The organism is Streptomyces phaeofaciens (assembly GCF_014648915.1).
Taxonomy (GTDB): Bacteria; Actinomycetota; Actinomycetes; order Streptomycetales; family Streptomycetaceae; genus Streptomyces; species Streptomyces phaeofaciens.
The window spans coordinates 1-57,671 of sequence record NZ_BMSA01000004.1 but is presented as its reverse complement, the minus strand read 5'-3'; the positions used below and the strand labels follow the sequence as shown (position 1 = coordinate 57,671).

The window sequence follows — 57,671 nt, the reverse complement described above, 5'->3', positions numbered from 1 at the left end:
CGGCTCCGGGTCCTCCGGCGACTCCGCCGACGGCACGACCACCATCGACGTCTGGCTCATGCGCGACAGCGTCTCGGCCGCGTTCCAGCAGGAGTTCGTCGACGGCTTCGAGGCCGCGCACCCGGACATCAAGGTCAAGGTGCAGATCCAGGAGTGGGACGGGATCGGCGAGAAGGTCACCGCCGCGCTCGCCAGCAACGACGCCCCCGATGTCATCGAGACGGGCAACACCCAGGTGGCCCAGTTCGCGCAGAGCGGCGGGCTGCTCGATCTCAGCGACAAGGTCGACGAACTCGGCGGCAAGGACTGGCTGCGCGGACTGGCCGAGCCCGGCGCGTACGAGGGCAAGCAGTACGGCATCCCGTACTACGCCGCCAACCGGGTCGTGATCTACCGCACCGACCTGTTCCGCAAGGCCGGCGTCGACGCCGGCACCATCAAGACCCGCGACCAGTGGATCACCGCCACGAAGAAGCTCAACACCGGTGGTACGCAGGGCATCTACCTGCCGGGCCAGATGTGGTACGCGCTCGCCGGGTTCATCTGGGACGAGGGCGGAGACCTGGCCACGCGGTCCGGCGACGACTGGAAGGGAACCCTCGACACCCCCGAGGCGCTGCGTGGCATGGACTTCTACAAGGAGCTCCAGGCACTGGGCAAGGGGCCCCGGGACTCCGACGAGGCGGAGCCGCCGCAGGCCGAGGTCATGGCCGCGGGCCGGGTGGCGCAGATCATCTCGACGCCCGGCGGGGCCAAGGTGGTCGCCGAGAGCAACCCCGAACTCAAGGGAAGACTCGGGTTCTTCCCCGTCCCGGGAAAGACCGCGGCCCAGCCCGGCTCGGTGTTCATCGGCGGTTCCGACCTCGTCGTCCCGGCGGCGTCGGGCAAGCAGGACGCGGCCCTCACCTTCATCGGCGAACTCACCGGCGACACCTGGCAGCGCAAGCTCGCCGTCGCCATGAGCTACGTGCCCAACAGGACGACCCTGGCCGACGCGGTGGCCTCCGACCCCGGTACCGCCGCCATGGCGGCGGGCGCGGCCGTCGGCCGGGCGACACCGAACACCCCCGGCTGGGCGGCCGTCGAGGCCAAGAACCCCCTCAAGGACTACATGACGGCCGTCCTCACCGGCGCCGACGCCAGGTCCGAGGCCACCGAAGCGTCCCAGGCGATCACCAGCGCCATGAAGTCCGGCTCCTGAACCGACGCCCACGCCGCACGCCGAAAGGAGACGACGTCGTGTCGGTCATCCGCGAACGCGATGTGCCACGCCCCCTGTTCCCCCGGCCGGCCCGGCCGCCCGCACCGCCGGGGCCGGACACCGAGCGGCGCGGATGGCGGCATTCCCCCGGCCGGGCCTGGCCGTACCTGCTGGTCGCACCGACCGTGCTGGGCATGCTGTATCTGCTGGTGTACCCGCTCGTCCGCACCGTGCTGATCTCGTTGCAGGACTTCCGGCTGCGCCAGCTCATCCGGGGCGACGCACGCTTCGTGGGCCTGCGCAACTACGAGACGCTCCTCACCGACGGCCGGTTCTGGCAGGTCGTCCGCCGCACGTTCCTCTTCATGGCCGTCAACGTCGTCCTGATCATGCTGCTCGCCACCCTCGTGGCCCTGGTGATCGAACGGCTGGGCCGGCGCGGCCGTACCGCCGTGCTCAGCGCACTCGTCCTGGCCTGGGCGATGCCGGTCATCGCGGCCACCACGGTCTTCCAGTGGCTGTTCCACTCGGAGTTCGGCATCGTCAACCAGACCCTGACCGCGCTGGGCTTCGAGTCGTTCGACCGCTATCCGTGGTTCGCGCACGGCCCGGCCGCCTTCGCCATCCTCGTCGTCCTGATCGTCTGGCAGTCCGTGCCGTTCGCGGCCGTCACCCTGTACTCGGCCCTGACGACGGTGCCGCCGGAGCTGTACGAGTCGGCCCGCATCGACGGCGCCACGGCCGGGCGCATCTTCCGCGCCGTCACCTTCCCGATGATCCGGCCGATCTTCATGCTGGTGCTCTCGCTGGAAGTCATCTGGACGTTCAAGGCGTTCGTGCAGATCTGGGTCATGACCAACGGCGGACCGGGGGACGCGACCACCATCCTGCCCGTGTACGCCGTGCAGACCGCCCTGTCCAGCCAGCGCTACGACCTCGGCTCGGCGGCCTCGATGGTCACCGTCGTCATGATGGCCGGCGTGCTCGTCCTCTACTTCCGCCAGATGTTCCGTCAGGAGGGCGAGGCCCTGTGAGCGCCGTACGCTCGCGCCTTCGGCGTCTCCCGCTGCACGCCGCCGCGGGCGCCACGATCGTCGTCTGTCTCTTCCCCGTCTACTGGATGGTCGCCACCGCGTTCCGGCCCAACCGCGACATCCAGTCCGCCGACCCCCGGCCGCTGCCGCGGACCTGGACGCTGGACCACTTCCGCACCGCCGTCGGCACCGAAGGATTCGGAGTCTTCTGGCGCAACAGCGTCCTGGTCACCCTGGGCGCCGTCCTGCTCGCCCTGATCGTGGCGCTCGGCGCGTCCTACGCCGTCGCCCGGATGCGCTGGCGCGGCCGGCGCGCGTTCGTCCTCATGGTCTTCATCGCGCAGATGGCGCCGTGGGAGGCGCTGATCATCCCGATCTACATCATCTCCCGCGACACCGGCATGCTCGACCGGCTGCCCACCCTCACCCTGATCTACTTCATGATGACGCTGCCGTTCACCATCGTGGTGCTGCGCGGATTCATCGCCGCCATCCCCGCCGAACTGGAGGAGGCGGCACAGGTCGACGGCTGCACCCGGGCCGGAGCCTTCCGGCACATCGCCTTCCCCCTCCTCGCCCCCGGTCTGATGGCCACCTCGCTGTTCGGCTACATCACCGCCTGGAACGAGTTCACGTACGCCAACTTCCTGATCATCAAACACCAGGACAGCCGCACGCTGCCGGTCTGGCTCTCCTCGTTCCAGAACGTCTTCGGCACGGACTGGGGCGCCACCATGGCCGCCTCCACCCTGTTCGCGCTGCCCGCCCTGGCGGTGTTCCTGCTGCTCCAGCGCCATGTGACCACCGGCTTCGCGGCCGGCGCCGTCAAAGGCTGACCCTGCGGCCTTCCGCCACGCGTGACCCCCGGGAGACACCTGTGCCCGCACACCCTCTCCACGCCACGCTCCTGCCCCGGCCCACCACGGCCCGGGCCAGGCCAGGCGCGTTCACCTTCCACACCGACACGAGCCTGCGCGTCGGTACGGGAGCGGAGGACGCCGCCCGTCTGCTGCGCACACTCCTCGCCCCCGCCACGGGACTGCCGCTGCGCCCCGCCGCCGACGGACCGGTCGCCCTCGCCCTCGATCCGCACCTGACCGGCCTCGGCCGTGAAGGGTACGGACTCACGATCGGACCGCACTCCGTGGTCCTGCGCGCCGCACGGCTCACCGGGCTCCTGCGCGGCGTGCAGACGATCCGTCAGCTCCTGCCCGCGCAGGCCCTGGCACCGGAGCCACGGCGCGGAGTGCCGTGGTCCCTGCCCTGCGCCGAGATCACCGACGTACCCCACCACCCCTGGCGCGGCGCCATGCTCGACGTGGCACGCCACTTCCAGCCGGTGGAGTACCTGCGCCGCTACGTCGACCTCCTCGCCCTGCACAAGATCAACGTCTTCCATCTGCACCTGACCGACGACCAGGGGTGGCGCATGCCGGTCACCGCCTACCCCGAACTCACCGAGATCGGCGGCCACCGCTCGCGGTCCATGACCGGCGCGACGGGCGACGACCACGACGGCACCCCGCACAGCGGCGCCTACACCCGGGCCGAACTCGCCGGCCTGGTGGAGTACGCGGCCGCGCGCGGTGTCACCGTCATGCCGGAGATCGAGATGCCCGGCCACGTCCGCGCCGCCCTGGCCGCCTGTCCGTGGCTGGGCAACGACCCGGACCGCACCCTGGACGTCTGGACCCGCTGGGGCGTCTGCGACACCGTCCTCGGCGTGCACGACGAGGTCCTCGACTTCTGCCGCACCGTGCTGGAAGAGGTCATGGATCTCTTCCCGTCGCCCTACATCCACATCGGAGGGGACGAATGCCCCCTCACGGAGTGGGAGCGCAGCCCCGTCGCCGAGGCGCGCATCCGGGCCGAGGGCCTCAGCGGCCCCGCCGCCCTGCACCGCTGGTTCCTCGGCCGGGTGGGAGAGTTCCTCGTCCGCAACGGGCGGCACCCGGTCGGCTGGGCCGAGACCGGTACCGAACTCCCCGACGGCTTCACGGTGATGGCCTGGCGCGACCCCGCGCACGCCCTGGCCGCCGCCCGCCACGGCCATGACGTGATCAACGCCCACTACCGGGCCACCTACCTCGACTACGCGCAGACCACCGATCCCCGGGAGCCCCGAGCCCAGCCGGGAGCCGTGGTCGCTCTGCGGGACGTCCACGGCCACGACCCCGTGCCCCCGGGAGCGTCCCCGGACGCCGCCGCCCGGGTGCTGGGCACCCAGGCGCAGCTGTGGACCGAGTTCGCCGCCACACCCGAGCATCTCGAACACCTCACCTATCCGCGTCTGTGCGCCCTGGCCGACCGCGCCTGGAGCGGCCCGACCGCTTGGCACGACTTCCGGTCCCGCCTGGACCGGCACACCACCCGGCTCGACGCCCTCGGCGTCCACCGCCACCGGTGACGCCCCGCGCGTCCCCGCCCGCCCGAGTCAGCACCGCACCCCACCCCGGAAGGGAACCAGCATGACGTCCACCACCCGTCCGAGCCTGCCGCGCGTCGCCGCGGCCACGGCCGTCGCGCTCGCCCTGGGCGCCGCCGGCCTCGCCGCACTGCCCGTCACCGCCAGCGCCGCCACCGACGACGTGGCGGTCCAGTACCGGACCGGCGCCACGGGCGCGATGGCGGACCAGACCGAGCCCTGGCTCAAGGTCAGGAACACCGGCGACGGCACCGTCCAGCTCAGCACCGTCAAGGTCCGCTACTACTTCAAGGCCGACAGCGCCGGCGCCGGCTACCGCTTCGCCTGCTCGTGGGCGGTCAAGGGCTGTGCCGACATCACCGGCACCTTCGGCACGCCGGCCCACCCCACGGCGAACGCCGACCGCTACCTGGAGATCGGCTTCACCCCGGGCGCGGGCACCCTCGCGCCGGGCGCCGACACCGGGGACATGCAGCTGCGCTTCCACCGCGCGGACTGGCAGCCCCTCAGGCAGAGCGACGACTACTCGTTCGGCGCGTCCCAGACCGCCTACGCGGACTGGCCGAAGGTCACCGCCCAGCTGTCCGGCACCACGGTGTGGGGCACCGCACCCGAGGGCAACGACCCGACGGACCCGCCCACCGACCCGCCCACCGACCCGCCGACCGGTGGGCAGACGCTGTTCGACGACTTCGCCTACACCACCTCCAGCGACCCGAGGATCGCCGCGAACGGCTGGAGCGTACGGTCCAACTCCGGCGGCCCCGGAGTGCCCGGCGCCACCTGGGCCCCGGAGAACGTCACCTTCGCCGGCTCCGGAGGCAGCTCCGTGATGAACCTCCGGACCTCGACCACCGGTACGGCGGACGGCACCAAACAGACCGAAGTCCTCACCAAGGCCACGAAGTTCAAGAACGGCACCTACGCCGCCCGGGTGAAGTTCTCCGACGCCCCCGTCTCCGGGCCCGACGGCGACCACCTCGTCCAGACCTTCTTCACCATCAACGACCTCCAGGCCCCGATGGCCGACAACTACGCGGAGTACGACTTCGAGTACCTGCCCAACGGGGGCTGGGGCGAGCCCTCGAACATCCTGTACACGACGTCCTGGGAGACCTACGACCCGGACCCTTGGCAGGCCGTCAACCAGCACACCGAGGCCCGGCAGAGCTACGCCGGCTGGCACGACCTGGTCGTCACGATCGACGGCAGCGCGATCACCTACTACATCGACGGCCGGCTCTTCGGCACCCATGACGCCGCCTACCTGCCCGAGCGCCCCATGTCGATCAACTTCAACCAGTGGCTGATCGACCTGGCCGGGCAGACCAGCAGCACACCCCGCGCCTACGACCAGCAGGTCGACTACGTACTTCACGTCAAGGACCAGGTCCTGACGCCGGCCCAGGTCACGGCCAAGGTGAACGCCTACCGTGCCACCGGCACCACCTTCGAGGACACCGTCCCGGCCGCCTAGGCGGTGTCCGTCTCCTCTCCGCCCTCGGGCGGAGAGGAAACGGACGGAGTGACCTGTGAGGCTGGAGGGGCGCCCTGCCACCGGAGCGGGCCGCACCCGGGTCGAGGAAGCAGGGGCAGGGGCAGTGGGCGTGCCGGAGCAGGGGCCGCGGAGCCTGGTCGAGCGGATGGAACACCACCAGGTCGCGGTCTGTCTGGCGGCGCTGGCCGCGGGCGGGCTCCTCGGCCGGGCGGCTCCCGGCCGGGCGGAGGGTCTCCGACGCGGCGATCACCACGTTGGTGCCCCTGATGGCCGCGACCCTGCTGACCGTCGTCGCCTCCCAGGTTCCCCAGCTCGGCGACAGCCTGGCCGACGTCGCCGCCGTGGTCCCGTTCTACGTGGTGTTCCTCGTCGTCATGGCGTTCGCCGGGAGGGCCGTGGCCCGTCTCTTCCGCCTCGTCCCCGCGACGGAACCGGCCGCCCCCGAGCCCACGGCGCACTGACCCCCTCGTCCGGCCCCCGGGGCACATGCTCGCCGCCCGGCCCCCCGGCCACGCCTCGTGGGAGCCACCCCGGCCGTTGAGTGACCTGCATCACTTGTTGTCACAGGAATCGGCCGCGCGGTGTCTCGAGGGCGAACCCCTGAACCGGAGGAGACACCATGACCGGGAACACCGAAGTTGTCGTGATCGGCGGCGGATACGCCGGCGTCATGGCCGCGAACCGGCTGACGCAGCGCGACGACGTGACCGTGACCTTGATCAACCCGCGCCCGGCCTTCGTCCCGCGGCTCCGCCTCCACCAGCTGGTGGGCGGCTCCCACGACGCGGTGGTCGACTACCGCGAGGTCCTGGCCGACGGCGTACGGCTGGTGGTCGAGACCGTGACACGGATCGACGCGGCCGGGCGCCAGGTCGAGCCGGCGCGTGGGGGCACGGTCGGCTACGACTACCTGATCTACGCGGCGGGCAGCGGCAACGCCGCCCCGTGCGTGCCCGGGGCGACCGAGTTCGCCCACCCGATGGCCACCCTGGAGACGGCGCGGCAACTGCGGTCCGTCCTCGACGCCACGCCCGCGACGACCCCGGTGACGGTCGTCGGAGGCGGACCGACCGGCATCGAGACCGCCGCAGAGCTCGCGGAGCGGGGCCGCCGGGTGACCCTCGTCTGCGGAGGCGATCTCGGCCCGTACCTGCATCCCCGGGCCCGAAGGACGGCTTCCCGGCGGCTGGCCGGGCTCGGGCTGACCGTGCTCGACGGGCCCGGCACCAAGGTCACGGCGGTGACCCGCGACGCCGTGCACCTCGACGACGGCCGTGAGGTGCCGAGCGGGCTCACCGTCTGGACCGTCGGCTTCGGCGTCCCGGACCTGGCCGCGCGCAGCGGACTGAGCACCGACACGGTGGGGCGCGTGCTCACGGACGAGACGCTGACCAGCGTGGACGACGAGCGCATCGTCGCCGCCGGGGACTCGGCGGCCCCGTCGGACCTGCCGTTCCGGATGAGCGCGTACGCCGCGGGCTGCCTGGGCGCCCACGCCGCCGACACGGTGCTCGCCCGCATCGCGGGTGTGCGGCCCGCACCCGTCGACCTGTCGTTCCCCGCCATGTGCGTCAGCCTGGGGCGCCGCGCCGGAGTCTTCCAGTTCGCCCACAAGGACGACACCGCGATGAGGCTCTACGTCGGCGGCCGCGCGGGCGCGAAACTCAAGGAGCTCTCCTGCAACTTCAGCGTCAAGCATCTGACGACCGAGGCACGCAAGCCCGGTGCGCACACCTGGCCCAAGGGCGACCACCGCAAGGAACTGCTGCGGGGCGGGCGCCGAGAGGCGTCGGCCACCGTCGAACGGGCAGTCTAGCCAGGCCCTCGTGACCGATCCGGCCGGCTGCCGAACGGCCGCCGAGGAAAAGCGATCCTGCCGTGGACGCACGTTTGAACGCCGCCCGTCGCGGGGCCGGCCATGAAGGAGAGGGGCCAAGACATGACCGACGCCACCACTGACCCGGCGACCGAGACGTTCCTCGCCCACCGCAACCTGCTCTTCACCGTCGCCTACGAGATGCTCGGCTCGGCCGCCGACGCCGAGGACGTCCTCCAGGAGACCTGGCTGCGCTGGGTCGAGGTCGACCTGGACCGGGTGAGCGACCGACGCGCCTACCTGGTCCGGATCACCACCCGCCAGGCACTCAACCGGCTGCGCACGATGAAGCGCCGCAGGGAGGCGTACGTCGGCCCCTGGCTGCCCGAGCCGCTGCTCACCACACCGGACGTGGCCGAGGACGTCGAGCTGGCCGAGAGCGTGTCGATGGCCCTGATGCTCGTCCTGGAGACGCTGGCACCGACCGAGCGGGCGGTGTTCGTGCTGCGCGAGGTCTTCGACGTCGGCTACGACGAGATCGCGGCCGCCGTCGACAAGAGCCCGGCCGCCGTCCGCCAGATCGCCCACCGCGCCCGCCGGCACGTCGACGCCCGCCGCCCGCGGAAGACGGTCTCCCCGAGCGAGGCCCGGGCGGCGGTGGAGTCGTTCCGGCGCGCGCTCGACACCCGGGACCCGCAAGGTCTGCTGGACGTGCTCGCCCCCGACGTCGTCCTGATGAGCGACGGCGGCGGCCTGAAGCGGGCCGCGCTGCGGCCGGTCGTCGGCGCCGACAAGCTGGTCCGCTACTACCTCGGCGGGTCCAGCAGGCACGAGGCCACGATCACCTGCGAACCCACCGTGGTCAACGGCAACCCGGCACTGGCCCTGTGCCTGGACGGCGAGATCGACGGCGTCATGGCCATGCGTGTCGAGGACGGCCTCATCACGGGTGTCTACTACGTCCGCAACCCGGAGAAGCTGACCCGCGTCGCATCCGAGACCGCGCTCACTCTGCGGTGAGCAGGAACTCCGCCACCAGGTCGGTGGGGTTGGCTTCCCCGGTCAGGGTGAACATCTCGTCGGGCCGGAACATGTCGTACAGGATCACGGGCACCGGCCGTCCCAGTCGTGCGGCGATGTGGTGGCCGGTGTGCAGGTGCCGCGCCAGGTCCACGCAGAGGGCATGGAACTCCTCGTCGAGGTGCTCGTCGCGCATGTCCCGTTCCGCGTCGGGGAGTTCGTCGTCGTCCTCGTACCACAGGCCCTGCGCCGTCGCCTCGCGGCGGTGCAGGGCGGCGCCGTCCGGGTCGTGTTCGCGGTGGTGGCCGGCGATACGGATCCCTTCCAGCCCCGACGGAGGGAAATACGCGTAGCTCCAGCGCGCCTCCCAGGGCTCGGGAGGGTTCGGTTCCGCCAGCAACCGGGCCACCTCCGCCTCGGTGTTGTAGCCGATCGCCAGATAGGGGAAGCGCGGGTCCTGGTCGACACTGTCGATCCGGAACGTGACGGCGTAGATCCCGCGGGTCGCCTCCTCGGGGAACTCCGCCAGGGCGCGTACCGTCATCCGCGCCATGTGCTCCCGGAACGTCATCAGGTGCTCTCCTCGGTGACGAGGACCGGTGGCCCGGCCTCGATGCGTCACGAGACGACACATCGTCTCGGCGGGCGGGAGTCAGCCTACGGCGCCCGCGCGGCGCCACCGCGGGGGATGCCGAGCCCGCCGAACGCTGCCGCCGCGGCACCACCACTGTTCAGGGACGCAGGATGGAATCATGGCCGGATGTCCGACACATCCTTCGTGGCCGCGCGGTGGCCGCTCACGCCTTCCCGTGCGGCCGACTGGCTGCTGGACCTCTGCGGCGACGGGCTGACCGGGTTCATGCCACCGGCGTCGCCGGACGCGGTCTGGGTGCTCAACGCCATGTACGAGCACGAGCGGGGCCCGACCGATGTGTCGCACCACGAGTACCACCAGGCCCGCCTTGCGGACGGAAGGGCCGAGCCCCTCGTCGTCGCGGGTATCGATCTCGACGCCGTGGGGGTCGCCACCGGAGGCGGCCTGGGCCGCGCCGAGCATCCGGGCCGTGGCTGGCGCCGGCTGCGCTGGGCGGAGCTCGCGCGGCGGACCGGAGATCCTCGGGTCCCCGACGGGCTCCTTCCCTCCTTCCGCTGCTTCCCCTCGGTCAGGAAGCACGGCAGCTGGCCGCTCGGCATCCACCCGCCGACCGAGGGCAGCCTGGACCGCGAGACCTGGAACCGGCTGATCGCCGTCCTCACCGAGCACAGCCCCGCGGGCGCGGACACCCGCTGTCTGGCCTACTACAGCCCGCTCACGCTCGGAGCGGCCGACTTCGAGAACCCGCACGTACGCACCGGCCGACTCGGCGACGCCCCGATCCTGTACGACAACCCCGAAGTGGACTTCAGCCCGTCCAACCTCTGGGCCGAGGACCGCTCCTGGGTCCTCTGCACCGACTACGACCTGTGGGCCACCAAGGTCGCCGGCCCCGCGGCGCTCGTCGCAGCCCTCCTGGACGACCCGGAGATCGAGGCCGTACGGCTGCCCTGACAGCCTGGTCCGCCGGCTGCCGGGTATCGGTGTCCGCCGGGGGGCGTCCGGCCTTTCCTGCGGTCTCCTCGCGCCTACAGGTAGTCCTCCAGCCGGGCCACCGTGAACCCCTGTTCCTGGATGTGGCGCAGCAGGTTCGTCGTCATCTCGGTGATCGAGGTGCCCTTGAGCTCGGAGGGTCCGCGGAAGTGGGCCAGAACGATGTCGCCCGGGTGGAGCTTCTCGTCGCCGCGCTGGTACTGCATGTTCTTGATCTGCATGGACTCGCGCCACAGGACGATCGCCTCGATGCCGCAGCTCGCGGCGGCGGCCCGGGTGTTCTCGTTCCAGTTGCCGTAGGGCGGACGGAACAGCCGGGGTGCGGTGCCGTAGCGGTCCTTCAGTTTCTCCTGCTGGCCGCAGATCTCCTGCCGCTGGGCGTCGGCGCTCAGGGTGGGCAGGTTCGGGTGCGTGAGGGTGTGGTTCTGGACGCCGTCGCCGAGCCCCTGGAGCCGCTCGAAGTAGCCGTAGTCGGTTCGGATGGCGGAGTCGGTGAGGAACATCGTGAACGGGATCTTCAGCTCCCGCATCATCGTCACGAACTCCGGGTCCTTCTCGGCGCCGTCGTCGAACGTGAGGAAGACGATCTTCTCCTGGGTGGGTATCTCGCTGATCACCGGCACCTCGCCGCCGTCCGTCCGCCGGCCCGCCGGCTTGGTCGACGGCGGCGAGGGCGGTGCCGCCAGCGGCTCGATGCCCCACTTGCGGTAGGCCGCCTCGGTCGCGGCCCGTGCATCCGCCGCGTCTTCGGAAGGGCCCGCGGCCGGTGCGGAGGGGCCCGCGGTGGCGGGAGGGGAATCGGAGGCCGCGCGTGATTCGGGTGCGCAACCCGTCGCCAAGCCCGTCGTGAGAAGGAGGCAGGCGAGCGCCGCCCCCCTGATCCGCCAGTCCACCGCGTGCCACCCCATGCCGTTCGTACAGCTCAGTCCGTTCACCTGCTTGATGGCGAACAGATGTCCGAGGTTCCACTTCGGGACACTGCGATGCGGCGCGGAGCATCGGCCCGACCCGCCGAGCCCTTTGTTCTCGCCGCACCCGTCGGGTCGGGTGACGGATCACTCACGGATCCGAGGCACGGGGGAGTGGACCAGCCGCCTCACCCGGGTCGATCGTGGATGACATGAACGATCACCGCATGGCACCCGCCGACCCCGGTCGCTCCGCCGAACCCGCTCCGGTGAGGGACGTGCCTCCGGGTGAGGAGGCCGAAGAGGTCCGCCGCTTCTGGGGGCGGCTCGGTCTGCCGGGGCTGGTCGACGTGCACACGCACTTCATGCCCGAGCGCGTCCTGCGCAAGGTCTGGGACTACTTCGACGCGCTCGGAGAGCTGACCGGTGGGGTCGAGTGGCCGATCACCTACCGGGAGGAGGAGGCGGAACGGACGGCCCGGCTCCGCGAGTTCGGGGTGCGCGCCTTCACCGCCATGCTCTACCCGCACAAGCCCGGCATGGCCACGTGGCTGAACGGCTGGGCGGCCGACTTCGCCCGCCGCACCCCCGACTGTCTGCACACCGCCACCCTCTACCCCGAGCGGGGCGTCGAGGCGTACGTCCGCGAGGCCGTCGAGGCGGGCGCACGCGTCTTCAAGGCACATGTCCAGGTCGGTGCGTACGATCCCGCCGACGAACTCCTCGATCAGGCATGGGGGTTGCTCGCCGAGGCAGGGATCCCCGTGGTGATCCACTGCGGATCCGGACCCGCGCCGGGCAAGCACACCGGCCCCGAGCCGATCGCGCGGGTGCTGGCACGGCATCCCCGGCTGCGGCTGATCGTCGCGCACATGGGCATGCCCGAGCACGAGGAGTTCCTCGGCCTCGCCGAGCGGTACGGGGAAGTGCGGCTGGACACGACGATGGTGTTCACCGACTTCACCGAGCGGCTCATGCCGTTCCCCCGCCACGCCCTGCCCCGGCTGGCCGGCCTCGGCGACCGCGTCCTGCTCGGCTCGGACTTCCCCAACATCCCCTATCCGTACGTGCATCAGCTCCACGCACTGGAGCGGCTCGGCCTCGGAGACGCGTGGCTGCGGCGCGTGTGCCACGACAACGCGGCCGCGCTGTTCGCACTCGGAGTGCGGCCGACCGGCGCCGCGTCAGGTCCGTGACGCCCCCGGACCGGATCCCGCGACCGGCTCGGGCAGGGGCCGTGGACGCCGCCCGGATCGGATCCCGTGACCCGCTCACGCAGGGGACGTGGACGCCGGTGCCCCCGCGCCCGCGGCCTCCACGACCGTCTCTCCGGCCCGCGTACGCGCGTACAGCACCTCTCTTCCCGCACGGTGGGCGCTGACGAGGCCCGCGGTGCGCAGGGCGGTGAGGTGTTGGGAGACGCCACCGGGAGTCAGCCCGGTCCGGCGGGCCAGGCCGGTGGTCGAGGCGGGTGCGGTCAGCGCGGCCAGGATGGTGGCGCGTGAGCGGCCCAGCACGCCGGCCAGGGCGTCGGACACGGTCGCGGGCCGCGTGTGCCAGAGCGTGCCGACGGCGCGTGGCGGGTAGCGGAGCGAGGGCTGCCACGGCTCGGTGAGTACCGAGAACACGCGGGGCCACACGAAGGCGGACGGCACCAGCAGCAGGCCACTGCCGTCGAGTCGGCGCGCTCCGTGCACGGTGCGGTGCTTCAGATGCAGTGTGCCCGCGGCCCAGGTGACCTGCGGGTCGAGGTCCGAGAACAGGTGCTGGGCACCGCCTTCGGCCAGCCGGCCGACGCGGTAGCGGATGTCGTCCTCCAGCAGGGTGAGGATCCGCGACCAGTACGGGGCCAGGGCCAGATCCCAGTAAGCCTGCAACACATCGGCCAACCGCCCGAGTTCGGTCGCCGGGTCGGCGCGCAGCGCCGCCATCCGCGCGGGCGGAACCTCGGCCGTCGTGCGCAGCAGCGCCGGTGGGGTGGCCCGGACGGTGGCCAGCTCCACATCCAGCGACGGCAGCGGTGTCGTGGGCGGCGGGCAGATGAACCCGGGAACGTGGCCGGACCAGGGGGAGCGGGTGGGTACCGGCACGAGGTCGAACAGCGGGCCGAAGTCGACGTTCGACGCCGCCAGTTGCGGGCGTACCCGTTCGGCCCAGGTGCGATGCAGACCGTGTTCGTCCGCGCCCTTGAGCACGCGCACACTGGCCACCGCCTCCCACAACGGGGAGATCGCGAAGCGGGTCCGGACCACGTCCTCCAGGCCGAGCCTGATCTCGATCATTTAGCCAAGAGTAAATCAGTAGGCGGGGCGGTGGGCGGCCGCGCACGGTACCGGTCATGACCCGAGCACCTCAATCCCCTTGGCGGACACATGACTTCCGTGTGCTCTTCGCCGCAAGCGCCCTCAGTCACCTCGGCAGCAACGTCGGCTACGTCGCCATCCCGCTGCTCGCCGTCACCGCCCTCGGCGCGGGACCCGGCCAGGCCGGCGCGCTGGCCGCGCTGTCCACCGCCGCCTTCCTCCTCATCGGCCTGCCGACGGGTGTCTGGGTGGACCGCCTGCCCGCCCGCAGGGTGTTGGTGGCCGCCGACGCGGCCCGCGCCGTGCTGTTCGCCTCCCTCCCCGTCGCCTGGTGGCTCGGCGTTCTGTCGCTGCCTCAGATGTACGCGGTGGTGCTGCTGAACGGATGCGCCACGGTGTTCTTCGACGTCGGCTCGCAGAGCGTGCTGCCCCAACTGGTCGGCCGTGACCGCCTGGTACCGGCGAACGCGGCCGTCGTGAGCCTGATGGCCGGCGCCAACATCGCCGGCCGTGGCGCGGGCGGCTTCCTGGTCCAGCTGTTCACGGCCCCCCTCGCGATTCTCGGCGGGGCCCTCGCCTACCTGGCCTCCGCCGTCGGTCTCACCGGCATCGAGCGGCGACGGGCTCCGGCGGTCGCGTCGGCCGACCGGCGCCGGCTGCGAGCCGAGACGGCCGAAGGGCTGCGCCACGTTCTCGGCAACCGCGAGCTGCGCGCGCTGGCCCTCACCGCGACCCTCACCAACCTCGGCGCACAGATGATCAACTCCGTACTGCCCGTGCTGTTCATCCGCGAACTGCGCCTGTCCCCGGGAGCGCTCGGGACGTACTGGGCGGCCGGCGGCCTGGGCATCCTGCTCGGCGCCGGCCTCGCCCACCGCCTCGCCGCCCGCCTCGGCCACGGTCGCACCCTGGGATGGGCCGGCCTCTGGTTCGCACCCGCCGCACTCGCCGTCGCGCTCGTCGGTGACGGACCGTGGGTGTGGGTGGCCGGCGCGGGGTGGCTCGCGACGATGACCAAGACGGGCATCGACAACGTCCTCGGTGTCGCCCTGCGGCAGCATCTGACCCCGGACCGGCTGCTCGGCCGGATGAACGCCACCTTCCGGTTCATGCTCACCGGTGCCCTGGCGATCGGCTCCGCGCTCGGCGGCGTCGTCGGCCAGGCGGCAGGCGTACGGACGGCGGTCTGGGCGGGTGCCCTGTGCATGGCCTGCGCCTTCCTCCCGGTCTTCTGTTCCCCCGTCCGTACGCTGCGGGAGCTTCCGGCGGCCGCACCGCCCTCCCGCCGGGCCTCGGCGGCCTCTTCGACGGAGGCGTGACCGGGCGGGCGAGGCGCACGCCACCGGAGGCCGCGCACCGGCCGGCCCGCCGGGGGAGTCCGCGGCCGGACGCGGAGCCGATCGCATCGGCCTCAGCGGCTCCGCCACCACCGCCGACGCCGGACGTGCCGGCTGTCCGCGATGCGGTCGTGGAGGTACGTGTGCGGGAGATCGGCTGTCCGGCGGGCGAGTTCTTCGAGTGCCGACAGGTAGGAGCCGTCGCTGCCGCGCAGTTCACGCTCGCGTTCCACGTAGGGACGGGCGGCCTGCCAGACATGGATGATCCGGTACCGCAGGATGGGCAGGAACAGTTCTTGGTCCACGATGTGGAAGACGGTCAGGTTGGCGAGGGACTGGTAGTAGTAGACGACGTTGCAGAACGCCGCCTTGGCGTCGTGCGGGAGCCCCCGGACACCGACGTCGGGGGAGTGCTCCTGCTGGAGCCGGGCGCACACGTAGTCGTGCTGGTCGTGAAACGAGGCCGACCGGAACTCGGCGAGCAGTTCGAGCATCGCTTGGATGTTGTTCGTGTGCCGGCTGACGCGTGTCTGGCGGATGCCGAGCCAGGTGGGCACGGCGATGGCGATCACCGCGATCACGACCGGGAGGACGTTGACGAGGAACTCCTTGAGCATCCGGTCAACGCTAGGAAGGAGCCGCCGCGAGCAGGCGGGATGAGCGCGCCCGGAGCGTTTGTGCCGTCTCTTGAACGGCCCCGTCGCCGGAAGGCCTCAAGAGGCTTGAATGTGATCGGACCGAAGCCGCCGGGCGCCCGGTTCCACGAGGGCGGGACACGGGGACGGCCGGCCCTGGTTCCCTAGCTCGTCGCTCGGGATCCCGGGTCCCTGGTGAGATGCCCGAGCAGCAGACGGTTCAGTGCCTCGGGCGCCTCCTCCGGGATCCAGTGGCCGGCGCCCTGGAGGATCTCGAAGCGGTACGACCCGTCGACCCACCGTCCGGTCGCCTGGGCGGCCGCCGGACCGAACGCGGTGTCCTCCGTGCTCCAGACGTACAGCGTGGGTACGCCGATGGCGCCGATCGCGCGCTCGGGGCGGCCGGACCGGTACCAGTTCAGCGCCGCGGTGAGAGCGCCCGGCCGCGACAGGTGGCGCAGGTAGGCATCGACGCTGGTCCGCGGGACCTTGTCGGCGTAGAGAGTGCGGAGCAGTTGGGCGTCATCGGCGAGCATCGCGTCCTCGGTGGCGGGTGTCTCTCGCCAGTCGATCATGTAGCGGGACCGTTCGCGCTGGTCCTCGTCGGTGCGCAGGGCGTGGGCGAGAGCGCCGGGGTGCGGGGTCGAGACGACCGTCAGCGTGCGGACGCGGCCGGGATGGGCTTCGGCGGTCCACCACGCCACCGCACCTCCCCAGTCGTGGCCGACCAGGTCGAATGTCGTCCAGCCGAGTTCTTCCGTGATCGCGACGACGTCGTCGGCCAGGGCGCCGATGCCGTAGTCCTCGGGCCGCTCGGGACGCACCCCGGGGGAGTAGCCCCGCTGGTCCGGCGCCACCACGCGGTAGCCGTGCTCGGCCAACGCCACGATCTGCCGTCGCCAGGCCAGCCTCGTCTGGGGGAAACCGTGCAGCAGGAGTACCGGGCGGCCCTCGGGCGGACCTGCCACGGTGGCGTCGAACACGCCCGCGGCCGTGGAGATGCTCACCTCGGTCACAATCCGCTCCCTTCGTACCGACTGGTCGGTCAGCCTTCTGGGCGCGGGCGTGGATTGTCAAGGCCGGTGCAGACTCAAGGGTCACCCGGGGGAGCCAAGCCACGCGGTCGGGCCACCGCCTCGCCACTCGATGAGGCTCGACCCCTCGACATAACTCTCGTCGGCGTCCTCGATCCCGACCTCGCGCAGGAACTCGGCTATGTCCAGCAGCCCGTACGCCATCCCCAGGAAGTGGTCGTCGACACGGACCCTGCGGCCGCCGTCCGCGGCGGGCGGGTAGATCACGACGGGCCGAATGGAAGCCATGGTCACAGGGTGCGCCGGGGACCGGCCGTCCGCATGCCGGGCGCCTGTGCCGAGAGGAAGGAGCCCTCGCACCATGCGCGAGCAAGGCCCTGCCCTCGGCGGAGGCCGGCCGATAACACCTGGCGGCGGGGCGTGCGGTCGGGCAGGGTGCCGGGTGATGAGCGACGAGGACGAGATGACCTACGCCCGCCACGACACGGTCGAGGGCCTGCTGCAACGCGGGCGTGGCCTCGGCGCCGTACGGGCGCTCCAGGACCCGCAGGGGACCGCGAGGTTCGTGTACGACGGGGTCCGCCGCGACTGGCGGTGGGACGGCGTCGACGACCGCGCCCTGTACCTGGCGCGGCTGGTCCGGGATCTGGAGCTGCCCCCGGCGCCGATCGTCGCCCGCCTGGCACAGGACGAGGAGACCTGCCTGCGGGCCTGCGAGGTGCTGGAACTGCTGGCCCTCGGCGGATCGGACGAGGCCCGGGAAGCACTTCGGAGGTACGTCCGGGAAGGCGAGCACTGGGCGCGCGTGGTCGAGTCGGTCTCGGTCGCCTGGCCGGGCGAGTGGTGGGACGACCTCGGGGACGTCGCCCGCGCCCGGATCGGCGAAGCAGCCGAACTGCCGTGGTACCGCGAGCCCTGGACCCGGTTCGGGATCGAGGTGCAGTCCCACCCCTTCGCACCGCGGCCGTCCCTGGCGGGGCTCGGCGACGACGAACTCCTCGCCCTGCTCGCCGACGGCTCGACCGAGAGCGACACGAAGGTCGACGCGCTGCGTGCGTTGCGCGACCGCGAGCCCGCGGAGGCCCTCATCCCGCTGGTTCCCTCGCTCGGCACCCCGGACGGCCGACTGCCCCTGCCCCTGGTCAGGCGAGCGGTCGAACGCCTCGGCGCCCTCGCCGTACCGGCGGCGCACGGGTGGGCGCAGGACGGACGCCCGTGGCTCGCGCGACTCGGAGCGGACGTGCTGGCCGACCACTCCGGCCCCGAGGCGCTGCCGGGACTCGTGGAGGAACTCGCCGAACAGTGGGCGGCGCGCGCCTGGTGCGGCCCGGACCGGACGGCGCGGCGAGTCGCCCGGTTCGGGCCCGAAGCGGCCGAGGCGGTGCCCTATCTGCGGCGCTTCTGGCTCACCACCCCGCACTCGTACGAGCGGGCCGCCTTCCTGGAGGCGCTCGCCGCCATCGACCGGGGTGGCCTGGACCACGCCTACACCGAGTCCCTCTGGGACTGCGAGGAAACAGCACGGCTGGCGGGGATCACCTCGGCGCCCGCGAGCCCGGAGGTCCTGGAGCGGATCGCGGTGCTGCGCGACGACCCGGCGGAGACGCCAGAGGTACGAGCCGCGGCCCGAACGCGGCTGGCGCCCGCCACCGGCCTCGTCTGACCTGACGCTCGTGCGCCGATGGCGGCGCCGATGCGGCAGCCGGCCACGATGACACCGGGTCCCGTGTCGCGGTGGCGGTCCCGGAGTTCGGCGACGGCCGGTTCGGGACGCTTCGCACCGGCGTGCCTCAACGAAGACCGTCGAGCACGGCCCCCTCCTCCGGTGCCGCACCGTGCCGATCCCCGGTCACCGCCCCCGGTTCTCCGCCCGGCGCAGCAGCAGTGGGTCGTGGGCGTTGACCAGCAGGAGGTCGGGGTCGGCGGTCCGCCACAGTTCGCTGAGGCGCTCGTGGTTGGCCTTCACCCGGGGCCGGTCGGCGGCGATGAAGTGTTCCATGAGGGTGAGCGCGCGGGGCGCGCCGCCCGTACCGTCGATCTGGCCGCGGTGGTAGAAGCTGTCTCCCACGTGGAGGATCCAGCCGTCGCCGGTGTCGACGGCGACGGCCGCGTGACCGCGGGTGTGGCCGGGCAGGCTGATCAGCACGATGCCGGGGGCGATGCCGTTCAGTTCCTCGGCGCCGGCGAACCCGCGCCACGATTCCCCCTGGTCCGGGGTGTGTTCGACGAGTACGGGCCCGTGGGCGCGGTGGCTCGGGAGGTACCGCCCCCGTTCGACCCTGCCCCGCGGATGCAGGGCGGCGAAGTTCTCGGCCGCCGTGAGGTGGACCCGGGCCCAGGGGAAGTCGGCGAGGCCACCGGTGTGATCGGCGTCGAAGTGGGTGAGCACGATGTGGCGGACGTCGTGGGGGTCGAACCCGAGCCGGGCGACCTGGCGGACGGCGGCCTCGTTCTCGTCGAAGACTGGCCGGACCAGGAACCGGGCCTCACCGAACCGGCCGCGGGGGTCGGCGGCGTCCTTCAGGCCGAGGCCGGAGTCGATGAGCACGAGTCCGTTGTCGGTCTCGACGAGGAGGACGTGGCAGACCAGTCCCTCGGGGGTCAGGACCGGGTGCATGGTGCCGCAGTTGAGGTGGTGGACCTTCACCCGAGTGCCTCCATGATCTCGGCCGTCGCGGCCGGGTCGCCGCCGATCAGACGCGGGTCGATCTCCTGGATCGGTCGGGTACCGTCCCAGTTGGCCGAGGCCGTCCTGATGATGTCGAAGACGAACCGCTTGGTGCCGCCGACGTCGGAGATCTCGATGACGGTACCGGGGTGATGCTCGGTCTCGAGGTAGGCGAACCGGCCGTCCTCTCCGCCGATGCGGCCCTCCTGCCCGACGGTGAAGCCGGCGGCGAGAGCCCTGTCGTAGAGCGCCTGGTAGTCGTCGGTCCAGTAGGCGATGTGCTGGACGCCTTCATGGCCTGCGGCGAGGAAGTCGCGGTACATGGACGGCTCGTCGTCGACCGGGCTGATGAGCTCGATCTGGATGTCGCCGCTGTTGGCGACGGCGACGTCCATGACCATGTCCGAGGGTTTGCCGCGGTAGGTGAAGTCGTCGGGCCTGACGCCCTTGAGGTGGAACCACGGGCCGATGCCGACGTCGACGAAGTTGCGCATCGACTCCTCGATGTCGCGGACGACGTACCCGATCTGGGCGATGCTGCCGAACATGTTGGCCCGGGTGCTCGGGGCGGGGGCGGGGCCGGTGTGGGCGTCGGCGAAGGAGAGCACGATCTTGCCGGTGGCGCCGTTCGAGCGGAGCCGGTCGGCGGCCTCCGGCGCGCGCTCGGGCGGGTAGACCGTGTCCGGCTCGGAGGTGATCCGGCCTTCGGCCACGGCGGGCAGGACCTCGTCGGCGAGAGCGTCGACGACGGCCGCGAGCTCGGCGCGGGTGCGGATGCTGAACGTGGTGCCGATGATCCGTTGCCGTCGGAAGGCGACCGTGTCGAGGTCGAGGCCGGTGGCGGACCCGCCCAGGCGCCCGATGCTGACGATCCGTCCCCCGATCGCGGTCGCGGCGGGAACCTTGGCGAAGAGCTCGCCGCCGACGTGGTCGAGCGTGATGGTGGCGCCGACGCCGTCGGTGGCGGTGAGGACGGCGGCGGTGAGGTCCTCGGTGCGGGTGTTGACCGTGACGTCCGCGCCGGCCTCGGTCAGCACGGCCCGTTTCTCCTCGCTCGTGGTGGTCGCGACGACCTTGCCGGCACCGAGCGCCTTGGCGAGCCGGATGCCGATCAGGCCGATCGCGCTGGTGCCGCCGATGACGAGGACGCTGTCGCCGGCGGTGAACCCGGCCTGGGTGACCAACGCGTCGTGCTCGGTGATCAGCCCGACGGGCAGGGCGGCGGCCCGCTCGAAGCCGAGCCCCTCGGGAATCGGTACGACGAGCCGCGGGTCGCACACCGCGTAGTCGGCGAAGGCGCCGGCGGTGATGCCCATGACCCGGGTTCCGGCGGGCAGGTGTGGTGCGAGCGGGCTGCCGGTCTCGACCACGCCGGCGACCTCCATGCCCGCGGTGAACTCCCCGTCGGCCTGGCCCGCGGCCCGGTAGGTGCCGTCGAGCGCGTAGAGGTCGGCACGGTTGAGGCCCGCGGCCATCACCTGGATGCGGAGGGCGCCGAGCCGGGTGGGCAGGTCGTGCTCGCGGAGCTCCCAGGCGCCGGTGCCGGTGCCGCCGATGAGTGCGCGCATGTCACTTCTCCTCGTACGCGGAAAGGAAGGGGGGCGGGGTGGTGCCGAGCAGCCGAGGGTCGGGGGCCTCGCCGGCCGTCGCGAGCAGTCCGAGCACGGCGCGGCCGAGCTTGATCAGGTCCCGCGGGTCGCGCTTGTCGAGCCCGCCGATGAGCTGCTTGAGGACCGTGAGCTGGTCGAAGTAGATCCGCTCGACGACGAGGTTCTCGTGCTCGTCGAAGATGAAGTACGCCGTCATCCGGGTGCGGTGCTTCGACCCGGTGGGCGGGATCCTGCCGAGCGGGCCGAGGTGGGTGCCGAGCAGCCAGAACTCGACGACGACGGCGTCCACGCTGTGCCGGAACGCGATGATCTCGTGGTCCTGGTCGGGGAAGGCGACACGGGTGTCGTGGTAGTACGCGCGGACCGCGCCGTCGCCGTCGTGGACGGTCATCGGGGCGATCAGCTCGTAGTGCGGGTGCGGGAACGTGGCGAGTGTGGCGTCCCAGTCCTGGCGGACCTCGTCGTGGAAGTGGTCGAGGACGAGTTTCTCGCGGGCTCGCAGGACGTTTTCGGGGGGAAGGGTGAAGCGGGACATCTCAGGCCTTCCGGTGAGTGAGGGACCCGTGGACGAAGGTGGGTCCGGTGCCTGGGTTGGTCCACGCCCCGGTGAGTTCGCTCGAGGGGAAGAACTGCGGGAACCGGGGGTCGGCCTGGCTGCGGTCGGCCAGGGTCTTCTCCAGGACGACGGAGTTGTACTGGTCGGCGGTGGTCTCGATCGTGTTGGCGTTGAGCACGACCTCCTGCTGCCAGCGTCGCGACCACTTCGCCAGGCCGGGCAGCGCGGAGTGCTCCGGCGTGAGCGCCTCGGCGGCGATGACGTTCTCGCTGGACACCCAGATACCGGTGGAGGTGTTGAGCACCAGGCTCTGGTTGCCGAAGACATGGCCCGGCGTCTTCACCACCGCCACACCGGGGCCGAGCACCACAGAGCCGTCGATCGGCAGGAACGCCTCGGGTGGCACGTCGGCGTAGGCGGCCGGCTGGTACCAGGGCCTCTGTAGCGGGTGCAGGTCGGCCATCGCCGCGAGCTCGTCGCGCTGGACGATCACCTTCGCGTTCGGGAAGGCGGCGCGGGGCTGCCCGCCGAGGTCCGCCTGCGGTGCCGTCGTTCCGATCCAGCGGCGGAGGTCCTGGGTGTGCAGATGGTCGAACATCAGATGGGTGACGTCCTCGGGCGCGATGCCGAGCCGGGCGAGGTGGCCCGGCACCGTGCCGTGCTCGCGGAGCATCCTCCGTTCGATCACGCCCGGTGTACGGGCCGACAGTGTGTCGAAGTACGGGGTGTAGCGGCCGAGTTCATGGTCGCTGGGCTCGAAGAGCAGCACGCGTCGGCCGCCGTCGGACTCGCGCCACCGGATCACGAGCATCCGGTTGGTGATGGACAGGAACGGCGCGAGCGCCTTCGACGCCCGGAAAAGCCCGAACCTGGTCGGATACGGCAGCGTGATCAGGTCGCAGGTCACCACGCTGTCCGGCGTCCCCGTGGTCGGGAACTCCCGGCGGAACGCTTCCCCTTGGGCGCGTGCGGCCCGCAACCGCGCGCCCGGCCCGTCGGCGACCTCGGACAGGTCGGTCAGCGTGTCGACCCGGTCGCCGACCGTCCGCAGGTCGGTGACCTCACCAGGACCCCAGGGAAAGCGCATCGCCACTCCTTTTACCCACGCCGTGGATTTACGTCCTGGACTATACCCACGCCGTGGATTTATGCAAGGATGGATCTCGTGAGCAACAGCGCAGCCCCCCGCCGAGGCCGGCCCCCCAAGGGCGCCGCCCAGCTGTCCAAGCACGCGATCGTCGAGGCGACGCTGAAGGTGATCGACGCCGACGGCATCGGCGCGGTGAGCATGCGCTCGGTGTCACGCGTCCTCGGAGTGGACGCGAAGAGCCTCTACAACCACGTGGAGGGCAAGGAAGACCTGCTCGACGCGGTGGCCGAGCGCCTGCTGGGCACCATCGGGCTGCCGCCCCTCACCGGTGACCCCGAGGCCGATCTGCGCGCGATCGCCCACGCCTTCAGGGAGCGAGCCCTCAGGCACCCCGAAGCCGCCCCGCTGGTCCTCACCCGTCAGCTCGCCTCGTTCGAGGGGCTCGCGCCGGTCGAGGCCGTCCTGGTCGCGCTGCGCGACGCCGGCTGCCCGACCTCGGAAGCCGTCCACCTCCTCCGGGCCTTCGTCGCCACGCTCATCGGCACCCTGCTCAGAGAGGTCAACGCCGGACCGACCTACGGCACGACCGACACCGCCGCGATCGCGCAGCGAGAGGCCGCGCTGACGAACAGCGGACTTCCCGCGGTCGCCGACGCCGCACAGCACCTGGCGCGATTCGACGCCGAGACCGAGTACGAGTTCACGATCGGCCTGGCCCTGGACGCCGTGGCGGCGCGACTCGCCAGGAGTCGATGAATCGATGTCGGCCGGCCCGGCAACCGCCCTCGTCGGGAGTCGACGAATCGACGTCGGCGGGCGGGATCAGCTGAACGAGCGGCGGTAGGCGTGCGGGCTGACGCCCGTCGTGCGCTTGAACCGGTCGCGGAACGCGGTGGGGGAGCCGAAGCCGACCTGAGAGGCGATGCGTTCGACGGGGTGGCGGGTGGTCTCCAGCAGGTGCTGCGCCTGGCGGACGCGGGCGCGGTGCAGCCACTGCAACGGCGTCGTGCCGGTCTGTTCGCGAAAGCGCCGGATCAGGGTGCGGGTGCTCGTCCCGGCGCGGGCGGCGATGTCGTCCAGGCTGAGGTCGAGGGCCAGGTTCTCCTGAAGCCAGCCGAGCAGCGGTTCGAGCACGGAACCCTGGGGGCGGGGCGGGTGGTCGTGGACGATGAACTGGGCCTGCCCGCCTTCCCGTTCCAGCGGCATCACGGACAGGCGGGCGGCGTCGGCGGCGACCGATGAGCCGTAGTCCCGGCGGATCATGTGCAGGCACAGGTCGAGTCCCGCGGCGGCGCCGGCCGAGGTGAGGATCTGGCCGTTGTCCACGTACAGGACGTCCGGGTCGACGTCGACGTCCGGGTGGGCGTCGGCCAGCGCGTCGGCCGCGATCCAGTGCGTGGTGGCCCGCAGGCCGTCGAGGAGCCCGGTGGCGGCGAGCGGGAACGTGCCCGCGCAGATGGAGGCGATGCGCGTACCCGCCGCTGCGGCGGCCCGCAGCGCGTCGCGGACGGCCGGGGAGAGCGGGGCCGTGGGGTCGGCCGTACCGGGCACGATGATCGTGTCGGCGGTGGCGAGTGCCTCCAGACCCCAGGGCGCGCGCAGGGTGAAGGCTCCCGCGTCGACCTCCGGCCGTTCCGCGCACACGCGGACCTGATACCCCGGGCGCCCGTCCGGCAGCCGGGTGCGGGAGAACACCTCGATCGGCGTGGACAGATCGAACGGGATCACCTGGTCCAGGGCGAGTACGGCGATGCTGTGCATGGCCAGAACCTACCCTGCCGCTGGGCCGCGCGGCAGCGCTCGGTGCGCGCGGACGGCTTCTGTAGAGCAGCTCATGCCCGTATCTCCGCCCCTCCCCATCTCTGTCACTTTTCCGTTGGAAGGTGTCACTCCCGCCACTGGGAGGCGCGGACGGAGCCCGCATAGCGTTCGGGAGTGTTCCCGGCCCGGACCCGGGCCGGATCCCGCCGCACCCCCGAGGAAGCAACCGTGCACGTTCAGATCGTCCTGTTCGACGGCTTCGACCCGCTCGACGTCGTCGCCCCCTACGAGGTGCTGTACGCGGGCGGTGTCGCCTCCGACGGCGCGGTGACCGTGGAACTGGTCTCGGCCGAGGGGCCCCGTGAGGTGGTCAGCGGCACCCGAGGGCTGGCGTTGCGCGCCACCGCCGCCCTGGATCCCGGACGCCCGGGCTGCGTGCTCGTGCCCGGTGCCTCGGGACGCGTCGGCGAACCGGGCGAGGACCCCGAGGCGGACGCGGGGTCCGGTGCGGGGCACCAGGACGAGTTCATCGCCGTACTGCTCGGCCGTACCCTCACCACCGCCCTGCCCGAGCTGCTGAGGACGGCGATGGCGGATCCGGAGGTCACGGTGGCCACGGTGTGCGGCGGTTCGCTCGTCCTGGCCATGGCCGGGCTGCTGGAGGGACGCCACGCGACCACCCACCACCTCGGCGCGGACCTGCTGGACGCGACCGGTGTCCACGCGGTGAACGCCCGCGTCGTGGACGACGGCGACCTGGTCACCGGTGCCTCGGTCACCTCAGGGCTCGACCTCGGCCTGTACCTCTTGGAACGCGAGGTGGGTCCCCGCGTCGCGCACGCGGTCGAGGAGCTCTTCGCCCATGAGCGCCGTGGCACAGTCTGGCGCGCCGAGGGACCGGCGCCCGTCTCCTTCTGACCGGCCGACTGGCCGGCCGACCGGCTGACCGAATTGCTCACTGACCGACTGACCGACTGACCGACTGACCGACTGGCCGACTGACCGACTGAGCGACCGACCGACCGGCCGTGGCCACGGTCGTCACCGGCGAGCGCCGCCGCGTCGCCCGGCCCGAGCCCGCCACCGGGGCGTGACCGTGGTTCGCCACCGGGGCGTGACCGTGGTTCGCCGTAGGTGGTGAAGCCCGGCCGGCATCGGCCTCCGGGGCCTTCCCGGGCGCACCGCCCGCCCCGCATGAGAGTGTGGGAAGGCCGCGCGGCCGCCTCGTGGAGGTGCGGAGATGGCACAGCTGCTGTCGCTCAATGTGGGTCTGCCCAAGGACGTGGCCTGGCGTGATGCCAAGGTGCACACGGGTGTGTGGAAGGCTCCGGTGTCCGGTCCCCGACGGGTGCGACGCCTCAACATCGACGGGGACGGGCAGGGCGACCTGGCCGGTCACGGTGGCGAGATGCGGGCCGTCCTCGTCTACCAGCTCGATTCCTACCGTCACTGGCAGGAGTACCTGGGCCGCGACGATCTCGTCCACGGCATCTTCGGGGAGAACTTCACCGTCGACGGGCTCACCGACGACGAGGTCTGCGTCGGGGACCGCTACCGCATCGGTACCGCGCTCTTCGAGGTCACGCAGCCCCGGGTGACCTGCTACCGCGTCGGGCTGCGCCTGGGGGAGCCGCGTATGCCCGCCCTGCTGGTGACCCACGGCCGGCCGGGCTTCTACCTGCGCGTGCTCACCGAGGGAGTGGTCGAGGCCGGGCAGGAGATCGTCAAGGTCGCCGACGGACCCGGCCGGATGACGGTCGCGGAGGTCGACGCCCTGCTCTACCGTCCGCCGCACCCCGCCGACCGGATCGAACGGGCCCTGCGCGTCACGGCGCTCAGCCCGGGCTGGCAGCAGTCCTTCCGCGCTCTCCTCGACCAGGTCCGCAGCGGGAACGGCCGGCAGACCGCGAACGCGGGCCTGAGCCCGGTCTCGGCCGTTCCGCCCGCGTGGCAGGGCTTCAGACCGCTCCAGGTGCGCCGCGTCGTGGAGGAGACGCCCCGCATCCGGTCCTTCTGGCTGGCCGACCCCGACCGGGCTCCGCTGCCCGCGGCGCGTCCCGGCCAGTACCTCACCCTCCGCCTCCCCGACCTGGCCGGCGCGCCCGGGGCGGTGCGCGCCTACTCGCTCTCCGGGCGGCCCGGTGCGGACTGCTACCGGATCAGCGTCAAGCAGGAGGAGCGGGGGACGGCCAGCAGGTGGCTGCACACCGGCGTCCGGGTCGGCGACAGCCTCCAAGCTGCCGCACCGCGCGGGGATTTCACCCTTCACCAGGGCACCGGGCCCGTCGTGCTGGCCTCCGCGGGCGTGGGAGTGACCCCGGTGCTCGCCATGCTCCACGCGCTGGCCGACACCGGTTCGGCCCGGGAGATCTGGTGGCTCCACGCCGCCCGCAACGGGCGTCTGCACGCCTTCGCGCGGGAAGCCCGCGGCCTGCTCGCGCAACTGCCCGACGGCCGCGTCCGCGTCTTCTACAGCCGCCCGGAGCCGGCGGACCGCCTCGGCACCGACTACACGGACGGCGGCAGGCCGACGGCCGACACCATCGCCGGACTCGGCGTCCCCCAGGACGCGGACGTCTACCTGTGCGGGCCTGACGGGTTCCTGCACGAGATCACCGACGCCCTGCTGCGACAGGGCATCGACCCGCGGCGCGTCCACACCGAGATCTTCGGATCCGGCCCGGCTCTCACCCCCGGTCTCGTGCCCACCGGGCACCGCGCGCCGCACGCACCGCCCGGCCCGGCGGGCTCCGGCCCGGCGGTGCGCTTCGCCCGGACCGGGTTGAGCGTCGTCTGGAACAGTGCGTACGGGAGCCTGCTGGAGCTGGCCGAGGCCTGCGACGTACCGGTGCGCTGGTCGTGCCGCACGGGGGTGTGCCGCACCTGCGAAACCGCGCTGATCGACGGCAGCGTCAGCTACACCACGGATCCGGTCGAGCGGACGCCGCCCGGCACGGCCCTGATCTGCTGCGCGCGGCCCGAGCAGGACACCACGCTGGATCTCTGAACCCTCGACCCCGAGGGCACCTCCGGCGGGCCGCCGACCTCGTAGCCCTATTCTTCGGCTGATCACGACACGGGCGGCCGCAGGGCCAAGACGGGGGAAGCACATGACATATCGGCGTGCGGTGATACCGGCACTGGTCGGAGGCGGGCTGATCACGCTGTTGCTGTGGTGGGCCGGGGCGAGCCTGCAAGCACTGGAACTGCGCGGCACCACCAGTGTGTTCGACGTGCAGTCCGTGAGTGAACTCCGGCGATGGCTCGCACCCTGGTCGTACGACTCCGCCACGGCGCTGACGCCCGACGGTTCCGCGGGCGGGGGCACGGCGTCGAGCGACGCCACCCGGTACGCCGATCTGTACAGCACCGGGATGCAGATCAGATTCGTGGCAGTCTTCGTGTGCTTCCTGGCCGGCGCGCTGCTGCTGGTCCGCAGGATGCCGCCGACGCGGGGCCGTACGCCGGCCGCACTGCTCGCGCTGTGGGCCTGGGGCCCGGTGGCCGGAACGCTGGCCGTGACGGTCTCCGCACCGTGGCTGATCGCATCCGGGGGGCGCGGCAGCTATCGGGTCCTGCCGCAGCTGGCGGGTGTGATCGCGTCTAGCGGCCCGGTCGTGGTGTTCGCGGCGCTGGTGACCTCCCTGGTCACGGTGTTCGTCGCGCGGGTCGCCGCGAAGGACGCCGACCCGCTGCCCCGGCAGGAGGTGCCGCCGCGTGCTGCCCGTCTGGCCGCGAGTGTCGGGACGGCGGTGATCGCGGTGTCGCTGGTGATCCTTTCCTACCAATCGGTGGCGGCCTGGATCCAGACCTCCTTCGGCGGCGGAGGACTGCTGTCCGAGCCCGGCGACCTGCTGCGCCAGTGGCTGCTGCTCGGCGTCTGGACGGACCCGGCGTCCGCTCCGCTCGGCGACTGGCTGCTGTACCGAGCCGCCGACCTGCTCGTGCTGGCCGTGGTGTGGTGGGCGCTGCGGCTGCTGCCCGGCCTGCTCACCCGGATCACGGTGCCGGCGATGGCGGTGGGCGCCGTCTGCGCGACCGTGCTGGGACTGTTGGCGAGCCAGGTGCTGCACATGGCGATCGACGACACGGTCGGTGTGTGGGGGCCCGTGTACCTGTTCTCCAAGCTCGGCAACGGCGTCCCGGCCGCCCTCACCTTCGGCGTCGCGGCGGGGACGGCGGCCCTCGCCGCACTGCGGCTGTCCGGGGTCCGCGACACGGCCGTGTCCACCGGTGAGGGAGCGGACAGTACGCCTCGCTAGCCCCGCGGCGGCGGCTCACAGTCCTGCGGCGGCACCCCGCCGCACGGTGGCCCGCCGCGCACGGCCGGCCGGGAATTTCTCTGACGGTCCGTGAAGTCACTGTAAGATCAGCCGACTTGTGAGACGGATGCGTTGGTCTGGGGTAGCGGCGCCGGAGAGCGGCGCGCGTGCCGTCTCGGGTACTCGGGGAGGGTCCAGTTGGCTCGTCATGCAGGTGCGCGTCGCAGTCTTGTCGCCGCCACGGCGGTCGTATCCATGGCACTGGCCGTCGGTCCGGCCTCCTGGCCCGCTTCCGCCGACGGCGGGACGTTCGGCACGACCACGATCCCCGCCACCCTGCGCGTCACACCCGGCTCCGGCTCGGTGGTGAGTGTCGGGCCCTCCGGGTTCCTGCACACCGCCACCACCACGAACGGTCCCTCCGGACTGGAGTGGACGGGCGTGGACGGCTCGACCCGAAAGCTCGCGGGCACGCAGGCCTACGACCCGGTCGAGCACTACGGAACGGCGTCGGACGTCGTGGCCCTGCCGCCCAGCGGGGGCACGGGCGATGTGGTGCTGCGGAACATGGCCACCGACGAGACCACCACCGTCACCGTCCCGGCCGGGCAGAAGTACAGCAGAACGATCGGGACCACCGTGGTGACCGAGGGCGGAGCCGGTGCCGACGGTCGGCGGACGGAGTTCCATCTGCTGACCCATGAGGACGGGACCACGGTGGACCGCCGCGTGGCCGGCCTCCCGGAGGGGTCCTACGTCATCGATCTCGTACGGGCCGGCGTCCATGGGTTTCTCGCGAACCTGAACGTCCCCGGCGAAGACGTCGGACAGTACGCCTGGATCGACCTGCGCACCGCACAGGCCACGTTTCTGCCGTACGGCACGGTGTACGGGAATTCCGTGGTGACCGCTCATCACCTGGTCACCCCACAGGCCGGTGGCGTCCGGATCTATGAGCAGGGCCGGTTCGACGCGCCCGTGCGCGAGGTCCAGGTCAGCCTCAGGGACGCGAAGGTGCTCGGTGTCGTCGGCGACTCGTTGATCGTGGGCCGGTACGACTCCTCGCTCGGCCGCAAGGAGTACCAGGCGTCCGTCTGGCGGGTCGTGGCCGTCCCCTTCGACGGGTCCGGCGAGCGGACGCTGCTCGCCCGTGCCGTGGCCGACCGTGTCGCCGTCCGGCCGGACGGCGGCGTTCAGATCGTCGGCGGCCGGTCCGCGGAGGACTACGGCTACCAGGACATCACCGCCGGCGCCGACGCCGTACCGTACGCGACGCGTGTCCTGCGCATCCTGCCGGTGCCGATGCAGCTCCAGCGGCTGACGCTGGATCACGGCACGGTCCGCACCCTGGAGTACGGCGACGGAGCCACCGTCGCGTACGAGCGCTCGCTCGCCGAAGCCGCGCCGGGGTACGGCGAGCGGGTGCGGTTCGGCAGCCTGCCGGCGCCCTACGGCAAGTGCAGTGTCCCCTACGGGCTCTGCCCCGAGCTGTACGCCACCGGGGACGGCCGGACCGTCTACCGCGGGGCGGTGAGCGCGGACGGCGGTTGGCGGCCCGAGCTGTTCGTCGTGGGCAAGGGCGAGTCGTTCCCCGGCACACCGGTCGAGACAGGCCTCCAGGACTCCTTCGACAGCTCCGCGGACCAGACGCGGATCGTGGGAGCATCCGGGAACCTGGTGCTGCTCGACGGGACGCCCGCGGGCGGTGGCCGGGAACTGCGGGTCGTCGATCTCGACACCGGCAGGATCCTGCACAAGGAGCCGTACCGGACGGGCTCCCTGTGGGGGACCACCGTGTGGTCCTCGGGCACGGGCGGCACGGTGACGGCCAAGGACGCGCGCACCGGGACCTCACTGACCACCTTCACGGTGAACGCCGGGTGCTCCTCGATGGTCGAGCTCCAGGCTGTCGGCAGGTGGCTCTACTGGAAGTGCAACGTCAGCACCGCTCCGTACGCCGCGGGCGTCTACGACCTCCAGTCCAGGAAGAGCATTCCGCTGCCCTCCACCGGTGAGGCCCATCTCGGCGACGGTGTCGTCGCCGTCCGGAGCGAGCGAGGGCTGGGTGTCTACGGTCTGCGGACGGGGACGGCCGTCCAGCAGTGGGCGACCGACACCGCGGGGCTCGTCGCACTCGACCCGCGCGACGGCGACCTCGCGTACGCCACCCCGGACCAGGCCGTCCACGTCCTGACCTACGGGCGACCCGAAGCGCCCCTCGTCTCCCCCTACCGGAACGTCACCGCGGGGGCGGAGACGGACGCGACCCCGGTCTCCTGGCGCGGCGAGTGGTGGCTGTCCGAGCCGGTGGCTTCCTGGAAGACGGAGATACGCGACAGGGCGACGGGCCGCGTGGTGGCCACGCGCGGCGGCGGACCGGCCGAGTACTCGATCGCGACCACATGGGACGGCCGTGACACGACGGGCGGACTGCTTCCCGACGGCTCGTACACCTGGACGCTGACGGCGGTGCCGGCGGACGGGCAGGGCGCGGCGCTCAGCCAGTCCGGCACGGTCCGGCTGACCGGTGGCACGGCGGTGCGGCGCGACCACGTCGGCGGCTCGTCGCTGCCCGACGGCGTCGGCGACCTCCTGACCCTGAACTCCTCCGGATCTCTCACCTTCCACCAGGGGGACGGGGCAGGGAAATTCTCCGGGAAGGTGACGGGGAGCGGCTGGCCGACCTCGGCCCGCGCCGTGCCGTTCGGCGACCTCGGCGGCGACCGCTGCAACGACGTCCTGATCCGGCTGACCACCGGCGCCCTGCGGCTGTACCGGCCGGCCTGCGGGGCGGCGCTGAAGCCGTCGACGCCGTACACCACCCTCGCGAGCAGCGGCTGGACCCAGTACGACGTCCTGACCGCACCCGGCGACGTGACCCGGGACGGCCGCCCGGACCTGATCGCTCGCAACGCCTCCACCGGCGCGGTCTACCTCTACAAGGGCACCGGCACCGGCAAGCTCTCCTCCCGGGTGAAGCTCTTCGACAACGGGAAGAGCTACAAGAAGATCGTCGGCGCCGGGGACCTGAACGGCGACGGCATCGGCGACCTGCTCCTCCAGGACAAGGCCGACAACCTGTACCGCCTGAACGGCACCGGCAAGGGCACCTTCAGCTCCCGGGTGAAGATCGCCGCCAACTGGGGCGGCTCGTACAACGCGGTCGTCGGCGTCGGGGACATCACCGCCGACGGCAAGGCCGACCTGGTCGCCCGGGACACCGCGGGAGACCTGTACCGCCAGAACGGCACCGGCAAGGGGACGTTCGGCTCCCGCACGAAGATCGCGAGCGGCTGGGCCGGGTACAAGGGCGTCTTCTAGCGGGCTGCGGCGCGCGGGTCACGGTGCCCGGTGGGCCTCGGCGTCGGGCGCCCTCCGGGTCGCCGTGGGCGGAGGTTTCACCTGACGGTGAAGTGGGCCGCCTCGGTCTTCAGGGTCGTGGTGCCGTCGTTCGCGGTGGCCAGGACGGCGATGTGCCAGACACCTCGCGGGGACGACTCGGCATCGGAACCGGTGACCTCGGTGGTGTAGGTGCAGCGCACGGTTTCCTTCCCGGAGGGCTCGCAGACGGCCGACTCCGTCGCGGCCATGTCCTTCGCGGTCAGTCCCTTCTCGGCGAAGGCCGAGTTCTCCGGCCACGCCAGCACCTTCACGCTCTTGACGCCGGAGGAGGCCGTGACGTCGGTGACGAAGGTCAAGGAGCCGTCGCGGGCGCCGTCGGGAGCGGTGTAGCGGGCGGCGCTGTCCGCCAGCGCCGGAGGCTGCTCCCCGGCGTGGGCGAGAGCGAAGGCGCCGGCACCACCGAGGACGACGACACCTGCGGCCACGGACAGAGCGATACGACGGGACATGGGATTCTCCGTAACTGACTCAACTGACTCAACTGACTCAACTGATTCGACTGACTGAACCGACTGAACTGATTCGACCGACTGAACCGACTCGGGCCGGCGTGACTCGCCTGCGCCGCTGAAGCGATACTCGCCGCTCAAGGGTTCGCCGGACCTGAGCGCGGCTACTCAACTCGGCCTGAGTAGGACCACCGGAGAAGGTGCCCGCAGGGGCACCGCCCAGGGGCCGACACGACACCGATCGGGGCCGTCCACCCCGCCGGGGGTGTCACGGAGCGGCGGATGATCTCGGTCGGCGCAGGGCCCGCCGGGCCGGATGACGTGCCGCCGCCACCTCGGGGGCGTAGCGTCGCTCCATGGGCGGGCCGGACGCGTGGGCGGTGCACGGCGGGCCCCGTGGAAACGGCCTGCCAGGGCGTGTCCCGGTGTGCGTGGAGGTGTCCGGTGACGAGCGCGGGTGACCCCGCCGGCGACGACCATCCGCTGGACGCCGCCCTCGCGGGCGCGGTCCGACGCACCGGCGCCTCCGTGGGAGCCCTGTACCTGCTCACCCCCGACGCCCGGCTGCTGCGTCTGTCCGTGCTCTGCGGAGCGTCCGCCGAACTTGCCGCGCCGTGGACCAGGGTGCCGGTGACCGGCCCCGCGCCGGTGGCCGAGGCGGTGCGTGAGGACCGTCTCGTATGGGTGGCGAGCCACGAGGAGCTGGCGCGCGCCTATCCGCGCAGCGCGATGGCGTTGCCGTATCCGCTCGCCCTGGCCGCCGCGCCGGTGACCGGCATCCGGCGGTGGGGCACGCTGCTGCTGATCTGGCCGGCCGCCGACCGCCCGTCGCGCATGACAGGGCGCGAGCGGGCCGACATGACGTCCGGCTGCCGTCGGCTGGCCCGCGTACTGGAGGAGACCGGCGAGCCGGGTGGCGCCCCGGAGCAGCCCGACGGGCAGCCGCGCGTGGTGTCCGTCGCGACCGGCAGTCGGTCCGCGGGCCCGGCCTCGGCCGCCGAGGACTTCGCCGAACGCCTGCCGGGCGGCAGCTGCGCCCTCGACCTGGAAGGCCGTTTCACCTATCTCAGCTCGGGGGCCTGCGATCTCCTGGGCCGCGACGCGGACCAGCTCCTGGGCACCCTGCCCTGGCAGTCCCTGCGCTGGCTGGACGACCCGACCTACGAGGACCGCTACCGGGCCGCCGTGATCGGCCGACGGCCCGTCGTGTTCACCGCGTGCCGCCCCGTTGGCCAGTGGCTCGACTTCCACCTCTACCCGGACTCCAGCGGCATCAGCGTCCGTATCGTCCGCATCGGCGCCGAGGAACCGGCATTTCCGGACCCGCACCCCTCCGCGCGGACCGCCGGCGGAACCGCTCGCGCGGGCAGGCTCTACCAACTCGTGCACCTCGCGTCCGGGCTGACCGAAGTCGTCGGGGTCCAGGACGTCATCGATCTGGTCGCCGAACAGATCATGCCCGCCTTCGGAGCGCAGGGCCTGGTCCTGTCCGCCGCCGACGCCGGCCGGCTGCGGATCACCGGCTACCGCGGCTACAGCCCGCAGACCATCGAACGCCTGGACGGCCTGCCCCTGGACACCGGGCTCACTCCCGCGGGACGGACCCTCAGCAGCGGCATGCCCGCCTTCTTCGCCGACCCCGAGGAAATGGCACGGATCTACCCCGAGGCCCCCCGCATCAGCGGCAAGCAGGCCTGGGCGTTCCTGCCGCTGATCGTCTCCGGCCGACCCGTCGGCTGCTGCATCCTCTCCTACGACCACCCCCACACGTTCACCGCCGAGGACCGGGCCGTCCTGACCTCCCTCGCCGGACTCATCGCCCACGCCCTGGACCGCGCCCGTCTCTACGACGCCAAACGCGACCTCGCCCACAGCCTCCAGCAGGCCCTGCTCCCGCGCACCCTGCCCGCGGTCTCCGGCCTGCGGGTGGCCGCGCGCTATCTGCCCGCCACCCACGGCATGGACATCGGCGGCGACTTCTACGACCTGATCCCGCTCGGCGACAGGGCCGTCGCGGCCGTCATCGGAGACGTCCAGGGCCACAACGCCGCCGCGGCCGCCCTCATGGGCCAGGCCCGTACGGCCGTCCACGCCCACACAGCCCTCGGCCCCGATCCGGGCCAGGTTCTCTCCGCGACCAACCGGCTGCTCAGCGACATCGGCCCCGACCTGTTCACGAGCTGCCTGTACGCCCATGTCGACCTGGCCCGCGGGCACGCCGCACTGGCCAGCGCCGGCCACCCCCCGCCCCTGCTGCGACAGCACGGCACCAGCCGTCCCCTCGACATCACCCCCGGACCGCTCCTGGGAATCGACCCGGAGGCGGACTTCCCCGTGACCGAGCTCCCGCTGACCGCGGGCCTCACCCTCGCCTTCTACACCGACGGTCTCGTCGAGACACCCGGCGTGGATCTCGAGGACGCGATCGCCGACCTCGCCGCGCACCTGGCCCGTGCCGACACACAGGAACCCGGTCCGCTCATCGACCACTTGCTCAGCGGCTCCCCGGCAGCCGGCCGGCGCGCCGACGACATCGCCCTCCTCGTCTGGCAGTACGTGCCGGACGAGGCCGGGGCGCACGGCGCCCGCTGAGCCTTTGCCGAGCGAAACGCATCTGACCGGCCAGGTCACACGGAAAGGAGTACGAGACCCTCGTCCGACTGCGACCCGCTGCCCGGGCCCGGGCAGTACGGCAGAAACGGTCCCACCCGTCCTGGGAGGTGTCATGCACCACCGGACCAACCCGAGGAGCGGCACCGGCTCCCTTCGCAGGCCCGTCGTCCTCCGACGCACCGTGTCCATCCGTGTGCTCCTCAGCCGGCACGAGGCGCTTCAGATCGGCGTCTGCTTCGTCTACGACCCCGCCGACCCGCTCGCCGTGCGCATGGACTTCCCCGGCGCACCCGACCGTGTCGAGCCCTGGATGTTCTCGCGGGATCTGCTGTACGCCGGCCTGCGCGAGCCGTCCGGTGACGGTGACGTACGGGTCTGGCCGCCCTGCCGCTGCCACGGCGTCGGCACCGTCCGCATCCTGCTGCGGAGCAGCTTCGCGGCGGCCGTGCTGTTCGTACCGGCCGACGAGCTGCGTGACTGGCTGGACGAGACGTTCGCGTCGGTGCCGGCGGGGGAGGAATCCGCCCACCTGGGCTGGGAGGAGGCCCTGGAGCGTCTGCTGGGTCCTGAGCGGCCGTGATCCGGTGATCGTCGCGGGACTCCTGGCCCGGTGCGGCGCCACGCCGAGGAGCACCTCAGCGTCTGTCTGAAGGCGCGGTCAGGCGGGCTGCCACAGCTCGACCCGATTGCCCTCGGGATCGGTGACCCAGCCGAATCGACCGACCCCCTCCATGTCCTGCGTCTGCTCGGCCACGTCCGCTCCCTTGGCGCGCAACTGCGCGAGCATCGCGTCCAGGTCGCGGACCCGGAAGTTGAGCATGGTCTGCTGCGTGCGGGATCCGAAGTAGTCGGTATCGGACTCGAACGCCGCGAACACCGTCGGCCCGGCTTCCTGACCCCACAGGCCGTGCTCATCGGCGTCCAGGCCCAGGCAGTCGCGATACCAGGCACTCAGGGCCACCGGGTCCGCGGCTCGCATGAAATACCCACCGATTCCCTGCACACGTTCCATGCCGCCATCCTGCCGCCGGTGCCGGTGATCCGGTAGCCCCAGGTGGGTGGCCTGGGGCTTACCTGCTGCCCATGACGGCGGAATGCGGGCGGGCCGGTGCGTGGGGTCGTCGTCCGTGTGCTGATTCGCGTACCGCGCGCGGCTTGCGGGAGCGGCCTGCGGGCCCGGGCGCTCAGCCCGCGACCTGATCCGACACGGGTCGGACCAGCTCCGGCTCCGGCTCCGGCTGTGGATCCGGCTCCGGCCGCGGTTCCGGTGCCGCGGACTTCGGTTCCCACTGGGCGAGGGTGCGTACGTAGCCGTAGATCACCGAAGCCATCGCCAGCAGGAGCAGCGGTCCGAACAGCCACGGGTGTTCGGCCATCTCCAGCGGCAGCCAGCGGTAGGACACCAAGAGCGTGGCGAAGACCACCGAGCCGTAGGCGACCAGCTGGATCGCCGATCGGTCCCACCCGCGGTCGTGCGCCCGCAGAGCCGCCTCGATGGTGAGCGTGAACACCACGCCGGCGATCAGATCCGCGCCGTAGTGGTAGCCGAATCCCAGCGTCGCGGTGAGCGTGGCGATCAGCCAGAAGGTGCCCGCGAAGCGCAGGAACCGCGAGCCCCGCCGGGAATGGATGAAGATCGCGGTGGCCCAGGCCGTGTGCAGGCTGGGCATACAGTTCCGCGGGGTGATCCCGTCGAACGGCATGTGGTGCGGGGTACCGATCGGCGGCGGCGTGTTCGGCCACAGGTCGGCCACCGCCCACTGCGCGCTGGACCACGTGTCCGACCACAGGCTGACCGACGCCCAGTGGTCGGTGCCGATGCTGTAGGCGAAGACCGGTCCGACCACCGGGTAGATCATGTAGATGCCGGGCCCCAGGAGGCCGATCACCAGGAAGGTGCGCACCAGATGGTGGCCCGGAAAGCGGCGCTCGACGGCCACATGGCGCAGCTGATAGAGCGCGACGACGACCGCGGCCAGCGCGAGCTGACCGTAGACGAGGTCGAGAAAGTTGAAGCCGATCGGGCCGGTGGCGGTGACGAGCCGGCCCACCAGCCACGACGGGTTGCCCAGCGCGTGATCGGCGGTCGCCACGTACTGGTCGAGCACCTGAGGGCGGGCCTTCGAGGTGACGAGCAGCCAGGTGTCACCGGTCTTGCGGCCGATCACCAGCAGCAGGCCCAGCCCGACGCCTTTCAGCAGCAAAATGCGTTCCGGGCCGGTACGACGGGTCACGGCGATGACCGCATAGCCCAGAGTCACCCACAAGGCGCCGTTCCCGAAAGGGTTGCCGCCGTTCGCCTCGGCGTCGATCGCCCATCGGAACACCACGAGGGCGATGTCGATACCGATCGCGGTACCGAGCGCGATGAACCGTTGCCGCCAGGTGAGAACCACCATCATCAGCGACATACCGGCGTAATACAGGAATCCCGATTTGGGAGGGAATATCACCTCCCGGGCCTGTATGGTGATCGGCCCCTGTAGGCCGTAGTGACGTGCGGTGATCTCCAGCGCGATGAGGAATGCGAAGGCCGTGGCGCCCGCCACGGCCCAGAGTCTCGCCCGCGGCTGACGCCACATGGGGAGCTGGATTATTCGGTTTATTCGCGGACGTATCCGCGGTGGTGTAGATCTCAATTTTCGGCCGATTTGGTAGATGTTTGTCAGGGGTCAGGGGACTTGTTACTTCCGGTTGGTTCCCCTTCTCCCTCGCGCAGATCATCCCCCGACGTGGGAAGACGGAATTATTACAGTCCGGGTTCCGGCGTCGTTCATGGCGTGGCAAGTGAGGCGTCGCCGGTTCGTTCCTTCGGGCTCGGCGGCACGGCGGCCCTCGCCCCCGCACGCATCCGACTGTCGGCGCACGACAGCGCAACCACCGGCGGCCCTCGCCGGTCTAGCCGATGTGACACGCCATGAGGCCTCGCCGTAAGGGACCGGCGAGCCCGGCGATCGGGAAAGGGCTCTCCATGCGAATCCGCGCTTGTGCCGCCGTCGTATCGTGCGCGACCGTCCTCTCCACCGCGATGATCCCGGCCACCGCCCAGGCGGCGAACGGGGCGGCGACCGGTCAGACGGTGTTCTCGGACGTCGTCGTCGACGGCGGCAAGGACATCGTGCTCGGGCTCTCCACCCGGAGGACCGTCACCATCACCTGGAAGGCCGCCGACCCCGACGGCCTTGCCGCCTCGTGGGCCTACCTGTGGCACGGCCCCAACACCGACGACGCGGACGGCATCCTGCCGCTGTACCCGCCGAGAGGAACGTGCGCGGTCCCGTCCGCCGGCGGCGCCTCCACGTGCAAGGTGAGCTTCGAGGTGGACAGCAGACGCGACTTCGACGACAACGCCCTCGCCGGCACCTGGAACGTACTCGCCGAGGCCCAGGACGCCGGGGACGACTGGACGGCGGTCGACATCGCCGGCACGGCCCACATCAAGCGGGCCGCCAAGGTGACGGTGAACGCCTCACCCGAGCCGGTACGCAAGGGCCGGACCATCACGGTCACCGGCAGCCTCACCCGCGCCGACTGGAAGCAGCGCACCTACACCGGCTACCAGGGACGAAGCGTCAAGCTCCAGTTCCGCAAGAAGGGCAGCACCACCTACACCACCCTGAAGACCGTCACCAGCGGCAGCGGCGGCCGGCTGAAGACCACCGTCAAGGCCGCCACGGACGGCTACTTCCGCTTCGTCTTCGCCGGCTCCACCACCACGGGCCCCGCCACGGCCGCCGGCGACTTCGTCGACGTCGGATGACATGGCCGCGGTGGCCGGACGGGCGGGGCGCACTGCCGCCGTCCGGCCGGCCGCGGTCAAGGGGTCCGCAGGTCGTGCGTGCGTCGGCGAGTCGACAGCACCTCCGTCTCCGTCACGGTGCGGACCGCAGCGGCGGGGCCTGCCACGTCATCCCCGGTGGCTGGAGCAGGGGCGAGGGCTCGGGCCCGGGGTCGGCGGTGTCGACGACTCCGGCGGCCGAGTGGTCGAAATCGGCGGGCCAGCGGGTGTGCTCGCTGGCCAGGGCGCCGGTCAGGCGTGCTTCGGCAAGGTCGGCGGTGCTCAGGTCGGTGCCGCGCAGGTCGGCCAGGCGCAGATCGGCGCGGTGGAAACCCGCACCGTGGGCGGCGGCCTTGCGCAGGTTCGCCTCGCGCAGGTCGGTCCCGGTGAAGTCGGCGTCACGCAAGTCGGTCTCGACCAGCTTCGCGCCCCGTAGGTCGGCCAGGGTGCAGCGCGCCCGGCGGAGAATCGCCGTCGTGAGGTCGGCGTGCCGCAGGTTGACCGCGACCAGGGACGCCTGGGTCAGATTGGCGTGGTAGAGGCCTGCCGCCTCCATGCAGGCGCGGTCGAAGTTGACCTCGGGGAACCACAGTCCGTCGCAGTCGGCCCGGCGCAGGTCGGTGACGCTGAGATTGACCCAGGACTGCTCCCGGTCCCGGCACAGCACGCCGAGCGCGGTCAGCGCCACCTGGGCGTCGGCCGCGCGGGTCTCCAGGGGCGCGATGTCGTTGATGGGCACGTCCGCCGACGGCGATTCCGGCCCGGCGGGTGGCCAGGGCAGGTGTGTCCGCAGATACGCGGCCTGGAGGGAGATGATGGCCTCCCGGTCACGGGCGGACTGCTCCGCGATCCGCCACAGCGCGTGCAGGCCGCCGATGCGCACATCCAGCTTGTCGCTGCCTAGTTGGTCGACCGCCCGGCTGAACCGGTCGGTGACGTAGCCCTCCTGGGTGGCACGCAACCCGTCCTGACTCACCCGCAGTTGCCGCCACGTGGCGTACGCGCCGAAGGCCACGACCAGACCGCCGACCACCTGCAGCAGCGTCGTACGGACATCGTTCACCGCTTTGAGCCGATCCTGCGCGGCGACGCTCGCCCCGGCGAGATCGTGGTCGACGACCACACCCGGCAGGACGACGAACATCGCGCCCAGAAGGATCAACGCCGCCACCCCGCCCAGCACAGCCGCCGCACGACGTCCCGCCGGCCCGTCGCGCCACGCACCCCGCCGGTGGCCCGGTTCCCCCGTCTCCATGGGCATGAGAGCGTAGGCGCCGCCCAGAAAACGATCAAGGGGGCGGCTCGCCACCCCGGGGCAGAGGAACGGCCGTACGGCTCCCGGAACGCGCCGGGGCCCGTACACGTCGGTACGGGCCCCGGCGGCCCCGACGGCGCCGCCGGTCAGAAGTTGCCGTAGTTGACCTGCCAGGTCGGCAGGCCCATGCGGCGCCATACGGCGACGACGCGGTCGCGGTCGTCGAGGGAGACCCGTACCGCGAAGCGGTGGCGTACATGCCGGTCGAAGAGTTCGGCCTTCACCACGTCGTCGCGGCGGCCGTCACCGGCGGCGCGCATCCACAGTTCGTCGTACGGGACTTCGTGCGTGCGCAGCCATGATTCCGTGCGGGCGCGGTGCTCCTCACCGCGGCCGGAGAGCAGGACGACGACATCGCCGTCGGCGCTCCGGAAGGAGCGCAGTGCCCCGCGCACCGACACGTTGAGGAGGTCCTCCTCGCAGCGGGTGAAGTCGAAGGGGCCCCGGTCGCCCCGGAGGGCGAGCGTGCCGTCGATGTCGCACATCACCGCCGAGGGGAGCGCCGGGTCGGCGGTGTACGGCTCGACGGGGGGCGCGTCGTTGAACCACTCCGCGGTGAGCCGCCAGCCGCCACTCCTGGCCTTCGCGTGCTTGTCGGCGAGGATCCGGATGATCTCCTCGCCGACCGCCCCGTCCCGCTGGGCGTCGCGTCGTATGCACTCCTCCAGCGGTACGTCGGTGAAGTCGTGCACGACGAAGGTGGCCTGCCCCGCCACCGCTGCCTTCAGCCGCTTCGGTATGTGCGGTGTCATGTGGGTGTTGTCCACGACGACGTCGAAACCGTCGTCGACGGCCGCCCGCACCGCCGCGTCCTGGATCGCCAGCACGGTCTGCTCGTGTGCGTACCCTCGGCGCTCGGGTGCCGGGATGTCGAGCATCGCCCGCAGGTCGTCGAGGTTGACACGACGCATCCGGCCGTCGGACTCCGCCTGCAGCTTGCGTGCGGCGGTCGTCTTTCCCGAGGCCGGAAGCCCCGTCATGACGTGTACGACAGGCACGGTCAGTTCTCCTCGTCGGTCTTGAACGGGTCGGCCGCTTCCGGCCGGATGGAACGGTACGTCACGAGCTCGGTCTCTCGCCCGTCCAGGCGCAGGAACATGGCGGGGCGCAGGGCCGGGTCGGGCAGCTCCTTCGCGGCGCGGGCGAAGGCCGCCCGGTCGCCGACGAGAGGCGCCAGGGACCGGTAGGCCGCGTCGATCGCCTGCTCGCGGTCGCCCATCTGCTTCTCGATTCCCGCGATGACGCCCCGCACCCAGGCGTCGAACTCGTCGGGCACCTGCTCCAGCAGCGCGTCCAGGGGCCTGCCCCCGGACGCCTCGATGTCCTCGGCCGAGCAGCCCAGTGCCTGGCCCACCTGCTTGGCGGGCAGGTGCGCGAACCGCTGGATGCCGTGACCGCGCCAGATGTCCCGTTCGGTCACGCCGGTGAGCACCTTGTGGAGCCGGACGTATTCGGCGAGCTTGGCCTTGGCCCGGACGCCCGAGGCGAAGCGCAGCACGAATCCCTCGGCGTCGGTGCCGGTGGCCGCCCGGCCGCCGGGGAGCCGGTTGGCGTCGGCCATGGCCAGCAGGTCGGCGAGCGGCATGGCGGGCCACACGGTGACGACCGATCCGATGCCCTCCCAGTGGGTCGCGGCCTCGGTCAGGGCGACTTCCGTGCCGTCCTTGGCGAACGCGGCCAGCAGCACCAGATCACGGCGCTCCCCGTAGTCGACGACGATCCGGTTCTCCGGGTACAGGATCTCGGCGAGGTAGGTCACCCCGGGAACGAGGCGGGACGTGTCCTGCCCGTCGAGCAGCCGCTGCGCCCAGGTGGCCTGGGTGCTGATGAACGAACCCTTGGACGCGACGCGCCACCGGTCGGCGTAGTGGAAGACCACGGCCAGGCTGCCGTCGACCTTGTCGTACACCTCGAACGGCTCGTCCGGGAGGACCGGCGCGTAGGGCTGACCGGCTTCGTGTTCACCGACGTTGAAGAACTTCGGCAGTGGAAGCGCGACGATCTCACCGGTGCCGTCGTCGACCACGAGGCCGCGGCAGCGGGTGGTCACCACGTTCCACACCCGCTCGTACTGGCATGTCCTCGTGTACGTGTAGATGGACAGCGGCAGCTCCGGGTGCGCCTTGCGCGTGACGTGTCCCGCTTCGATCGCTGCCGTCAGTTCCTGCTGCGGCAGCAGCTCATGAAGAGTCAGGTGGGCCTGGCTCATGTGTTCCTCCCCTTGCCGGCCTCCGATTGTCACGTGCCGGGAGGGCAGGTGACCAGTGATTTTGGTGCTGCCACGGGAGCGAGGGGAACGGGTCACAGCGTGCGCAGGGCCCCGCCGACCCGCCCCCGGCGGGGGCCTGCGCGAAGTCCTCCGTGGCACCATGCCCCCTCAAGCATCACGTCCAGGGGGGACACGCCATGCACACCCGCGCCACCATCGCCACCGCGGCCGTACTCCTCGCCGCGCTCACCGCCTGCTCCTCGTCCGGCGACGACGCCCCGGCCGCGAACGACTCGGGAAGGCCCGCCGCCGAACCCACCGTCAGCGTCCCCGCCGGGCACGAGGGCGACGACCTCGAGGCCGCCGTCGCCGTGTACACGGCCGCCTACTTCGCCGGCGACGCGGACACCGCGTACGGCATGCTGTCCGCGCGCTGCGCGAAGGAGATCACCGAGGACGCGTACGCCGGTGTCGTGGAGCGGGCGGCGGCCGACTACGGCGAGGACCATCCGTTGAGTGACGTGCGCGCCGAAGTGTCCGGCACGACCGGCCGCGCCGACTACAAGGTGACGGGGCTGCCGAAGTTCGACCGGCAGGCGCAGCCGTGGGTGTTGGAGGACGGCGCCTGGAAGTACGACGACTGCTGACGGGGCGGGCCGGGTCGGGGCGGTGGGGGCGGTGGGGGCGACGCCGTACCGTCCCGGAAAGCCGTCGCGAAGCAACCGCACTCGTACGTCTGCGCCGCCCCTGCTGGACTTCGCGTGCTCGGGGCCGCACGGTTGATGAAGCGATCACCGATTCGCCCGACCCGGCAGCACCTCACCACCACACCCCTCGCGGAGATCCTCATGAACCATGTCGCGGACCCGACGCGCTACGACGGCGCCATGCACTACCGACGGACCGGACGCTCCGGGCTCGATCTGCCCGTGCTGTCCCTGGGCTACTGGCACAATTTCGGCGACGACATGCCGTTCGAGGCGCAGCGGCAGATCGCTCTGCGTGCCTTCGATCTCGGTATCACCCATCATGATCTGGCCAACAACTACGGACCGCCCTACGGATCGGCCGAGATCAACTTCGGCAGGATCATGCGGCAGGATCTGGCGCCCTACCGGGACGAGCTGATCGTCTCCACCAAGGCCGGCTGGGACATGTGGCCCGGCCCCTACGGGCAGGGCGGCGGCTCGCGCAAGTACATGCTCGCCTCCCTCGACCAGTCCCTGCGGCGCATGGGCCTCGACTACGTCGACATCTTCTACTCCCACCGCCTGGACGCCTCCACCCCGCTGGAGGAGACCATGACGGCACTGGACACCGCCGTACGGCAGGGCAAGGCCCTCTACGTCGGCATCTCCTCCTACGACGCCGAACGCTCGCGCCGGGCCGCGGCGATCCTCCGGGACCTCGGCACCCCGCTGCTGATCCACCAGCCGTCCTACAACATGCTCAACCGGTGGATCGAGACCGAGGGTCTGCTCGACGCCGCCGGCGAGGAGGGATTCGGCGTCATCGGATTCACCGCCCTCGCCCAGGGCCTGCTCACCAGCCGCTACCTCGACGGCGTGCCCGAGGGGTCCCGCGCCACCCAGGACAAGTCGTTCGACACGGGCTGGCTCAACGAGGACACCCTGCGGCGCCTGCGGGCCCTGAACGACATCGCCGCCCGCCGGGACCAGACCCTCGCCCAGCTGGCCCTCGCCTGGGCCCTGCGCGACCGGCGCGTCACCTCCCTGGTCGTCGGAGCCTCGCGGGTCGAGCAGTTGGAGCAGAACGTCGCCGCCCTGGACAACCTCGCCTTCACCGACGACGAACTCGCCGAGATCGACAAGTACGCCGTCGTCGAGGACGGCGTCGACCTGTGGCGGCAGGCCCGCACCGGCGACATCGGCTGACCGCCCTCCGCCGTGAGCCGGGCACGAGCCGAAGTCATCAGGGTGTCGGGAGCGGCCACGGGGCCGTCGCGAAGTCCGTGCCGCTGCGCGGGAATGGGCGGGGGCTCTCGGCGGTTACCCAGGTGAATTGATCATTCCGCCCTGTGGTGTCGCAACGGCGACCCGGCTCACGGCAAGAGGAGCGAAGCGTGAACACAGACACCCGACGTGCCTGCTCTGGTCCGAAGCTGAGGCGTGTGCAGATTCCGGGCACCGTGGCGACGCCCCGCTGGAGAGCGTCGCGGCCGGCCGGCGTGCCGCGGACGAGCGACGGCGCGGCAGCGTGCGGCCGGGTGCCGGACGGGGACACGGCGGCCGGCTAGCGGGCAAGCGCCGCCGGGTCGGCCATGCCGCCTCGGACGTGACGTCGGCCGTGCGGCCGGAAGGCGTCGTCCACCGGGCGTCCCACCAGGGAGAGCGCCTTTCGGTCGGGGTGTGTCTCCCGGTGGTCGGGCTGGAGAGCGGGACGGCCGCCCGGCCGTCCCGCGCAGCACTCCAGGGAGCTACCACCATGTCCGCCACCACGCCTTCGGCCTGGCTCGTCACCGGCGCGACCTCCGGCTTCGGCCGGCTCGTCGCCGAGCGCGCCCTCGCCCTCGGTGCCCAGGTGATCGCCGTCGGCCGCCGCCGCGACCGGCTGGCCGAGCTCGCCGTCCTGCGGGCCGCCCGAGGCGGTCGGCGACCCCGAGGCCGTGGCGGACGCGATCATGGCGGTCGCGGCGCTGGAGGAGCCGCCGCTGCGCCTGGCCGTCGGGGCCGACGCGATCGAGAGCATTCGCGCCTCGCTCCGCTCCCGCCTGGCCGAGCTCGACCGATGGGAGTCCTTCCCGCGTGTACCGGTCGGCGAAGGCGTCTGACCGCGCCTGATCCGTTCCGGGACCTCGGCGGGCCGGCTCGGTGCCGGCCCGCCCTCGTCCCGCTCACCCGAAGCCCGGCGCACATCGTCGAACCTTTCACGGCCCCGCTTCCGTGTATCCGGTGCAAGCGGTCGGCGAACGGCAGGCGGGACGAGGCGCGTGATGGGCGATTCCGTGGGCGTACCGCGCTCAGTTCATGGCCGCCGCGTGCCCGCTCCGCGTCGCACGGGCGCGCAGCGCGTTGATGGCGTAGTGCTGGCGCGACTTGACGGTTCCGGTGGGTATGCCGAGGATGCGTGCCGTCTCCTGGATGGTGCGGTCGCACAGGAAGGTGTGCAGCAGCACCTCACGGTGGTCGGGCGAGAGATGACGCAGCAAGGACGTCGTCTCGATCGAGATCAGCACGGCCTCGGAGTGATCGGGCAGGACGAGGTCGCTGTTCTCCGTGCCGACGCTCTCCCGGCGGGCGGTGGCGGTGCGCATACGGTCGATGATCAGATTGCGGGTCACCGTCAGCAGCCAGCCCCGCACGGATCCCTCGGTGCTGTAGAGCCGTTCCAGATGCCGCCAGGCGCGGATGAACGCCTCCTGGACGATGTCCTCGGCGGTGTGGCGGTCGCTGAGCGCCTTCTCGGCGTAGGCGAGCAGCGCCGCCGTGTGATCGGTGACCAGATCGTTCAGCAGCCGCGTCCGATGGGCGGTCGAGGCGGCGTCCGCGAGAGGGGTCGTGTTCATCTTCCGGTTCCTGAAGGGGAGATGGGGTCCACCCCTCTTCCGTACGCCGGCCTCCCTCCTGCCGGCCGGGCGCGGCCGGTCGGGCGGGAGACGCGGCCGGGACGGGTGCACCGGCACGGCGCGGCGGGCACGGGGGAGGGGCGGGTGGAGCCCCGGACAGAGCGGTCGCCCAAAGGGTAGGCAGGGCCCACTTCCGAAACACTGACGGTTTTCTGACGACGGATTGCCGATGACGGATTGCCGACGATGGACCGGTCGGTCCGCTGCCCGTGCCCGCTTCCGTGCCGGTGTCCGAGGTCCGCCTCGTCCACGTCGTCCACGTCGTCTACGTCGTCTACGTCAGTGTTCGCGCTCGCGTTCGTGTCGCGAGGCCGCCTCGTCGGTGCCGGGGTCCGCGAGCGCCGTCAGCCGGGCGCGTACCTCGTCGGCGTCCGGGTGGCCGATGGCGTCGAGGATGTCCAGTGCCTGACGCCAGGCGTCCGCCGCTCCGTCGCGCTCGCCGGCGGCGTGCAGGGTGGCGCCGATGTGGGCGAGGGTGTCGGCCTCCAGGGAACGGTCGCGGATCGCGCGGTAGAGCCGCAGCGCGTGCGCGTAGCACTCCAACGCCCGGTCGTGCTCGTGGAGGTGGTGGTGGGCGTAGCCGAGGCTGTCCCACGCCGCCGCCTCACCGTTGCGGTCCCCGGTCTCCTGGTGGATCACCAGCGCCCGGCCGCACTCCTCCAGCGCCTTCCGGTGATCGCCCGTCAGGATGTGGGTCCAGCCGACCTCGTTGGCCACGCTGGCCTCGCCGCTGCGCCGTCCGGCCTCGCGGTACAGGGCGTCCGCGTGGCCGTAGTGGCCCAGTGCCTCCTCGTGGCGCCCCTGCGCGTTCGCCAGGAAGGCGCAGTAGCGGTGGACGCGGCCCTGTCCGGCCGGGTCCCCGAGGCGGGCGAAGAGGTCCAGGGCCCGGGCCAGATGGTCGGCCGCCTCCTCCCGGCGCTCCAGCCGCCCGAGGGCGAAGCCGAGCGCCCGATGCGCGTGCGCCTGTCCGCGCTGGTCGCCGAGCCGCCGCGCGGTCGTCAGCGCCATGGTCTGTACGGCGACCTGTTCCTGCCGGTGGCCGTTGCGGTCCAGATACAGCTCGATCGTCGCGGCCGACTGCCAGGTCTGCCGGCCGGAGTCGAGGCGGGCGCTCTGCTCGATCACGGCGAGCAGCACCGACCGGTTGGCCTCCAGCCACTCGGCCGCGCCGGCGTGATCGAGGAAGCGTGACACCTCCGTCCCGGGGAGCGGCGGCTCCAGGTCGATCCGTTCACGGCTCGGCGCGAGTGTGCTGTCGGCGGCGTGCGCGCTGTGCAGACAGTGGTCGTACAGGCGATGGCGGGCCGCCCGCTGTTCCGCCGGGGCGTCCAGGGCGTCGCTCAATTCGGCCCCGTACACCCGCAGCAGCTCGTGGCAGCCGAAGCGGCCCGGCACGGTCTCCGACAGCAGATGTGCCCGGGTCAGCTCCGCCAGCAGCGGGCGCACCTGGGCCGGGCGCTGTCCGGCCAGGCTCGCGGCGGCCGCGACCGAGCAGCCGCTCCCCGGGTGGAGCGACAGCAGCCGGAACACACGTGCCGCCCCGGGGCTGAGGAGTTCGTACGACCACGAGAAGGCGCTGCGCGCGTCGGCGGCCGGCGCCTCGCCGGAGAACCCCTGGAGGCCGTCCCCGCTCTCCGTCAGCTCCGCGGCGATGCCGGAGAGCGGGAAGGTGGGATTGACCGTCGCGCGGGCGCCGACGATGGCCAGCGCGAGCGGCAGGCCCCCGCACGCGGCGACGATGCGGTGGGCGGCGTCCGGCTCGCGCGCGATCCGCTCGGCGCCGAGCCTGCGGGAGAGGAACCGCAGGGCGTCGTCCGCGCCGAGCACGTCCAGTGTCACGGAGTGCGCGCCCTCGCCGGCCACCAGCCCGTAGAGCTGGCTGCGGCTCGTGACGACGACCATGCACCCCGGCGCTCCGGGCAGCAGCGGGCGGACATGTTCGGTGTCGCGCGCGTTGTCCAGCACGATCAGCACCCGCCGCCGGGCGAGCAGACTGCGGTACAGGGCCGCCTGCGCGTCCAGTCCGGCCGGGACGCGCTGGGCGGGCACGCCGAGGGCGTCGAGGAAGGAGCGCATCGCCTCGGCCGCGCTCATCGGCGTCCCCGTGGGGTGGAAGCCGCGCAGGTCGACGTAGAGCTGCCCGTCCGGGAACCGGTCGGCGATCCGGTGCGCCCAGTGCACGGCGAGCGTGGTCTTGCCGACGCCCGCCATGCCCCCGATCGCGCTGATCACGACCGTGGAGGCGGCGTCGCCCGGCAACAGTTCACGGAAGCGCGCGAGTTCGGCGGCCCGCCCCGTGAACGATCGTGACTCCGCCGGGAGTTGTGCCGGGACGACGACGGCAGGTGTCAGACCCTCCGGCTCCGCCGCCGGTGTGCGCCGTCCCGCCTCCGTGGTCCCACCGGCCGAGCCGGTGGCGTCGCCGGCCACCTGGTCCCGACCCGGCACGTACGCCCGGGTCAGGACCCGTCGCTGCGCGGTCTGGAGCTCCGGTCCGGGCCGGACGCCCAGGTCCTCGTCGAGCCGGGAACGGACGGCACCGTAGACGTCCAGCGCCTCGGCCTGGTGACCGGTGGCGGCCAGCGTCAGGATCAGCCGGGCCTGCAACGCTTCGTCGAGCGGATGGTGCGCGGCCGCCTGACGCAGCGGCACCAGTACGCGCGAGCCCAGCTCCCGCCCCGCTTCCAGCGCCAGGTCGGCCGCTTCCTTGACCGTGGCCAGGTGCTCGCCGTCGACCACCCCGAACGCGGGGTGGGCCCGCACCTCCGCCGGTATCCCGGAGGCGGCGGGCCCCCGCCAGAGGTTCAGGGCCTCGACCAGCAGCTCCGTCGCGTCCGCCGGCCGCAGGGCCTCGCCCGCCCGTTCCCGCAACTGCCGGAAGCGCAGCAGGTCGAGGGAGTCGGGGCCCGCCTCGAAGCGGTAGCCGCCGGAACCCCGGAGCAGCCACCGGGACGTGCCTCTGGCCGGCAGCTCCGGTTCGAGACAGCGGCGCAGCGCCCCGATGTGGCGGTGCACCACGTTCACCGCGCTGTCCGGCGGATTCTGTCCCCACAGGACGTCGACGATCTCGTGCACCGCGACCGGATGACCCGGCTGCGTCAGGAGGAACGCGAGCAGAGCACGCTGTTTGGGGGGTCCCAGCACGAACTCGATCTCGCCCCGCCAGGCCCTGAGCGGGCCCAGCACCGTGAATCGGGTATGCACAGTGTCCCTCGTCGGACGGGCCTCGCCCGATCGAATCGACCGGGATCAGACAGGGATTGGACAGGAATGGACCGGTGTGAGCCTACCTTGGTCGCGCCGCGTCGTGGCCCCGGCGGCGAACCACGGAGCGGAGCGGGAGCACGGCAGTTTCGTCCTCGGTCGAACCCGGGAGACCGGTCACCACGTGTAGCTCGTAGCGGCTCCCGACAGGTCGACGGGACGGACCACCGGCCCGGGGAGAACGCTTCGGCAAACGCGCAGGTGGGGCGGCGTCCGCGCCCGTCCCGGCCGCGTCTTGAGGAGAGGAAGAATCGCCCCGATGGACAACGAGGACACCGTGTCGGTGGAGCCGGACCGTTCGCGAACGGTCGCCGGCCGCTACCGTCTGCTGTCCCGCCTCGGCGAGGGCGGCATGGGAACGGTGTGGCGCGCACGGGACGAGGTGCTGCACCGCGAGGTCGCGGTCAAGGAGGTGCGCGCTCCCGCGGGCATGTCCCGCGCCGACATCGAGCGCATGTACACCCGGCTGGAACGCGAGGCGTGGGCCGCGGCCCGGATCACCCACCCCAACGTGGTCACGGTCCACGACGTCGCCACCGACGACGGCCGCCCCTGGATCGTCATGGAGCTCGTCCGTGGACGCTCCCTGGGCGACCTGCTCCGCGGCGGGCCCCTTCCGCCGCGGCGAGCCGCCGAGATCGGCGCCGAGGTCCTGTCCGCCCTGCGCGCCGCGCACGCGGTCGGCGTACTCCACCGCGATGTGAAGCCGGGCAACGTCCTGCTCTCCGACGACGGCAGAGTCGTCCTCACCGACTTCGGCATCGCCACCGTCGAGGGCGACTCCTCCCTCACCATGACCGGCGAGGTCGTGGGCTCGCCCGAGTACCTGCCGCCCGAGCGCGCGCTGGGCCGCACCCCCGGCCCGGCGTCCGACCTGTGGTCCCTCGGCGTCCTGCTCTACGCGGCGGTCGAGGGCATCTCGCCCTACCGCCAGGACACTCCGCTGAGCACCCTGCGCGCCATCGTCGACGACGACCTGCCGCCCGCGCGCCGGGCCGGCCCCCTCGGCGCCGTCATCGAGGGACTCCTGCGCAAGGACCCCGCCGAACGCACCTCCGCCGAGCGGACCGAGCAGGCCCTGAGGCTCGTCGCGTCCGGCGGCACACCCGCAGCCGCCGGTCCGCCGACGGCTGCGGCCACGCCGGTCGCCGCGCATACGCAGGTCGCCGTCGATCTGCCGGCCGCCGCCGATACGGCGTCGGCCGTCGATACGGCGTCGGCCGTCGATACGGCGTCGGCCGTCGATCTGCCGACCGCCGACGGCACACCGACCGCCGTCGACCCGGTGGTGGCCCAGGACACGCCGACCGCCGTCGACCCCGCGAGGGCCTCGGACACTCCGACCGCCGACGACACGCCGATTGCTGACGACACTCGGACCGCTGACGACATCACGACCGCGGTGGACGCGCCCGCCCTCGCGCGGTCGGCGACGGTCGTGGACCGGCCCGCAGCGGACGACCCCACCCTCGCCCGGCCGGCGACCGCAGGCGACGCGGCCACCACTCCGCCGCCCACCACCCCGCCTTCCGCCGTCCAGCCGGTGCCGACGCACCCGGCGCGGTTCGCGGAACCCACCCTGAACGCACTGCCGGACCCGCCCGCCCCGCGCCGTGACCGGCGCGCCTCCGCCCTGCTGATCGCCGGTACCGTCGCCTGTGTCCTGGCCGCCGCCGGTCTCGGCTACGCCCTGACCGACCACGGCGACGACGGCACGACGGGTGCGGGTCCCGCCGGCACCCGTTCCCCCTCCTCGACCGCGAGCGACGGTGCGCGGAGCGCGGAGGACGTCGCCTCGCCCGCCGCGGCCGGGAGTCAGGGGCAGCAGGACCAGGACGCCTCCGCCTCGCGGACGATCCACCTGACGGTGACGGGAGCCCACACGACCTACGTCGGCGTCTGCCCGCCGCCCGCCGGCCAGGCACCCACCTTCACCGTCACCTTCGCCGTGGACCGGGTACCGGCCGAGATCACCTACCGCTGGGTGTCCAAGGACGGCTCGGTGGTCGACCGGGAGTGGCGGAAGGTCACGTTCCCCGAGGGCGGAGACCGTACGGCGCAGGACACCGTACGGCTCACGACGTACTCGAGGGCCGGCACGCTGCGGAGCGAGATCGGCGTGGAGGTCAAGGACTCGCTCCGGACCAGCTCGAACACGGTGCCCTTCTCGGTGACGTGCGAGGACGAGGGGGCCTAGGCGGCCCACGGGGCGTCCTCGGCGGCCCCAGCTCACCGCCGTACCCGCGACCGGGACGAGCCCGTGCCGAATACGGTCAGAACTCATCCCGGAACGGTTGAACTCGGTCGGGATCCACCTACGTGTTGGTGATGTACGAGTCCACCCTCGGGCCCGATCGGGCCCGAGGCGTGACTGGATTCCCTGCTGAGCACCGTTCACGAGGAGTACGCAGTGCCGTCGGTCATCGTGGGACGCACAGGTCCCTTCACTGGTCAGAGCGTGGTGCTGGGCGATGCGCCAGTGACATTCGGGCGCCGGAGCGACAACGGGGTCGTCATCGTGAGCACCAGCGCCTCACGTCTGCACGCCGAGATCGTTCCGGAGGGAGCCGGCTACGTCCTCCACGACCGCGACAGCCGGAACGGGACGCATGTGAACGAGCAGCGCGTCACCCGGCACGTGCTGCGCCCTGGCGACTGCATCCGCATCGGCGACGAGACCTTCCTCTACGAGGCGCAGGACGTGATGGAGACGGTCATGGACCTGTCTCTGCTCGACACCCCGCGCGTCGCCGTCGCCGACCCCGGCACGCTCCAGGTCACCGTGGCGGGGGGCGGGCCCGTCGGTCTCGCGTTCGCCCTGGCCCTGGAGGAGCGGCTGCGGGGCCGGGTGGCCGTCACCGTCTACGACGGCCGTTGGATCAAGAGCTGCGCCCGGATCGTCTGGAAGGACGAGAGCCACGGCAACGTACGGCGCCAGCAGGTGGTGACCGTCCAGAGCCGGCAGTACCTGGCGCTGTCCGAGGAGGTCGGCTCGGCGCTGTTCGACGCGGGCGGCTACTCCGAGATGTGGCCCGTCGGCCCCGACTCCGTGGACGGCCGCCCGCCCCGCAACATCCGTATCGCCCATGTCGAGGACCGGCTGCTGGAGCTGGCGAACCGGAGGCCGGCCATCAGGCTGGTGCCCCGGCGTTTCGACGCGGCGGAGCAGCAGGACCGGACCGCCCGGCAGCATGTCCTCGTCATCGCCGAGGGCGGCCGCTCTCGGACCCGCGAGCACTACGCCGACCGCTTCGGTACGGCGGACGCCTCGATCTACTCCCTCGACGGTGAGCACCTCCAGGACGTCGTGCTCGGGCTGCGGGTCAAGTCGGCGCTGACGGACCCGATGAGTGTCCTGCTGACGGTGTCGCAGAACCGGTTCCTGCTCAACTCGCTGCGCGGCGAGGGCTTCCTGAACATGCGGCTCACCCGCGAGGAGGCCGAGAACGTGATCGGCATCGATCCCGTCCGCAAGGTCTTCGAGGAGTGCATCGCCGCCCGGCCCTGTGTCATGGGGCGGGCGCAGGACAACGAGTTCGTCTGCCCCACGCACGGAACCCTCTTCCTGCCCGCACTGCTGCGCAGTTCGCCGCTGTGGAAGCGGATCCTGGAGGGACTGAAGCTGTTCGCGGTGGCCGAGGACGACCTCACCGCCATCACCTCCTTCCGTCTGGACATGGTGCAGCGCCCCCGCTTCACCGCTCAGCTCGCCCGCCCCACGGCGACGTCTCCGGGGACCTTCGGCTTCCTGCTGGGCGACGCGGCGAACGCCATCCACTTCTGGCCCGGACGCGGCCTCAACAGCGGTCTCGCGTCAGCGACGTCGCTCGCCCGCTCGCTGAGCCGGGCCTGGCAGGGACGGCCCCTGCGTGACGCCGACTTCATCCGGCACGAGGCGGCGATGTCCATGCTCCAGTACCGGCACAAGAGCCGGGCCTGGAACGCCATGGTGACCACCGACGAGCAGGGCGCCACCCGCGCCATCAAGGACATCGTCGCCCGCAGCATGGAACCGGACGCGGGTGGAGGCCGGCGGGGGTCCGACCTCGACGTGCTGCTCGACCGTATGAGCGCCATCCGCGAGCGGCTGGCGGCGCGTCTGCCCGGGATGCCCACCGACGAGGCGCTGCGCGCGCACCTGTCGGCGCTCGCCCCGGAGACGCTGAGGACGCTCCAGGAGAGCGGGGCGTGGGACACGCTGATCGTCGGCGGCGAGGAGGCCGACATCGACCTCTTCTACCAGTCGGACGCGCCCGTCTACGTACCCCGCCCCGACCCGCGAGCCGGCCTGTCGGCACCCGCGCGTGAGGACGCCGTCAGGACGCCGTCAGGACGCCGTGAGGACGCCGTGAGGACGCCGTGAGGCGCCGTGCGGCCGGGCGCGGTGCGGGAGGACGCCGTGCCCGTCGGCCCGTACGGCGCCGAGGAGGTCATCGGCTCGTTCCGAGTGGAGGGTGACGCGCCGTCAAGCAATGTCGGCAATGCGTCAAGTGGGCACGCCGGGGGTTGGAAACTTCAACGCGCTGTATTGACGAGGGCATGACTCAACAGTTTAATCACGGCTTGAGATAAGTCGATTGGGTGTCACTGCCCTACCACCCGCCCCTCACCCCGCCTTCACGGACGAGCCGCAGGCTCCGGGCCGGCCCCGGTATGCCTTCAAGCCATGAAGGTGCGGGCCCCCACCGAGAGGTCGTGTCATGACTGAGCCGCTCAGACTCCCGCCCCTGAGGGGAACCCCACCGCCCCACCGGCTGCCCGCCGCCGTGACCGCCGTACTGCTCCTCGTCCTGGTGCTGACCGTCGGCCCCGGACTGACCCCGCAGGCGGCCGCGGCGGGTGAACGGGTCGACGTCTGGCTGACCACGACGTCCGACGCGGCGGGCCGCAACGTCACCCGCGGTCTCGCCCAGCAGGCGGCCGTGAACTTCGGCCCCTCGGGCGGCGGCGCCGACCAGACGATCAGCGTCGACGAGTCCACGACCTACCAGCAGTTCGAGGGCGGCGGCGCCTCCATCACGGACACCACCGCCCACCTGCTGCGTGGCGGCGCGATCAGTGCCGCCACCCGGGACACCGTCATGCGCAAGCTGTTCTCGCCCACCGAGGGCATCGGGCTGTCGTTCGTCCGCAACCCCATCGGAGCCTCGGACCTGTCCCGGCCCGGCAACGTCTCGCTGGACGACACCTGCTGCACCCTGAACGACTTCGGCGCGAACGGCTACGACACCGATGTCCGGCTGCTGACCGCGCAGGCCGAGCAGCTCAATCCGGCGCTGCGTGTGAAGGGTGTGCCGTGGAGCGCGCCCGGCTGGATGAAGGACAACGGCCGCATGGACCAGATGGGCTGGCTGAAGTGGGAGTACTACCCCATGTACGCCCAGTACCTGGTCAAGTACATCCAGAGCTACCAGGCGGCCGGCGTGCACGTCGACTACCTGTCGGTGCAGAACGAGCCGAACTGCTGCCAGGCCGCCAACCCCACGGCCATGAACTACCCCGGCATGAGCTGGAACCCGTCCGGACTCGTCGAGTTCACCAAGAACCACGTCTACCCGGCCTTCCGGGCCGCCGGCATCGACACCAAGGTCCTGATCCACGACTGGAACTACGGTGACTACGCGAACTTCGGCGCCGCCATCCTCGCGGACGCCGGCGTGCGCAACGACCCGCTCTTCGGCGGCATTGCCTGGCACGGATACTCCGGTGACCCGGCCGTGGGCACCCAGGTGCACAACCAGTACCCGAACGTACGGCAGTTCAGCACTGAGCACTCCGGCGGCACCTGGATCACCAATCAGCACAACGAGGACCTGGCCGACATCGTCAACTACGCCCGCAACTGGAGCAGCAGCCTCGTCAAGTGGAGTCTGGCCCTGAACCAGGACATGGGCCCGCACAACGGCGGCTGCGGCACCTGCACGGGCCTGATCACCGTCCAGGAAGGCGGCCCGCGGGCCGGGCAGGTGGACTACACCGTCGAGTACTACACCACCGGCCACCTGACCAAGTTCGTCCGGCCCGGCGCCCACCGGATCGCCTCCACCGCCTCCACCGCCGTGCCCAACGTCGCCTGGCGCAATCCGGACGGCTCCAAGGCGCTGATCGCCCACAACGGCGGCACGTCCGCCCGCTCGGTCCGCGTCGACTGGGGCGGCCAGTCCTTCGTCTACACCCTGCCCGCCCGGACGACGGCGACCTTCACCTGGACCGGCACGCCGTCCGGCAATCCGGGCGGCGGCACCACCGGCACCCTCACCGGGCTCGCCGGCAAGTGCCTGGACGTCGCCGGAGGCGCCACCGCCGACGGCACCGCCGTGCAGCTCTACGGCTGCAACGGCAGCACGGCCCAGCGCTGGACCGTCGGATCCGACGGCACCGTCCGGGCGCTCGGCAAATGCCTCGACGTGAGCGGAGCGTCGACGGCCGACGGGGCGAGAGTGCAGCTCTACACCTGCAACGGCACCGCGGCACAGCAGTGGTCGTACAACTCGACCACGCACGACGTCGTCAGCACCGGCGCGAACAAATGCCTCGACGTCACGGGCAACAACTCGGCGGACGGCACCCCCACGCAGATCTGGACCTGCACGGGCGCCGCGAACCAGAAATGGACGCTGAACGCCGCCTGATCCAGCCGGCCGGGCCTTCGGCGAGGGTCCGGCCGGCGCTCGGCGTACGCGGGCCGTCCCCTGTCTTCGGGGGCGGCCCGAGCCGCGCCGGGGTCACTCGGTGATGCCGGCGGCGTCGATCAGCGCGGAGGCCGTGACGACCGCGAGCCCGCCGAGGTCGTCGGCGCCGATGCCGGCGCGGGTGGCGGCCCCGTCGTAGACCACCGCCAGCTGGCGGGCGAGCAGGTCGGGGTCGGTGGCTCCGGCCCGTGCCGCCTCGGCGCGGAAGAAGTCCAGCATCCGCCGCTTCACTCGCGCGGCCACGACACTCGCCGTGTGCGAGGGGTCTCTCAGCGCGACCTGCGCGGCCGCGTAGGGGCAGCCGAGGTAGCCGGGTGAACCGGCCGCCTCCTCCAGCCGCTCGAACACGTACAGCATGCGCGCGCGGGGGCCCGGCCCTGTGTCCGGGGCCGGCAGGACCGACGCGGTCACGGCCGGAGCCAGGTGTTCCAGCGATGCCGCGAGCAGGGCGTCCTTGCTGTCGAAGAGCTGGTACATCGACCGCTTGGAGACACCCGCGACCCGGCAGAGGTCGTCGGTGGGGATGCCCGGTCCCTCGCGGTAGAAGAGCTCGGCCGCGGCGTCCAGCAGACGGTCGCGCGCAGACGTGGCGGCCCGCGTGCCGGGCGCTGCCTTCCCTGGGGTCATGCCGACGAGAGTACCGCGCACACTCGACAGAGGAAACCGATCGGTTTACAGTCGGAGACGTGAGGAAACCGATCGGTTTCCTCGTGTGCCGTGCACCCGTGGCCGAACCGCGCCCGCACGGCTTCGGCCGCACCGCGCCGACCCGGACGCGTGCCCGGCACGCATCCACCGCGCACTCCAGGAAGAAGGCACCACCATGACGCTCAACGGCTCCGTCGCCCTCGTGACCGGCGGCAACCGAGGCCTGGGGGACAAGTTCGTCCGCGCCCTGCTCGAAGCCGGCGCGAGCAAGGTCTACGCGGCGGCCCGCGACCCGCGCACCGTCACCGCGGCCGGCGCGGTCCCGATCGCCCTCGACCTCACCGACCACGCGTCCGTGGTCGCCGCCGCGGAACAGGCCCAGGACGTGACACTCCTGGTCAACAACGCCGGATCGTCCACCGGCGCCGGGATCCTCGACGGCGACCTCGCCGACTTCCGACTGGAGTACGAGACCCATGTGCTCGGCACGCTGGACGTCACCCGCGCCTTCGCGCCGGTACTGGCGCGCAACGGCGGGGGCGCGGTCCTGAACGTGCTGTCCGTCCTGTCCTGGGTCTCCCTCCCGGACGCGGCGGCCTACTCCGCCGCCAAGGCCGCCGAGTGGTCGGTCACCAACGCGCTGCGCGGGGCCCTGGCCGGGCAGGGGACGCAGGTCACCGCACTGCACGTCGGCTACATGGACACCGACATGGTCGCCGCCCTGGACGTCCCGAAGTCCGACCCGGCCGACATCGCCCGGATCGCTCTCGAAGGCGTGGAGAAGGGGCTGCTGGAAGTGGTCGCCGACGACCTCAGCCGGCAGGTGCAGAGCGGACTGTCCGCCGGCGCCGAGGCGCTCTACGCGCAGCTCGCCCGCGGCTGACGGGCCATTCCCGCCCCCGCCCCGCCGTACGGCGCATTCCAGGGGTCGTCGCAACACAGTGATCAACTGGCTGTGGCCAGGAGCTT

General features: G+C 71.9%; 47 protein-coding genes and 1 pseudogene (1 of these 48 running past the window's edge). 27 read left to right on the top strand and 21 right to left on the bottom strand.

Features of this window, described 5'->3' with window-relative positions; all coding sequences use genetic code 11:
* From IE275_RS10105 to IE275_RS10070, 8 genes and pseudogenes are all read left to right on the top strand, one after another.
* A protein-coding gene (locus tag IE275_RS10105; RefSeq protein ID WP_444545877.1) for an extracellular solute-binding protein crosses the window boundary here: on the top strand, positions 1-1,201 show its 3' portion. It extends 65 nt beyond the left edge of the window; only the last 1,201 of its 1,266 coding nucleotides appear in the window; its start codon lies beyond the left edge, outside the window; it ends in the stop codon at positions 1,199-1,201.
* Between the two features lie 38 nt (positions 1,202-1,239).
* On the top strand, positions 1,240-2,235 hold the full coding sequence (locus IE275_RS10100) for a carbohydrate ABC transporter permease (protein WP_189709974.1): 996 nt from the start codon (positions 1,240-1,242) through the stop codon (positions 2,233-2,235).
* On the top strand, positions 2,232-3,071 hold the full coding sequence (locus IE275_RS10095; protein ID WP_189709972.1) for a carbohydrate ABC transporter permease: 840 nt from the start codon (positions 2,232-2,234) through the stop codon (positions 3,069-3,071). The genes IE275_RS10100 and IE275_RS10095 overlap by 4 nt, the downstream gene beginning before the upstream one ends.
* 41 nt (positions 3,072-3,112) lie before the next feature.
* The gene (locus tag IE275_RS10090) at positions 3,113-4,642 is read left to right on the top strand and encodes a beta-N-acetylhexosaminidase (RefSeq protein ID WP_189709970.1); all 1,530 of its coding nucleotides are present in this window, start codon (positions 3,113-3,115) and stop codon (positions 4,640-4,642) included.
* 61 nt (positions 4,643-4,703) lie between these two features.
* The gene (locus tag IE275_RS10085) at positions 4,704-6,137 is read left to right on the top strand and encodes a cellulose binding domain-containing protein (RefSeq protein WP_189709968.1); all 1,434 of its coding nucleotides are present in this window, start codon (positions 4,704-4,706) and stop codon (positions 6,135-6,137) included.
* A 224-nt stretch (positions 6,138-6,361) separates the two neighbouring features.
* Positions 6,362-6,574 (top strand): annotated as a pseudogene (locus IE275_RS10080) (arsenic resistance protein); the annotation flags it as partial.
* Between the two features lie 203 nt (positions 6,575-6,777).
* On the top strand, positions 6,778-7,974 hold the full coding sequence (locus IE275_RS10075) for an NAD(P)/FAD-dependent oxidoreductase (protein WP_189709966.1): 1,197 nt from the start codon (positions 6,778-6,780) through the stop codon (positions 7,972-7,974).
* Positions 7,975-8,097: 123 nt separating this feature from the next.
* The gene (locus IE275_RS10070; protein ID WP_189709964.1) at positions 8,098-8,994 is read left to right on the top strand and encodes an RNA polymerase sigma-70 factor; all 897 of its coding nucleotides are present in this window, start codon (positions 8,098-8,100) and stop codon (positions 8,992-8,994) included.
* On the opposite strand, the gene IE275_RS10065 is transcribed toward IE275_RS10070, so the two are convergent.
* Positions 8,981-9,565, bottom strand: a complete 585-nt coding sequence (locus IE275_RS10065; protein WP_189709962.1) for a hypothetical protein — start codon at positions 9,563-9,565, stop codon at positions 8,981-8,983. The genes IE275_RS10070 and IE275_RS10065 overlap by 14 nt on opposite strands.
* Positions 9,566-9,754: 189 nt before the next feature.
* On the opposite strand from IE275_RS10065, the gene IE275_RS10060 reads away from it, so the two are divergent.
* Positions 9,755-10,543 (top strand): hypothetical protein, encoded by a 789-nt coding sequence (locus IE275_RS10060; RefSeq protein WP_189709960.1) that lies wholly within the window; start codon positions 9,755-9,757, stop codon positions 10,541-10,543.
* Between the two features lie 74 nt (positions 10,544-10,617).
* Here the strand turns inward: IE275_RS10060 and IE275_RS10055 are convergent, their stop codons facing one another.
* Positions 10,618-11,490, bottom strand: a complete 873-nt coding sequence (locus IE275_RS10055) for a polysaccharide deacetylase family protein (RefSeq protein WP_189710485.1) — start codon at positions 11,488-11,490, stop codon at positions 10,618-10,620.
* A 212-nt stretch (positions 11,491-11,702) separates the two neighbouring features.
* Here IE275_RS10055 and IE275_RS10050 point away from each other — a divergent pair, with 212 nt between their 5' ends.
* The gene (locus IE275_RS10050; protein ID WP_189709958.1) at positions 11,703-12,686 is read left to right on the top strand and encodes an amidohydrolase family protein; all 984 of its coding nucleotides are present in this window, start codon (positions 11,703-11,705) and stop codon (positions 12,684-12,686) included.
* Positions 12,687-12,761: 75 nt separating this feature from the next.
* Here IE275_RS10050 and IE275_RS10045 read toward each other — a convergent pair whose 3' ends face one another.
* On the bottom strand, positions 12,762-13,772 hold the full coding sequence (locus tag IE275_RS10045; protein WP_189709956.1) for an ArsR/SmtB family transcription factor: 1,011 nt from the start codon (positions 13,770-13,772) through the stop codon (positions 12,762-12,764).
* Between the two features lie 56 nt (positions 13,773-13,828).
* On the opposite strand from IE275_RS10045, the gene IE275_RS10040 reads away from it, so the two are divergent.
* A complete protein-coding gene (locus tag IE275_RS10040) occupies positions 13,829-15,112 on the top strand; it encodes an MFS transporter (RefSeq protein ID WP_189709954.1) in 1,284 nt (427 codons plus the stop codon).
* 92 nt (positions 15,113-15,204) lie between these two features.
* Here the strand turns inward: IE275_RS10040 and IE275_RS10035 are convergent, their stop codons facing one another.
* The 3 genes from IE275_RS10035 to IE275_RS10025 all read right to left on the bottom strand — a co-directional run bounded on the left by IE275_RS10035 (position 15,205) and on the right by IE275_RS10025 (position 17,087).
* Positions 15,205-15,747, bottom strand: a complete 543-nt coding sequence (locus tag IE275_RS10035; RefSeq protein WP_189709952.1) for a DUF4760 domain-containing protein — start codon at positions 15,745-15,747, stop codon at positions 15,205-15,207.
* A gap of 182 nt (positions 15,748-15,929) precedes the next feature.
* Complete coding sequence (locus tag IE275_RS10030; protein ID WP_308435643.1) at positions 15,930-16,781, bottom strand: alpha/beta fold hydrolase; 852 nt, start codon at positions 16,779-16,781, stop codon at positions 15,930-15,932.
* 81 nt (positions 16,782-16,862) lie between these two features.
* The gene (locus IE275_RS10025; RefSeq protein ID WP_189709950.1) at positions 16,863-17,087 is read right to left on the bottom strand and encodes a hypothetical protein; all 225 of its coding nucleotides are present in this window, start codon (positions 17,085-17,087) and stop codon (positions 16,863-16,865) included.
* A 157-nt stretch (positions 17,088-17,244) separates the two neighbouring features.
* Here IE275_RS10025 and IE275_RS10020 point away from each other — a divergent pair, with 157 nt between their 5' ends.
* Entirely contained in the window at positions 17,245-18,462 is a 1,218-nt protein-coding gene (locus IE275_RS10020; protein ID WP_189709948.1) for a hypothetical protein, read from the top strand.
* Positions 18,463-18,648: 186 nt separating this feature from the next.
* Here the strand turns inward: IE275_RS10020 and IE275_RS10015 are convergent, their stop codons facing one another.
* Genes IE275_RS10015 through IE275_RS09995 form a run of 4 tightly spaced genes read right to left on the bottom strand, consistent with a single transcriptional unit; the run spans position 18,649 to position 22,720 of the window.
* The gene (locus IE275_RS10015) at positions 18,649-19,446 is read right to left on the bottom strand and encodes an MBL fold metallo-hydrolase (RefSeq protein WP_189709946.1); all 798 of its coding nucleotides are present in this window, start codon (positions 19,444-19,446) and stop codon (positions 18,649-18,651) included.
* Complete coding sequence (locus tag IE275_RS45850; RefSeq protein WP_229870176.1) at positions 19,443-21,035, bottom strand: zinc-binding dehydrogenase; 1,593 nt, start codon at positions 21,033-21,035, stop codon at positions 19,443-19,445. Before IE275_RS45850 ends, IE275_RS10015 begins: the two co-directional genes overlap by 4 nt.
* A gap of 1 nt (position 21,036) precedes the next feature.
* Complete coding sequence (locus IE275_RS10000) at positions 21,037-21,612, bottom strand: ester cyclase (protein WP_189709944.1); 576 nt, start codon at positions 21,610-21,612, stop codon at positions 21,037-21,039.
* A 1-nt stretch (position 21,613) separates the two neighbouring features.
* On the bottom strand, positions 21,614-22,720 hold the full coding sequence (locus tag IE275_RS09995; RefSeq protein ID WP_189709942.1) for an MBL fold metallo-hydrolase: 1,107 nt from the start codon (positions 22,718-22,720) through the stop codon (positions 21,614-21,616).
* A 78-nt stretch (positions 22,721-22,798) separates the two neighbouring features.
* On the opposite strand from IE275_RS09995, the gene IE275_RS09990 reads away from it, so the two are divergent.
* Positions 22,799-23,479 carry a TetR/AcrR family transcriptional regulator C-terminal domain-containing protein gene (locus tag IE275_RS09990; RefSeq protein ID WP_229870175.1) on the top strand — a complete coding sequence of 227 codons (681 nt, stop codon included), beginning with the start codon at positions 22,799-22,801 and terminating at the stop codon, positions 23,477-23,479.
* 66 nt (positions 23,480-23,545) lie between these two features.
* Here the strand turns inward: IE275_RS09990 and IE275_RS09985 are convergent, their stop codons facing one another.
* On the bottom strand, positions 23,546-24,484 hold the full coding sequence (locus IE275_RS09985) for a GlxA family transcriptional regulator (protein ID WP_189709938.1): 939 nt from the start codon (positions 24,482-24,484) through the stop codon (positions 23,546-23,548).
* Between the two features lie 228 nt (positions 24,485-24,712).
* Here IE275_RS09985 and IE275_RS09980 point away from each other — a divergent pair, with 228 nt between their 5' ends.
* From IE275_RS09980 to IE275_RS09965, 4 genes are all read left to right on the top strand, one after another.
* Positions 24,713-25,402, top strand: coding sequence for a DJ-1/PfpI family protein (locus IE275_RS09980; RefSeq protein ID WP_189709936.1), 690 nt, complete (start codon positions 24,713-24,715; stop codon positions 25,400-25,402).
* Positions 25,403-25,724: 322 nt separating this feature from the next.
* Positions 25,725-27,491: an MOSC and FAD-binding oxidoreductase domain-containing protein gene (locus tag IE275_RS09975; protein WP_189709934.1), complete on the top strand. Its 1,767-nt coding sequence runs from the start codon at positions 25,725-25,727 to the stop codon at positions 27,489-27,491.
* 103 nt (positions 27,492-27,594) lie between these two features.
* Entirely contained in the window at positions 27,595-28,746 is a 1,152-nt protein-coding gene (locus tag IE275_RS09970; protein ID WP_189709932.1) for a hypothetical protein, read from the top strand.
* Between the two features lie 255 nt (positions 28,747-29,001).
* A complete protein-coding gene (locus IE275_RS09965; protein WP_189709930.1) occupies positions 29,002-32,067 on the top strand; it encodes an FG-GAP-like repeat-containing protein in 3,066 nt (1,021 codons plus the stop codon).
* Positions 32,068-32,144: 77 nt separating this feature from the next.
* Here the strand turns inward: IE275_RS09965 and IE275_RS09960 are convergent, their stop codons facing one another.
* Complete coding sequence (locus IE275_RS09960) at positions 32,145-32,597, bottom strand: DUF5707 domain-containing protein (protein ID WP_189709928.1); 453 nt, start codon at positions 32,595-32,597, stop codon at positions 32,145-32,147.
* Between the two features lie 444 nt (positions 32,598-33,041).
* On the opposite strand from IE275_RS09960, the gene IE275_RS09955 reads away from it, so the two are divergent.
* Both IE275_RS09955 and IE275_RS09950 read left to right on the top strand, forming a co-directional pair.
* Positions 33,042-35,189, top strand: a complete 2,148-nt coding sequence (locus IE275_RS09955) for a SpoIIE family protein phosphatase (protein WP_229870174.1) — start codon at positions 33,042-33,044, stop codon at positions 35,187-35,189.
* Positions 35,190-35,322: 133 nt separating this feature from the next.
* Positions 35,323-35,790 (top strand): SsgA family sporulation/cell division regulator, encoded by a 468-nt coding sequence (locus IE275_RS09950; protein ID WP_189709924.1) that lies wholly within the window; start codon positions 35,323-35,325, stop codon positions 35,788-35,790.
* A 78-nt stretch (positions 35,791-35,868) separates the two neighbouring features.
* On the opposite strand, the gene IE275_RS09945 is transcribed toward IE275_RS09950, so the two are convergent.
* Both IE275_RS09945 and IE275_RS09940 read right to left on the bottom strand, forming a co-directional pair.
* Positions 35,869-36,222, bottom strand: coding sequence for a VOC family protein (locus IE275_RS09945; protein ID WP_189709922.1), 354 nt, complete (start codon positions 36,220-36,222; stop codon positions 35,869-35,871).
* 172 nt (positions 36,223-36,394) lie between these two features.
* Entirely contained in the window at positions 36,395-37,792 is a 1,398-nt protein-coding gene (locus IE275_RS09940; protein ID WP_189709920.1) for a DUF5933 domain-containing protein, read from the bottom strand.
* 389 nt (positions 37,793-38,181) lie between these two features.
* Between IE275_RS09940 and IE275_RS09935 the strand changes: the two genes are divergently transcribed.
* The gene (locus IE275_RS09935) at positions 38,182-38,970 is read left to right on the top strand and encodes a hypothetical protein (protein ID WP_189709918.1); all 789 of its coding nucleotides are present in this window, start codon (positions 38,182-38,184) and stop codon (positions 38,968-38,970) included.
* A 112-nt stretch (positions 38,971-39,082) separates the two neighbouring features.
* On the opposite strand, the gene IE275_RS09930 is transcribed toward IE275_RS09935, so the two are convergent.
* From IE275_RS09930 to IE275_RS09920, 3 genes are all read right to left on the bottom strand, one after another.
* Positions 39,083-40,150 carry a pentapeptide repeat-containing protein gene (locus IE275_RS09930; protein WP_229870202.1) on the bottom strand — a complete coding sequence of 356 codons (1,068 nt, stop codon included), beginning with the start codon at positions 40,148-40,150 and terminating at the stop codon, positions 39,083-39,085.
* 239 nt (positions 40,151-40,389) lie between these two features.
* Positions 40,390-41,301 (bottom strand): phosphatase domain-containing protein, encoded by a 912-nt coding sequence (locus IE275_RS09925; protein ID WP_189709916.1) that lies wholly within the window; start codon positions 41,299-41,301, stop codon positions 40,390-40,392.
* Between the two features lie 2 nt (positions 41,302-41,303).
* Positions 41,304-42,512: a T4 RnlA family RNA ligase gene (locus IE275_RS09920; RefSeq protein WP_189709914.1), complete on the bottom strand. Its 1,209-nt coding sequence runs from the start codon at positions 42,510-42,512 to the stop codon at positions 41,304-41,306.
* 197 nt (positions 42,513-42,709) lie between these two features.
* On the opposite strand from IE275_RS09920, the gene IE275_RS09915 reads away from it, so the two are divergent.
* Complete coding sequence (locus IE275_RS09915) at positions 42,710-43,159, top strand: hypothetical protein (RefSeq protein ID WP_189709912.1); 450 nt, start codon at positions 42,710-42,712, stop codon at positions 43,157-43,159.
* Positions 43,160-43,360: 201 nt separating this feature from the next.
* Positions 43,361-44,407, top strand: a complete 1,047-nt coding sequence (mgrA, locus tag IE275_RS09910) for an L-glyceraldehyde 3-phosphate reductase (protein WP_189709910.1) — start codon at positions 43,361-43,363, stop codon at positions 44,405-44,407.
* Between the two features lie 358 nt (positions 44,408-44,765).
* On the opposite strand, the gene IE275_RS46790 is transcribed toward mgrA, so the two are convergent.
* A complete protein-coding gene (locus tag IE275_RS46790; protein WP_189709908.1) occupies positions 44,766-45,155 on the bottom strand; it encodes a hypothetical protein in 390 nt (129 codons plus the stop codon).
* On the opposite strand from IE275_RS46790, the gene IE275_RS09900 reads away from it, so the two are divergent.
* A complete protein-coding gene (locus IE275_RS09900; RefSeq protein WP_189709906.1) occupies positions 45,139-45,303 on the top strand; it encodes a hypothetical protein in 165 nt (54 codons plus the stop codon). The genes IE275_RS46790 and IE275_RS09900 overlap by 17 nt on opposite strands.
* Before the next feature lie 189 nt (positions 45,304-45,492).
* On the opposite strand, the gene IE275_RS09895 is transcribed toward IE275_RS09900, so the two are convergent.
* Together IE275_RS09895 and IE275_RS09890 are read right to left on the bottom strand one after the other, a co-directional pair.
* Entirely contained in the window at positions 45,493-46,038 is a 546-nt protein-coding gene (locus IE275_RS09895; RefSeq protein WP_189709904.1) for a sigma-70 family RNA polymerase sigma factor, read from the bottom strand.
* Positions 46,039-46,377: 339 nt separating this feature from the next.
* On the bottom strand, positions 46,378-49,302 hold the full coding sequence (locus IE275_RS09890; RefSeq protein WP_189709902.1) for an AfsR/SARP family transcriptional regulator: 2,925 nt from the start codon (positions 49,300-49,302) through the stop codon (positions 46,378-46,380).
* Between the two features lie 319 nt (positions 49,303-49,621).
* Between IE275_RS09890 and IE275_RS45840 the strand changes: the two genes are divergently transcribed.
* The 3 genes from IE275_RS45840 (at position 49,622) to IE275_RS09875 (ending at position 55,994) form a co-directional block, all read left to right on the top strand.
* The gene (locus IE275_RS45840) at positions 49,622-51,559 is read left to right on the top strand and encodes a serine/threonine-protein kinase (RefSeq protein WP_229870173.1); all 1,938 of its coding nucleotides are present in this window, start codon (positions 49,622-49,624) and stop codon (positions 51,557-51,559) included.
* A gap of 213 nt (positions 51,560-51,772) precedes the next feature.
* A complete protein-coding gene (locus IE275_RS09880) occupies positions 51,773-53,725 on the top strand; it encodes an FHA domain-containing protein (protein ID WP_189709900.1) in 1,953 nt (650 codons plus the stop codon).
* 337 nt (positions 53,726-54,062) lie between these two features.
* Positions 54,063-55,994, top strand: a complete 1,932-nt coding sequence (locus IE275_RS09875) for a lectin (RefSeq protein WP_189709898.1) — start codon at positions 54,063-54,065, stop codon at positions 55,992-55,994.
* Between the two features lie 93 nt (positions 55,995-56,087).
* Here the strand turns inward: IE275_RS09875 and IE275_RS09870 are convergent, their stop codons facing one another.
* On the bottom strand, positions 56,088-56,681 hold the full coding sequence (locus tag IE275_RS09870) for a TetR/AcrR family transcriptional regulator (protein ID WP_189709896.1): 594 nt from the start codon (positions 56,679-56,681) through the stop codon (positions 56,088-56,090).
* Between the two features lie 196 nt (positions 56,682-56,877).
* Here IE275_RS09870 and IE275_RS09865 point away from each other — a divergent pair, with 196 nt between their 5' ends.
* A complete protein-coding gene (locus IE275_RS09865) occupies positions 56,878-57,585 on the top strand; it encodes an SDR family oxidoreductase (RefSeq protein ID WP_189709894.1) in 708 nt (235 codons plus the stop codon).
* Positions 57,586-57,671 lie beyond the last annotated feature (86 nt).

Excerpts from the sequence above, each read along its gene's own strand:
- IE275_RS10085 (WP_189709968.1), top strand. The coding sequence starts at position 4,704 with ATGACGTCCACCACCCGTCCGAGCCTGCCGCGCGTCGCCGCGGCCACG.
- IE275_RS10075 (WP_189709966.1), top strand. The coding sequence starts at position 6,778 with ATGACCGGGAACACCGAAGTTGTCGTGATCGGCGGCGGATACGCCGGC.
- IE275_RS10070 (WP_189709964.1), top strand. The coding sequence starts at position 8,098 with ATGACCGACGCCACCACTGACCCGGCGACCGAGACGTTCCTCGCCCAC.
- IE275_RS10065 (WP_189709962.1), bottom strand. The coding sequence starts at position 9,565 with ATGACGTTCCGGGAGCACATGGCGCGGATGACGGTACGCGCCCTGGCG.
- IE275_RS10060 (WP_189709960.1), top strand. The coding sequence starts at position 9,755 with ATGTCCGACACATCCTTCGTGGCCGCGCGGTGGCCGCTCACGCCTTCC.
- IE275_RS10055 (WP_189710485.1), bottom strand. The coding sequence starts at position 11,490 with ATGGGGTGGCACGCGGTGGACTGGCGGATCAGGGGGGCGGCGCTCGCC.
- IE275_RS10050 (WP_189709958.1), top strand. The coding sequence starts at position 11,703 with ATGAACGATCACCGCATGGCACCCGCCGACCCCGGTCGCTCCGCCGAA.
- IE275_RS10045 (WP_189709956.1), bottom strand. The coding sequence starts at position 13,772 with ATGATCGAGATCAGGCTCGGCCTGGAGGACGTGGTCCGGACCCGCTTC.
- IE275_RS10040 (WP_189709954.1), top strand. The coding sequence starts at position 13,829 with ATGACCCGAGCACCTCAATCCCCTTGGCGGACACATGACTTCCGTGTG.
- IE275_RS10035 (WP_189709952.1), bottom strand. The coding sequence starts at position 15,747 with ATGCTCAAGGAGTTCCTCGTCAACGTCCTCCCGGTCGTGATCGCGGTG.
- IE275_RS10025 (WP_189709950.1), bottom strand. The coding sequence starts at position 17,087 with ATGGCTTCCATTCGGCCCGTCGTGATCTACCCGCCCGCCGCGGACGGC.
- IE275_RS10020 (WP_189709948.1), top strand. The coding sequence starts at position 17,245 with ATGAGCGACGAGGACGAGATGACCTACGCCCGCCACGACACGGTCGAG.
- IE275_RS45850 (WP_229870176.1), bottom strand. The coding sequence starts at position 21,035 with ATGCGCGCACTCATCGGCGGCACCGGCACCGGCGCCTGGGAGCTCCGC.
- IE275_RS10000 (WP_189709944.1), bottom strand. The coding sequence starts at position 21,612 with ATGTCCCGCTTCACCCTTCCCCCCGAAAACGTCCTGCGAGCCCGCGAG.
- IE275_RS09995 (WP_189709942.1), bottom strand. The coding sequence starts at position 22,720 with ATGCGCTTTCCCTGGGGTCCTGGTGAGGTCACCGACCTGCGGACGGTC.
- IE275_RS09985 (WP_189709938.1), bottom strand. The coding sequence starts at position 24,484 with ATGCACAGCATCGCCGTACTCGCCCTGGACCAGGTGATCCCGTTCGAT.
- IE275_RS09975 (WP_189709934.1), top strand. The coding sequence starts at position 25,725 with ATGGCACAGCTGCTGTCGCTCAATGTGGGTCTGCCCAAGGACGTGGCC.
- IE275_RS09970 (WP_189709932.1), top strand. The coding sequence starts at position 27,595 with ATGACATATCGGCGTGCGGTGATACCGGCACTGGTCGGAGGCGGGCTG.
- IE275_RS09965 (WP_189709930.1), top strand. The coding sequence starts at position 29,002 with ATGGCACTGGCCGTCGGTCCGGCCTCCTGGCCCGCTTCCGCCGACGGC.
- IE275_RS09960 (WP_189709928.1), bottom strand. The coding sequence starts at position 32,597 with ATGTCCCGTCGTATCGCTCTGTCCGTGGCCGCAGGTGTCGTCGTCCTC.
- IE275_RS09950 (WP_189709924.1), top strand. The coding sequence starts at position 35,323 with ATGCACCACCGGACCAACCCGAGGAGCGGCACCGGCTCCCTTCGCAGG.
- IE275_RS09945 (WP_189709922.1), bottom strand. The coding sequence starts at position 36,222 with ATGGAACGTGTGCAGGGAATCGGTGGGTATTTCATGCGAGCCGCGGAC.
- IE275_RS09940 (WP_189709920.1), bottom strand. The coding sequence starts at position 37,792 with ATGTGGCGTCAGCCGCGGGCGAGACTCTGGGCCGTGGCGGGCGCCACG.
- IE275_RS09935 (WP_189709918.1), top strand. The coding sequence starts at position 38,182 with ATGCGAATCCGCGCTTGTGCCGCCGTCGTATCGTGCGCGACCGTCCTC.
- IE275_RS09920 (WP_189709914.1), bottom strand. The coding sequence starts at position 42,512 with ATGAGCCAGGCCCACCTGACTCTTCATGAGCTGCTGCCGCAGCAGGAA.
- IE275_RS09915 (WP_189709912.1), top strand. The coding sequence starts at position 42,710 with ATGCACACCCGCGCCACCATCGCCACCGCGGCCGTACTCCTCGCCGCG.
- mgrA (WP_189709910.1), top strand. The coding sequence starts at position 43,361 with ATGAACCATGTCGCGGACCCGACGCGCTACGACGGCGCCATGCACTAC.
- IE275_RS46790 (WP_189709908.1), bottom strand. The coding sequence starts at position 45,155 with ATGATCGCGTCCGCCACGGCCTCGGGGTCGCCGACCGCCTCGGGCGGC.
- IE275_RS09895 (WP_189709904.1), bottom strand. The coding sequence starts at position 46,038 with ATGAACACGACCCCTCTCGCGGACGCCGCCTCGACCGCCCATCGGACG.
- IE275_RS45840 (WP_229870173.1), top strand. The coding sequence starts at position 49,622 with ATGGACAACGAGGACACCGTGTCGGTGGAGCCGGACCGTTCGCGAACG.
- IE275_RS09875 (WP_189709898.1), top strand. The coding sequence starts at position 54,063 with ATGACTGAGCCGCTCAGACTCCCGCCCCTGAGGGGAACCCCACCGCCC.
- IE275_RS09870 (WP_189709896.1), bottom strand. The coding sequence starts at position 56,681 with ATGACCCCAGGGAAGGCAGCGCCCGGCACGCGGGCCGCCACGTCTGCG.
- IE275_RS09865 (WP_189709894.1), top strand. The coding sequence starts at position 56,878 with ATGACGCTCAACGGCTCCGTCGCCCTCGTGACCGGCGGCAACCGAGGC.